The organism is Streptomyces sp. NPDC047453, assembly GCF_040643155.1.
In the GTDB taxonomy this organism is placed as follows: Bacteria; Actinomycetota; Actinomycetes; order Streptomycetales; family Streptomycetaceae; genus Streptomyces.
Genome location: NZ_JBEYTS010000034.1, coordinates 1 through 57,671 on the forward strand (window position 1 = coordinate 1; position 57,671 = coordinate 57,671).

Annotated in this window: 44 protein-coding genes and 4 pseudogenes (1 of these 48 running past the window's edge); 27 read left to right on the top strand and 21 right to left on the bottom strand. The window is 72.0% G+C overall.

The window, feature by feature from the left end; all coding sequences use genetic code 11:
* Together ABZ818_RS25885 and ABZ818_RS25890 are read right to left on the bottom strand one after the other, a co-directional pair.
* Positions 1–425, bottom strand: a 425-nt coding sequence (locus ABZ818_RS25885; RefSeq protein ID WP_361419129.1) for a carboxyl transferase domain-containing protein, incomplete at its 3' end; no start/stop codon positions are given.
* 4 nt (positions 426–429) lie between these two features.
* The gene (locus ABZ818_RS25890) at positions 430–2,001 is read right to left on the bottom strand and encodes a methylmalonyl-CoA mutase family protein (RefSeq protein WP_361419312.1); all 1,572 of its coding nucleotides are present in this window, start codon (positions 1,999–2,001) and stop codon (positions 430–432) included.
* A 116-nt stretch (positions 2,002–2,117) separates the two neighbouring features.
* On the opposite strand from ABZ818_RS25890, the gene ABZ818_RS25895 reads away from it, so the two are divergent.
* The 3 genes and pseudogenes from ABZ818_RS25895 to ABZ818_RS25905 all read left to right on the top strand — a co-directional run bounded on the left by ABZ818_RS25895 (position 2,118) and on the right by ABZ818_RS25905 (position 4,298).
* Complete coding sequence (locus ABZ818_RS25895; RefSeq protein WP_361419132.1) at positions 2,118–2,801, top strand: TetR/AcrR family transcriptional regulator; 684 nt, start codon at positions 2,118–2,120, stop codon at positions 2,799–2,801.
* Positions 2,802–3,271: 470 nt separating this feature from the next.
* A pseudogene (locus tag ABZ818_RS25900) lies at positions 3,272–3,460 on the top strand (hypothetical protein); the annotation flags it as partial.
* Between the two features lie 550 nt (positions 3,461–4,010).
* Positions 4,011–4,298 carry a hypothetical protein gene (locus tag ABZ818_RS25905; RefSeq protein WP_361419135.1) on the top strand — a complete coding sequence of 96 codons (288 nt, stop codon included), beginning with the start codon at positions 4,011–4,013 and terminating at the stop codon, positions 4,296–4,298.
* A 188-nt stretch (positions 4,299–4,486) separates the two neighbouring features.
* Here ABZ818_RS25905 and ABZ818_RS25910 read toward each other — a convergent pair whose 3' ends face one another.
* Entirely contained in the window at positions 4,487–5,356 is an 870-nt protein-coding gene (locus ABZ818_RS25910) for an acyl-CoA thioesterase II (protein WP_361419138.1), read from the bottom strand.
* A gap of 40 nt (positions 5,357–5,396) precedes the next feature.
* On the bottom strand, positions 5,397–7,910 hold the full coding sequence (locus ABZ818_RS25915; protein WP_361419141.1) for a DUF3516 domain-containing protein: 2,514 nt from the start codon (positions 7,908–7,910) through the stop codon (positions 5,397–5,399).
* A 145-nt stretch (positions 7,911–8,055) separates the two neighbouring features.
* On the opposite strand from ABZ818_RS25915, the gene ABZ818_RS25920 reads away from it, so the two are divergent.
* On the top strand, positions 8,056–8,850 hold the full coding sequence (locus ABZ818_RS25920; protein WP_361419144.1) for a metal-dependent hydrolase: 795 nt from the start codon (positions 8,056–8,058) through the stop codon (positions 8,848–8,850).
* A gap of 125 nt (positions 8,851–8,975) precedes the next feature.
* Here ABZ818_RS25920 and ABZ818_RS25925 read toward each other — a convergent pair whose 3' ends face one another.
* From ABZ818_RS25925 to ABZ818_RS25940, 4 genes are all read right to left on the bottom strand, one after another.
* Positions 8,976–9,248, bottom strand: coding sequence for a type B 50S ribosomal protein L31 (locus ABZ818_RS25925; protein ID WP_361419147.1), 273 nt, complete (start codon positions 9,246–9,248; stop codon positions 8,976–8,978).
* A gap of 51 nt (positions 9,249–9,299) precedes the next feature.
* A complete protein-coding gene (locus ABZ818_RS25930; protein WP_361419150.1) occupies positions 9,300–9,770 on the bottom strand; it encodes a DUF5709 domain-containing protein in 471 nt (156 codons plus the stop codon).
* 613 nt (positions 9,771–10,383) lie between these two features.
* Positions 10,384–12,165 carry an ABC transporter ATP-binding protein gene (locus ABZ818_RS25935; RefSeq protein WP_361419152.1) on the bottom strand — a complete coding sequence of 594 codons (1,782 nt, stop codon included), beginning with the start codon at positions 12,163–12,165 and terminating at the stop codon, positions 10,384–10,386.
* A complete protein-coding gene (locus tag ABZ818_RS25940; protein ID WP_361419154.1) occupies positions 12,162–14,075 on the bottom strand; it encodes an ABC transporter ATP-binding protein in 1,914 nt (637 codons plus the stop codon). The genes ABZ818_RS25935 and ABZ818_RS25940 overlap by 4 nt, the downstream gene beginning before the upstream one ends.
* A gap of 453 nt (positions 14,076–14,528) precedes the next feature.
* Here ABZ818_RS25940 and ABZ818_RS25945 point away from each other — a divergent pair, with 453 nt between their 5' ends.
* Positions 14,529–15,119 carry a L,D-transpeptidase family protein gene (locus ABZ818_RS25945; protein ID WP_361419315.1) on the top strand — a complete coding sequence of 197 codons (591 nt, stop codon included), beginning with the start codon at positions 14,529–14,531 and terminating at the stop codon, positions 15,117–15,119.
* A gap of 118 nt (positions 15,120–15,237) precedes the next feature.
* Here the strand turns inward: ABZ818_RS25945 and ABZ818_RS25950 are convergent, their stop codons facing one another.
* On the bottom strand, positions 15,238–15,693 hold the full coding sequence (locus ABZ818_RS25950) for a MarR family transcriptional regulator (protein ID WP_361419157.1): 456 nt from the start codon (positions 15,691–15,693) through the stop codon (positions 15,238–15,240).
* A gap of 116 nt (positions 15,694–15,809) precedes the next feature.
* Between ABZ818_RS25950 and ABZ818_RS25955 the strand changes: the two genes are divergently transcribed.
* Together ABZ818_RS25955 and mltG are read left to right on the top strand one after the other, a co-directional pair.
* Entirely contained in the window at positions 15,810–17,612 is a 1,803-nt protein-coding gene (locus ABZ818_RS25955) for an ABC transporter ATP-binding protein (protein WP_361419160.1), read from the top strand.
* Between the two features lie 43 nt (positions 17,613–17,655).
* Entirely contained in the window at positions 17,656–18,501 is an 846-nt protein-coding gene (gene mltG, locus ABZ818_RS25960; protein WP_361419163.1) for an endolytic transglycosylase MltG, read from the top strand.
* Positions 18,502–18,579: 78 nt separating this feature from the next.
* Here the strand turns inward: mltG and ABZ818_RS25965 are convergent, their stop codons facing one another.
* Positions 18,580–19,659: an NAD(P)-binding domain-containing protein gene (locus ABZ818_RS25965; protein WP_361419166.1), complete on the bottom strand. Its 1,080-nt coding sequence runs from the start codon at positions 19,657–19,659 to the stop codon at positions 18,580–18,582.
* 60 nt (positions 19,660–19,719) lie between these two features.
* Here ABZ818_RS25965 and ABZ818_RS25970 point away from each other — a divergent pair, with 60 nt between their 5' ends.
* From ABZ818_RS25970 to ABZ818_RS26005, 8 genes are all read left to right on the top strand, one after another.
* Entirely contained in the window at positions 19,720–20,142 is a 423-nt protein-coding gene (locus ABZ818_RS25970; RefSeq protein ID WP_361419169.1) for a secondary thiamine-phosphate synthase enzyme YjbQ, read from the top strand.
* Positions 20,143–20,346: 204 nt separating this feature from the next.
* Positions 20,347–21,918 carry a TIGR02677 family protein gene (locus ABZ818_RS25975; RefSeq protein WP_361419172.1) on the top strand — a complete coding sequence of 524 codons (1,572 nt, stop codon included), beginning with the start codon at positions 20,347–20,349 and terminating at the stop codon, positions 21,916–21,918.
* Positions 21,918–23,150: a TIGR02678 family protein gene (locus tag ABZ818_RS25980; protein WP_361419175.1), complete on the top strand. Its 1,233-nt coding sequence runs from the start codon at positions 21,918–21,920 to the stop codon at positions 23,148–23,150. Before ABZ818_RS25975 ends, ABZ818_RS25980 begins: the two co-directional genes overlap by 1 nt.
* Positions 23,147–27,262 (top strand): TIGR02680 family protein, encoded by a 4,116-nt coding sequence (locus tag ABZ818_RS25985; protein ID WP_361419178.1) that lies wholly within the window; start codon positions 23,147–23,149, stop codon positions 27,260–27,262. Before ABZ818_RS25980 ends, ABZ818_RS25985 begins: the two co-directional genes overlap by 4 nt.
* Positions 27,253–28,551: a TIGR02679 family protein gene (locus ABZ818_RS25990; protein WP_361419181.1), complete on the top strand. Its 1,299-nt coding sequence runs from the start codon at positions 27,253–27,255 to the stop codon at positions 28,549–28,551. Before ABZ818_RS25985 ends, ABZ818_RS25990 begins: the two co-directional genes overlap by 10 nt.
* A gap of 624 nt (positions 28,552–29,175) precedes the next feature.
* A complete protein-coding gene (locus ABZ818_RS25995; RefSeq protein ID WP_361419184.1) occupies positions 29,176–30,696 on the top strand; it encodes an MDR family MFS transporter in 1,521 nt (506 codons plus the stop codon).
* Positions 30,697–31,302: 606 nt separating this feature from the next.
* Entirely contained in the window at positions 31,303–31,506 is a 204-nt protein-coding gene (locus tag ABZ818_RS26000; RefSeq protein WP_311699250.1) for a cold-shock protein, read from the top strand.
* Between the two features lie 173 nt (positions 31,507–31,679).
* Positions 31,680–33,161, top strand: coding sequence for a DEAD/DEAH box helicase (locus ABZ818_RS26005; RefSeq protein ID WP_361419188.1), 1,482 nt, complete (start codon positions 31,680–31,682; stop codon positions 33,159–33,161).
* Between the two features lie 12 nt (positions 33,162–33,173).
* Here the strand turns inward: ABZ818_RS26005 and ABZ818_RS26010 are convergent.
* Both ABZ818_RS26010 and ABZ818_RS26015 read right to left on the bottom strand, forming a co-directional pair.
* Positions 33,174–33,284, bottom strand: a pseudogene (locus ABZ818_RS26010) (SAM-dependent methyltransferase); the annotation flags it as partial.
* A gap of 150 nt (positions 33,285–33,434) precedes the next feature.
* Positions 33,435–34,622: a cytochrome P450 gene (locus ABZ818_RS26015; RefSeq protein WP_361419191.1), complete on the bottom strand. Its 1,188-nt coding sequence runs from the start codon at positions 34,620–34,622 to the stop codon at positions 33,435–33,437.
* A 270-nt stretch (positions 34,623–34,892) separates the two neighbouring features.
* On the opposite strand from ABZ818_RS26015, the gene ABZ818_RS26020 reads away from it, so the two are divergent.
* Complete coding sequence (locus ABZ818_RS26020; protein WP_361419194.1) at positions 34,893–35,723, top strand: SMI1/KNR4 family protein; 831 nt, start codon at positions 34,893–34,895, stop codon at positions 35,721–35,723.
* Positions 35,707–36,450 (top strand): hypothetical protein, encoded by a 744-nt coding sequence (locus ABZ818_RS26025; RefSeq protein WP_361419197.1) that lies wholly within the window; start codon positions 35,707–35,709, stop codon positions 36,448–36,450. The genes ABZ818_RS26020 and ABZ818_RS26025 overlap by 17 nt, the downstream gene beginning before the upstream one ends.
* 43 nt (positions 36,451–36,493) lie before the next feature.
* Here ABZ818_RS26025 and ABZ818_RS26030 read toward each other — a convergent pair whose 3' ends face one another.
* Both ABZ818_RS26030 and ABZ818_RS26035 read right to left on the bottom strand, forming a co-directional pair.
* Positions 36,494–37,234: a class I SAM-dependent methyltransferase gene (locus tag ABZ818_RS26030; protein WP_361419200.1), complete on the bottom strand. Its 741-nt coding sequence runs from the start codon at positions 37,232–37,234 to the stop codon at positions 36,494–36,496.
* An 83-nt stretch (positions 37,235–37,317) separates the two neighbouring features.
* Positions 37,318–37,713, bottom strand: a complete 396-nt coding sequence (locus ABZ818_RS26035) for a DUF5997 family protein (RefSeq protein ID WP_361419203.1) — start codon at positions 37,711–37,713, stop codon at positions 37,318–37,320.
* Positions 37,714–37,771: 58 nt separating this feature from the next.
* Here ABZ818_RS26035 and ABZ818_RS26040 point away from each other — a divergent pair, with 58 nt between their 5' ends.
* Positions 37,772–38,668, top strand: coding sequence for a LysR family substrate-binding domain-containing protein (locus ABZ818_RS26040; protein ID WP_361419206.1), 897 nt, complete (start codon positions 37,772–37,774; stop codon positions 38,666–38,668).
* A 10-nt stretch (positions 38,669–38,678) separates the two neighbouring features.
* Here the strand turns inward: ABZ818_RS26040 and ABZ818_RS26045 are convergent, their stop codons facing one another.
* Positions 38,679–39,155, bottom strand: a complete 477-nt coding sequence (locus ABZ818_RS26045) for an Lrp/AsnC family transcriptional regulator (protein WP_361419209.1) — start codon at positions 39,153–39,155, stop codon at positions 38,679–38,681.
* Positions 39,156–39,439: 284 nt separating this feature from the next.
* Between ABZ818_RS26045 and ABZ818_RS26050 the strand changes: the two genes are divergently transcribed.
* Together ABZ818_RS26050 and ABZ818_RS26055 are read left to right on the top strand one after the other, a co-directional pair.
* Positions 39,440–41,008 (top strand): FUSC family protein, encoded by a 1,569-nt coding sequence (locus tag ABZ818_RS26050; RefSeq protein WP_361419212.1) that lies wholly within the window; start codon positions 39,440–39,442, stop codon positions 41,006–41,008.
* A gap of 99 nt (positions 41,009–41,107) precedes the next feature.
* The gene (locus ABZ818_RS26055; RefSeq protein WP_361419215.1) at positions 41,108–42,142 is read left to right on the top strand and encodes a lactonase family protein; all 1,035 of its coding nucleotides are present in this window, start codon (positions 41,108–41,110) and stop codon (positions 42,140–42,142) included.
* A gap of 149 nt (positions 42,143–42,291) precedes the next feature.
* Here ABZ818_RS26055 and ABZ818_RS26060 read toward each other — a convergent pair whose 3' ends face one another.
* Both ABZ818_RS26060 and ABZ818_RS26065 read right to left on the bottom strand, forming a co-directional pair.
* Positions 42,292–43,215 (bottom strand): hypothetical protein, encoded by a 924-nt coding sequence (locus tag ABZ818_RS26060; protein ID WP_361419218.1) that lies wholly within the window; start codon positions 43,213–43,215, stop codon positions 42,292–42,294.
* Positions 43,216–43,402: 187 nt separating this feature from the next.
* On the bottom strand, positions 43,403–44,395 hold the full coding sequence (locus ABZ818_RS26065) for a BadF/BadG/BcrA/BcrD ATPase family protein (protein ID WP_361419221.1): 993 nt from the start codon (positions 44,393–44,395) through the stop codon (positions 43,403–43,405).
* A gap of 246 nt (positions 44,396–44,641) precedes the next feature.
* On the opposite strand from ABZ818_RS26065, the gene ABZ818_RS26070 reads away from it, so the two are divergent.
* Together ABZ818_RS26070 and ABZ818_RS26075 are read left to right on the top strand one after the other, a co-directional pair.
* The gene (locus ABZ818_RS26070) at positions 44,642–45,319 is read left to right on the top strand and encodes a uracil-DNA glycosylase (protein ID WP_361419224.1); all 678 of its coding nucleotides are present in this window, start codon (positions 44,642–44,644) and stop codon (positions 45,317–45,319) included.
* Positions 45,320–45,473: 154 nt separating this feature from the next.
* Positions 45,474–46,277 carry an SAM-dependent methyltransferase gene (locus ABZ818_RS26075; RefSeq protein WP_361419227.1) on the top strand — a complete coding sequence of 268 codons (804 nt, stop codon included), beginning with the start codon at positions 45,474–45,476 and terminating at the stop codon, positions 46,275–46,277.
* Positions 46,278–46,286: 9 nt separating this feature from the next.
* Here the strand turns inward: ABZ818_RS26075 and ABZ818_RS26080 are convergent, their stop codons facing one another.
* Entirely contained in the window at positions 46,287–47,372 is a 1,086-nt protein-coding gene (locus tag ABZ818_RS26080) for an exo-alpha-sialidase (protein WP_361419230.1), read from the bottom strand.
* 284 nt (positions 47,373–47,656) lie between these two features.
* Between ABZ818_RS26080 and ABZ818_RS26085 the strand changes: the two genes are divergently transcribed.
* Positions 47,657–48,244, top strand: coding sequence for a hypothetical protein (locus ABZ818_RS26085; protein ID WP_361419233.1), 588 nt, complete (start codon positions 47,657–47,659; stop codon positions 48,242–48,244).
* Between the two features lie 48 nt (positions 48,245–48,292).
* Here ABZ818_RS26085 and ABZ818_RS26090 read toward each other — a convergent pair whose 3' ends face one another.
* Positions 48,293–49,975: an acyl-CoA dehydrogenase family protein gene (locus ABZ818_RS26090; RefSeq protein WP_361419318.1), complete on the bottom strand. Its 1,683-nt coding sequence runs from the start codon at positions 49,973–49,975 to the stop codon at positions 48,293–48,295.
* A gap of 139 nt (positions 49,976–50,114) precedes the next feature.
* Between ABZ818_RS26090 and ABZ818_RS26095 the strand changes: the two genes are divergently transcribed.
* Entirely contained in the window at positions 50,115–50,864 is a 750-nt protein-coding gene (locus tag ABZ818_RS26095; RefSeq protein ID WP_361419236.1) for a PaaX family transcriptional regulator C-terminal domain-containing protein, read from the top strand.
* A 69-nt stretch (positions 50,865–50,933) separates the two neighbouring features.
* On the opposite strand, the gene ABZ818_RS26100 is transcribed toward ABZ818_RS26095, so the two are convergent.
* Positions 50,934–51,737, bottom strand: coding sequence for a pectate lyase (locus ABZ818_RS26100; protein WP_361419239.1), 804 nt, complete (start codon positions 51,735–51,737; stop codon positions 50,934–50,936).
* A 43-nt stretch (positions 51,738–51,780) separates the two neighbouring features.
* A pseudogene (locus ABZ818_RS26105) lies at positions 51,781–52,367 on the bottom strand (polysaccharide lyase family 1 protein); the annotation flags it as partial.
* Positions 52,368–52,423: 56 nt separating this feature from the next.
* On the opposite strand from ABZ818_RS26105, the pseudogene ABZ818_RS26110 reads away from it, so the two are divergent.
* From ABZ818_RS26110 to ABZ818_RS26120, 3 genes and pseudogenes are all read left to right on the top strand, one after another.
* Positions 52,424–53,507, top strand: a pseudogene (locus ABZ818_RS26110) (SGNH/GDSL hydrolase family protein); the annotation flags it as partial.
* 523 nt (positions 53,508–54,030) lie between these two features.
* The gene (locus tag ABZ818_RS26115) at positions 54,031–54,573 is read left to right on the top strand and encodes a hypothetical protein (protein WP_361419242.1); all 543 of its coding nucleotides are present in this window, start codon (positions 54,031–54,033) and stop codon (positions 54,571–54,573) included.
* Between the two features lie 9 nt (positions 54,574–54,582).
* Positions 54,583–57,671, top strand: the 5' portion of a protein-coding gene (locus tag ABZ818_RS26120) for a cation-translocating P-type ATPase (protein WP_361419245.1). The gene runs 1,231 nt beyond the window's last position; only the first 3,089 of its 4,320 coding nucleotides appear in the window; its start codon is at positions 54,583–54,585; its stop codon lies off the right edge, out of view.

Here is a 57,671-nt window from a genome sequence, read left to right on the forward strand (position 1 = left end):
TTGATCCCGATGACCGGGCAGCCGGTCTTCAGGGCGAAGTCCATCACCTTGACGATCTTCTGCCCGTAGACCTCGCCGAGCGCTCCGCCGAAGACGGTGAAGTCCTGCGAGAACACCGCGACCGGGCGGCCGTCGATCATGCCGTAGCCGGTGACGACGCCGTCCCCGTACGGGCGGTTCTGCTCCAGGCCGAAGTTGGTGGAGCGGTGCCGGGCGAACTCGTCCAGCTCCACGAACGACCCCTCGTCGAGCAGCAGTTCGATCCGCTCGCGAGCCGTCAGCTTCCCCTTGGCGTGCTGCTTCTCCACGGCGCGCTCGGAGCCGGCGTGCGTCGCTGCCAGGACGCGGCGCTGAAGATCCGCGATCTTGCCCGCGGTCGTACGGATATCGATGTCGTTCACTGACTGCTCCACCCCGGGGCTCATCGGTTCAGAAGGTTTCGCGGGGGACGTACACGCCCCAGACGTCGCGCAGCGCGTGGGAGACCTCGCCTGCCGTGGCGCGCAGCCGCAGGGCCTCACGCATCGGGGGCAGGACGTTGTCGGTGCCTCGGGCGGCGGCGCGCAGGCAGTCGAGGGCGCGGGAGACGGCGTCGTTGTCGCGTTCCTCGCGCAGAGCGGCGAGGCGTTCACGCTGGTCGAGTTCGATCTGCGGGTCGACGCGCAGCGGCTCGTACGGTTCCTCCTCGTCGAGGACGTACTTGTTGACTCCGACCACGGTCCGCTCCTGGTTGTCGATCTCCAGTGCGGTCCGGTACGCGGACTTCTCGATCTCCGACTTCTGGAAGCCCTGCTCGATCGCTTCCACCGCGCCGCCGCGGTTTTCGACGGCGTCGATCAACTCCAGAGCGGCCGCCTCCACATCGTCAGTCATCGACTCCATGACATAGGACCCGGCGAAGGGGTCGACGGTCTTGGTGACGTCGGTTTCGTAGGCGATGACCTGCTGCGTGCGCAGGGCCAGCCGCGCCGCTTTCTGGGTGGGCAGGGCGATGGCCTCGTCGTAGGAGTTGGTGTGCAGCGACTGCGTCCCGCCCAGGACCGCGCCCAGGCCCTGCAGGGCAACCCGGACGAGGTTGACCTCCGGCTGCTGCGCCGTCAACTGCACGCCGGCGGTCTGGGTGTGGAAGCGCAGCATCTGGGACTTGGGATTCTTGGCCTTGAACTCCTCGCGCATGATCCGCGCCCAGATCCGGCGAGCGGCACGGAACTTCGCGATTTCCTCCAGCAGCGTGGTCCGCGCGACGAAGAAGAACGACAGGCGCGGTGCGAAGTCGTCCACGTCCAGACCGGCGGCGATCGCGGCGCGCACGTATTCCTTGGCGTTGGCCAGCGTGAACGCGATCTCCTGCGCCGGCGTGGCCCCGGCCTCAGCCATGTGATAGCCGGAGATGGAGATGGTGTTCCAGCGCGGCAACTCCCGGTGGCAGTAGGCGAAGATGTTGCTGATCAGTCGGAGGGATTGCTGCGGCGGGAAGATGTAGGTGCCGCGGGCGATGTACTCCTTGAGCACGTCGTTCTGGATCGTGCCGGTCAACTGGTCACCGGAGACACCCTGTTCGGCCGCCACCAGCTGGTACAGCAGGAGCAGCGTCGCCGCGGGCGCATTGATCGTCATGGACGTCGACACCTTGCCCAGGGGCAGCCCCTGGAAGAGCGTCCGCATGTCCTCGATGGAGTCGACGGCCACGCCGACCTTGCCCACCTCGCCGCGGGCGACGGCCTCGTCGGAGTCGTAGCCCATTTGCGTCGGCAGGTCGAAGGCGACGCTCAGGCCGCCGGTACCCGCACCGACCAGTTCGTGGTAGCGCTCGTTGGACTCCTTGGCGGTGCCGAACCCCGCGTACTGCCGCATCGTCCATGGCCGGCCGGTGTACATCGACGGATACACGCCGCGGGTGAACGGGAAGCGGCCGGGGGTGCCCAGCTTGGCGTCTGCGTCGAAGTCCGTCAGCGACCAGCCGTCGTAGACCGGCTGGATGGGCAGGCCGGATTCGCTCATTGCCACGGAATCCACGCGTAACCTCCTCTGGTACTCAATCTCTAATCGACGGTACTCAGTACCGTCGATTAGAGCAAGTGGTCCTCCAGGGCTGAGACAAGGAAGGATGGGCGCTTATGAGCAAGCCCTCCGCGCGGAACCGACTGGCCGACGCCGCCTTCGCCCTCTTCGACGAACGCGGATACGAGCAGACCACCGTCGACGACATCGCCGAACGGGCCGGCGTGGGTCGCACCACGTTCTTCCGGCACTATCGGTCCAAGGAAGAGGTCATCTTTCCCGACCACGACCGGCTGCTCGAACTGATCCGGGACCGGCTGGCGACCTCCAGTCACAGCACCGCCCTGGTCGCCGTCTCGGATGCGGTCCGCCTGGTACTGCTGCATTACGTCGACGAAGGCGACCTCGCCCGCCGGCGGTACCGGCTCACCAGCAAGGTCGCCGCCCTCCGCGATCGGGAGATCGCCAGCGTGGCCCGCTATCAGCGACTGTTCCGCGAGTTCATCGCGGACTGGATGGGGGACCCGACGCAGTCGGCGTCGTTGAGGGCCGAACTCATGGCCGCGGCGGTGGCCGCCGCCCACAATCATGTGTTGCGCCGGTGGCTGCGGGGCGAGTCGTCCGACCCGGTCGCCGAGGTGGACGAGGCGATGAGCGAGGTGCTTTCTCTCTTCACGGCACCCGGTTCCTCGCCGGAGCCGGGCGGTGGCACCACTGTCGTGGTTTTCAGGACCGGTCAGGACATCGACGCCCTGCTTCCCTCACTGCGGCGAGTCGTCGAGGGCGGCGCCGGGAAGTAGGGGGCTGCGTCGTTTGCTCGCCCGCCTCCCGGGCCGAGCGCCGCCGACGGAGGAGACCGAGGAAGGGGGACAGGCGCGGCCGCCCGGACCGCAGCAGGTGATCGAGTGATGCCGCACAGAGGGAAGGCGGGAAGGGGGGCATGCTGCGGCGCGTTGGCTTCCCGCCGTGCCTTGCCCGGCCGAGGGCGCATTCCCGTCCGATGACGGAACCGCCGGAACCAGCCCGGAGGGCTGGCCGGCAGCGCTCGACACCCGTGCCCCGCTCGACCTGCACGATCTTTTCGGCGACGGCTTCGTTCGTGACCCGTACCCCTGGCTGGACCGACTGCGAGCCGAGTCCCCCGTGCACTACGACCCCGCCACCGGGTTGTGGCTGGTCAGTCGATACGACGATGTGCGCCAGGTACTGCTCGAGCCGGCCCGGCTGGATGAGGGCGGGTCCGAACTCCCAGTGCTGGGTCTGCTCTCCTCACGACGAGCGCGTCGACGAGGCCCTTTCGCTGAACCCGGACACCATCTCGACCGCCTGCCCGTTCTGCTTGGTCATGCTCACCGACTCGGTCAACGGCAAGAAGGCCTCATCCGACAGCGGCTCCGCAGCGGGCGGCAAGGCCAAGGAATCCGTCCAGGTCGTCGACGTCGCCCAGCTGCTCCTTGAAGTAGCCGGCGTTGGACGCCTGACGTCACTACGACTAACCGTCCAGCCCGCAACGGCTTTCAGGTTGGCCTGTTGCCCGCGGGCTGGCGTTGTCGCCAGGCCGATCCGTTCCTGCAGCCGCCTTTGCGACTTCGCCGGCCTGGGCTGCCAGGACGGTGTGGGCGAGCATCGCCGGAGTGATGTGTCAATACCAGTCGATGTGGCGGCGGACTGGTACTGGCCGAGGTCGCACTTTGTCCGCGGTCTGGGTAGGGTCGGCCGCGCGGCGAGGTGCCAGGTGTGCTGGTCCTTTTCCGCGCGGCCTCCCTCCGAACCGGACGGGCCCGCTTTCCGGGCATCCGGCTCTCCGGTGACTACTGCGTGAGCGTGGCGGCTTCCCGGTGGTGGATCCGGTCGTGGCAGCCGCCGCAGAAAAGCGACGCGCAACGTAGGCTGATCAACCGATGTGCTGCGTTGGACGTCGACCAGGGCTGAGTCCACCGCCGTCGGCGCAGGAGGCTGTGCGGCTGCGGGCGGCTGCCGCGTCGGCGGCGGGACGGGGTCGTGACGACGTGGCAGCGCTGTTCGGGGTCTCGCTGAAGGCGGTGGACAGCTGGTGGGCGAAGCGGCAGGCAGGCCTTGCGAGGAGGCCGTACGACCTGCGTCATGCCGCGGTCTCCCTGTGGCTGAACTCTGGTGTCCCCGCCGCTGAGGTGGCCGAGATGGCAGGCCACAGCGTGGCGATCCTGATGGACACGTACTACAAGTGCATCCACGGTCAGCGGGAGCAGATGGTGCAGCGCATCATCGGCGCCCTCAGTGACGATCGGGAGGGCGGGGCATCGGGCGAAGTGGACTAGACCCTGCGTCTTCGCTGGCACACTATGGGCACAATCGCTGTGGGGTGCAACGAAACGCGATGAGACGCGGTGGGGTGCACCTCGGGCCACGGCCCCTGCTTCGTTCTCGGCGAGAACGTCGTAACGGCCGGCCCGCGGAGCGTCGGACGACGCGGCGCGGGCCGACCGATGGTCGGTGAAACCGCAGGTCAGCCCGCCTTGCGGAACAGTCCCTCCTGCACCACGGACACGATCAGTTGCCCCTCGAGGTTGTAGATGCGGCCCCGGGCCAGACCGCGTCCGCCCGTCGCGATCGGAGACTCCTGGTCGTACAGGAACCACTCGTCCGCACGGAACGGCCGGTGGAACCACATGGCGTGGTCCAGCGACGCCATGTCGAAGCCCCGCGGCCCCCACAGCGGCTCGACCGGGATGCGCACCGCGTCGAGCAAGGTCATGTCACTGGCGTAGGTCAGCGCGCAGGTGTGCACGAGCGGGTCGTCACCGAGCGGCCCCACCGCGCGCATCCACACGGCGCTGCGCGGTTCGGCTTCCTTGACCTCCTCGGCGGTCCAGCGCAGCCGGTCCACATACCGGATGTCGAACGGCTGGCGCCGTGCCATGCGCTCCAACTGCTCCGGCAGGGTCCCCAGATGCTCCCGGATTTCGTCCGCGACCGTCGGCAGGGACTCCGGCTCCGGGATCTCGCGAGCCGGCGGCAGTTGGTGCTCGAAGCTCCCTTGTTCAGGCTTGTGGAAGGAGGCGGTCAGATTGAAGATCGTCCGGCCCTGCTGCACCGCGGTGACCCGGCGGGTCGTGAAGGACCGCCCGTCCCGTACCCGCTCCACCTGGTACACGATCGGCACCCCCGGCCGGCCCGGGCGCAGGAAGTACGCGTGCAGCGAATGGACCGGGCGCTCGCCGTCCGTGGTGCGTCCGGCGGCGACCAGCGCCTGGCCGGCCACCTGGCCGCCGAAGACCCTCTGGAGGGACTCCTGCGGACTGCGGCCGCGAAAGATGTTGACTTCTATCTGCTCCAGATCGAGCAGGTCGACGAGCCTTTCGGCCGGGTTCGTCATGGGTGGAAGACTCCTGGGTTCAGAACGGGTCGACGCCGGCTCACAACTGACCGACGTCGGTCACACGGACGACCGCGCGGCCCTCGGCGTCGGATGCGGTGAGATCGACTTCGGCGCTGATGCCCCAGTCGTGGTCACCCGCGGGGTCGTCGAAGATCTGCCGCACGCGCCACAGCCCGTTCTGCGGCTCCTCCTTGAGCACCAGCAGCTTGGGGCCGCGGGCGTCGGGACCGGTACCGAGGTCGTCGTGCTCGTCCCAGTACTTGTCCATCGCCTCGCCCCAGGCATCTGCGTCCCACCCGGATTCGGCGTCCATCTCGCCCAGCTCCCCGACCTGGTCCAGGGCGGCGAGTTCGACGCGGCGGAACATGGCGTTGCGGACCAGGACGCGGAAAGCGCGCGCGTTGGAGGTGACCGGCTTGACCTGGTCGGCCCTTTCCTGGGCCTCCTCGGCAGTCATCTCCGCCGGGTTGGCCAGTTGCTCCCACTCGTCCAGCAGACTGGAGTCGACCTGGCGCACCATCTCGCCGAGCCAGGCGATCAGGTCCTGAAGGTCCTCGGACTTCAGGTCGTCCGGGACGGTGTGCTCCAGGGCCTTGTACGCGCTGGCCAGGTAGCGCAGCACAATGCCCTCGGTGCGGGCCAGCTCGTAGTGGGACACCAACTCCGTGAAGGAAAGGGCTCGTTCGTACATGTCGCGGATCACGGACTTCGGCGACAGCGGATGGTCGCCCACCCAGGGGTGGCTCTTGCGGTAGGTGTTGTACGCGTGGAAGAGCAGCTCTTCCAGCGGCTTGGGGTACGTGACCTCCTGGAGGCGCTCCATGCGCTCCTCGTACTCGACGCCGTCCGCCTTCATCGCGGCCACGGCCTCGCCACGCGCCTTGTTCTGCTGGGCGGCGAGGATCTGCCGCGGGTCGTCCAGCGTGGACTCCACGACGGACACCATGTCCAGTGCGTAGGACGGCGACTCGGGGTCCAGCAGCTCGAACGCGGCCAGCGCGAAGGTGGACAGCGGCTGGTTGAGCGCGAAGTCCTGCTGGAGATCGACCGTGAGCCGGACGATACGGCCTTCGGCGTCCGGCCGGTCGAGCTTCTCCACGATGCCGCCGTCCAGCAGCGAGCGGTAGATGGCGATCGCCCGCCGGATGTGCCTCAGCTGCTGCTTGCGCGGCTCGTGGTTGTCCTCCAGCAGGCGCCGCATCGCCTCGAAGGCGTTGCCGGGCCGTGCGATCACCGACAGCAGCATTGTGTGCGTCACGCGGAAGCGGGAGGTCAGCGGCTCCGGCTCGGAGGCGATGAGCTTGTCGAAGGTGTTGTCCGTCCAGCCGACGAAGCCCTCCGGTGCCTTCTTGCGGACGACCTTGCGGCGCTTCTTCGGGTCGTCGCCCGCTTTGGCGAGGGCCTTCTCGTTCTCGATGACGTGCTCGGGGGCCTGCGCGGCGACGAAGCCCTCGGTGTCGAAGCCCGCGCGGCCGGCCCGGCCGGCGATCTGGTGGAACTCACGGGCGCGCAGCGTGCGTACGCGGCTGCCGTCGTACTTGGTCAACGCGGTGAACAACACCGTACGGATCGGCACGTTGACGCCCACGCCGAGCGTGTCCGTACCGCAGATCACCTTCAGCAGACCGGCCTGCGCCAGCTTCTCCACCAAGCGCCGGTACTTGGGCAGCATGCCGGCGTGGTGGACGCCGATGCCATGCCGGACGTAGCGGGAGAGGTTGCGGCCGAACCTGGTGGTGAAGCGGAAGTTGCCGATCAGCTCGGCGATCTGATCCTTCTCCTCCCGCGAGCACATGTTGATGCTCATCAGTGCCTGCGCCCGCTCCACGGCCTGGGCCTGGGTGAAGTGGACGATGTACACCGGCGCCTGGCGCGTCTGCAGCAGGTCGGTGAGCGTCTCGGTGAGCGGTGTGCGCCGGTACTCGTAGGACAGGGGAACCGGGCGGGTCGCCGAACGGACCACCGCGGTGGGGCGCCCGGTGCGACGGGTGAGGTCCTTCTCGAAGAAGGAGACGTCGCCGAGCGTGGCCGACATCAGGACGAACTGCGCCTGCGGAAGTTCCAGCAGCGGAATCTGCCAGGCCCAGCCCCGGTCGGGCTCCGCGTAGAAGTGGAACTCGTCCATGACGACCTGGCCGACGTCGGCGTCCTTGCCGTCGCGCAGCGCGATCGACGCGAGGACCTCCGCCGTGCAGCAGATGACGGGCGCGTCGGCGTTCACGGAGGCGTCGCCGGTGAGCATACCGACGTTCTCGGTGCCGAACATCTTGCACAGCTCGAAGAACTTCTCCGACACCAGCGCTTTGATCGGAGCCGTGTAGAAGGTGACCTCGTCCCTGGCCAGCGCGGCGAAGTGAGCGCCGGCGGCGATCATGCTCTTGCCGGACCCGGTGGGCGTCGACACGATCACGTTGGCTCCGGAGACCGCCTCGATCAGCGCCTCCTCCTGGTGGGGGTAGAGCGTGAGACCGCGCTCCTGCGCCCAGGATTCGAAGGCCTCGTACAGGGCGTCGGGGTCGGCGGTCGGCGGGAGCTGATCGATGAGGGTCACGCCCCCATCTTGCCTGGCGCCCCGGCCGAGACGGGAATCGGATGCCGCACCGAAGATCACGACCGCTACGCTGTGTCGCCGACACGACATCGGCACGCCGGGTCAACTGGACAGCGGCGTAAGAGGAATGGGGCGGGCAACGGCCATGATGGGACCAGCACACTCACTGTCGGGCGCGGCAGCCTGGCTCGGCGTCGGAGCCGCGGTCGCCGCGGCCGGGCACCCGATGCCCTGGCCGGTCCTGCTGGTCGGTGCGCTGATCTGCGCCGGGGCAGCGCTCGCCCCGGACCTGGACCACAAGGCCGCCACCATCTCGAGAGCCTTCGGACCGGTCTCGCACGCGCTGTGCGAGATCGTCGACAAGCTGTCCTACACCGTCTACAAGGCGACGCGGAAGCAGGGCGACCCGCGCCGTTCCGGCGGGCACCGGACGCTGACGCATACCTGGCTGTGGGCGGTGCTGATCGGGGCGGGCACCTCCGCGCTGGCGATCACCGGGGGCCGCTGGGCGGTGCTGGCCATTCTCTTCGTGCACATGGTGCTGGCCATCGAGGGCCTGCTGTGGCGGGCGGCCCGCGGCTCCAGCAGCGCGGTCCTGGTCTGGCTGCTGGCCGCGACCAGCGCCTGGATCCTGGCGGACATCCTCGACCAGCCCGGCAACGGATCGGACTGGCTATTCACCGCTCCGGGCCAGGAGTACCTGTGGCTGGGACTGCCGATCGTGCTGGGCGCGCTGATGCACGACATCGGCGACGCGCTGACCGTTTCAGGGTGCCCCATCCTGTGGCCGATACCACTGGGCCGCAAGCGCTGGTACCCCATAGGACCGCCGAAGGCGATGCGGTTCCGGGCGGGCAGCTGGGTCGAGCTCAAGGTGCTGATGCCGGCGTTCATGGTGCTCGGCGGAGTGGGCTGCGCGGTCGCACTGAACTTCATCTGAGGGACGCGCTCGGCAGCGCTCACGCTCCACAGCACCCGGCCGCCCTGCCCGGACCCCGGTCCCGCCGGAAACGCGGGCCCCGCCCGGCCCCCGGCCGGGCAGGCCGTGCCACCGCCGGTCGCCGGTCAGGCGGCCCCGTCGCCCCCGGGGCCCTGCCCGCCGCCGTAACGCCGCTCGAACCGGGCGACGCGGCCCTCCGAGTCCACCGTGCGGGCCTTGCCGGTGTAGAACGGGTGGCTCTCCGAGGAGATCTCCACGTCCACGACCGGGTAGGTCGCGCCGTCGTCCCACTCGATGGTCTGCTCACTGGTCGCGGTGGACCGGGTGAGGAAGGCATAACCGGCGGCGCGGTCCCGGAAGACGACGGGGTGGTAGTCGGGATGCTTGTCCTGCTGCATGGGTGCTCCTCGTGCGGCGGGGGAGAGCGTGACGGCATGCGGGCGGCCGGGTCAGCCCTGCGGGGTTTCCTCGTCGACGACGTGCATCGCGGCCTCCTCGGCGGAGGCGGCCGCGCCGTCGATGCCCACGTCGGTGGCGACCAGGGCGCTCTCGTCGTCCTCGTGCGCTCCCTCGTCGGGGGCGACGAGACGGCCGGAGCGGACGTCGCCGACCTCGTTGTCCAGGAGTTCCCCGTCGGTGTCCTCACAGTCGCCCATGTCGTCGCCGTCCCAGGCAGGCGGTTCGGGCAGCTCCTCGGCGAGGCGCTGGTCCAGGGTTTCGCCCTGCCGACGCTCCGCGGCGGTCACGCCGGTGTGCTCCACGGCCCACGGCCGCTCCGGAGGCGACCAGCCACGGTCCAGGGGGTCGTCGACACCGTCGTACAGCAGCGTGTCCTCCGGGTCGAGCACGCCCGTGTCCTCCCTGACTTCGGAGTCGTCGGGCTGGTAGACGTCGTCTCCCCATCCGTCGGCGCTGTCCACGGGTACCTCCAGGTGGTGGGGACGGGCCCGTTCTCTGCGCGGCCGGCGTGCGGCCGCCGGTGCGCGGGGCGCAGCCGGCACCCGGCACGAACCGCACGGTTCCCGGGTGCTCCCCGAGCCGTTTCCGCTTTCCAGCCTTCCACCGCTGTTCGGCACCGCGCAACGGCACCGGCCGCGAGGCCCGGCGTATGCCCTGTCCACGGCCCGTCCCGTCCCGGGCCCGCCCCGGCCGCCGGGCCCGGTACCACAGCGGTCACCGTGCCGGAGCCCGTGCCGACGACTGCGCCGGTCACTGTGCCCATCGCCGCCCAGGCCACCACGCCGAAGCCGGTCCCGACGACCCAGCCGGTCCCCGAGATCCTGCCGGTCCCGGCGGCCGCGCTCGCCGCCACGCCGGCCACCGCTTCGGTCGCCGCGCTGGAGCCGGTCCCACGCCCCACCGACTTCGTCGGTCCCGGCGACCGCGCACGACGCCGCACCCGTCCTCGCGCCGCCCCCCGCACTCGTCACCCCGGACCACAGAGCCCGCCGCCCGCAGGCCAAACGACCGGACGGCTCGCGTTCCGAGGCAGTGGCCGACAGCCGCGCCCGTGGGCGCGGCGGGATCACGCCGTCACCCGTGCCAGGACCGCCACAGCGCCGCGTAGGCGCCGTTCGCCGTGACGAGATCGTCGTGGCTGCCCAGCTCGCTGATGCGGCCGTTCTCGACCACCGCGATGACATCGGCGTCGTGGGCCGTGTGGAGCCGGTGGGCGATGGCGACGACCGTGCGGCCGTCCAGGACGTGGGCCAGGGACCGCTCCAGATGCCGGGCCGCACGCGGGTCGAGAAGCGAGGTCGCCTCGTCCAGGACCAGCGTGTGCGGGTCGGCCAGGACCAGCCGGGCCAGGGCGATCTGCTGGGCCTGGGCCGGGGTGAGGGCCAGACCGCCGGAGCCGACCTCGGTGTCCAGACCGTCGTCGAGGGCACGAGCCCAGCCGTCCGCGTCGACCGCGCCCAGTGCCGCCCACAGCTCCGCGTCGACGGCGTCCGTGCGGGCGAGCAGCAGGTTGTCGCGCAGGGAGCCCACGAAGACGTGGTGCTCCTGGTTGACGAGGGCGACATGGGAGCGGACGCGTTCGGCGGGCATCCGGGACAGTTCGGCGCCGCCGAGCGCGATCCGGCCGTCCCGGGGCGCGTAGATCCCGGCGAGCAGCCGGCCCAGCGTGGACTTTCCGGCGCCGGACGGGCCGACCAGGGCCAGTCGCGTGCCCGGGGCGACCTTCAGGGAGACCTCACGCAGGACGTCGACGCCCTCCAGGTAGCCGAAGTGCACCCGGTCCGCGTCCACGTCCCGGCCGGCGGGGACCAGCGAGTCGTCCCCGGCGTCCGGCTCGATGTCGCGCACCCCGACGAGCCGGGCCAGCGACACCTGAGCCACCTGCAACTCGTCGTACCAGCGCAGGATCAGCCCCACCGGGTCGACCAGCATCTGCGCGATGAGGGCACCCGTCGTCAGCTGGCCGACCCCGATCCAGCCCCGCAGGACGAACACGCCACCGACCATGAGCACCGAGGCGAGCACGGTGACGTGGGTGATGTTGACGACCGGGAAGAGCACCGACCGCAGCCAGAGTGTGTAGCGTTCCCACGCGGTCCATTGCGTGATCCGGAGTTCCGACAGGGCGACGCGGCGTTCGCCGAGACGGTGTGCCTCGACGGTGCGCCCGGCGTCGACGGTCTCGGTGAGCGCGGCGGCCACGGCGGCGTAGCCCGCGGCCTCGGAGCGGTAGGCGGACGGCGCCCGCCGGAAGTACCAGCGGCAGCCGAGCACCAGCAGCGGCACGGCCAGCAGCACGGCCGCGGCGAGCAGCGGCGCGGTCAGGACCAGACCGCCGAGCAGCAGCGCCACCCACACGACCCCGATCGCCAGCTGCGGCACGGCCTCGCGCATCGCGTTGGCGAGCCGGTCGATGTCGGTGGTGATACGGGAGAGCAGGTCGCCGGTGCCCGCCCGCTCCAGCACACCCGGCGGCAGGCCCACCGACCGGACGAGGAAGTCCTCGCGCAGGTCGGCCAGCATCCGTTCGCCGAGCATCGCCCCGCGCAGCCGCACCTCCCGTACGAACACCGCCTGGACGAGCAACGCGAGGACGAACAGTGCGGCGGTGAGGGGCAGACGCAGCTCCCGGGTGCCGTCCGCCACCCGTTCGACCAGGTCGCCCAGCAGCCAGGGACCGGCCATGGAGGCCAGCACCGCGACGGTGTTGACGGTGATGAGCAGGACGAAGGCGCGCCGGTGCCGGCGCAGCAGTTCGCTCACATAGGAGCGTACGGTCGCGGCGGAACCGACCGGCAGGGTGTCGGCCGTGGTCGGGGCCGCCGGGTCGTAGGCAGGGGGCGCCACGCCGATCATGCCGTCTCCTCCATCTCTTCGAGGGCCCCGTCCAGGTCCCCTTTCAGGTCCTCTTTCAGGGCTTCTTCCGTGGCGTCCCGCGGGGTGGCCTCGTCGTCGAACGGCGCGTCGTGCCGCGGGTGGTCCGGTGCGGCCCGCAGCCTGCCGCCGCCGTCGAGCAGGTCGTGCGCGGCGCGCTCCTCGTCGGTCTCCCGGGTCACCACCGCGCGGTACCGGGGCTCGGTGTGCACCAGGTCCCGGTGCACACCGACTGCGGCGACCGCGCCCTCGTGGATCAGCACCACCCGGTCGGCGCGGTCCAGGAGGAGGGGCGAGGAGGTGAAGACCACCGTGGTGCGTCCGGCCCGCAGATCGCGCAGGCCCTGCGCGATCCGCGCCTCGGTGTGCGAGTCGACGGCGGAGGTCGGTTCGTCCAGTACGAGCACCTCGGGGTCGGTGATCAGCGACCGGGCCAGAGCCAGACGCTGGCGCTGGCCACCGGAGAGCGACCGGCCGCGCTCGGTGATCCGGACGTCCATCGGGTCCTCGGCGGACGGCGACGATTGCGCGAGCGCGTCCAGGACGTCGTCGCACTGGGCGGCGGTGAGCGCCTCCCGGGCGGCGACCTCCCCCGAGGCGGGCACGTCGAGCAGTGCGCGCAGCGATCCGGACAGCAGTACCGGGTCCTTGTCCTGGACCAGGACGGCCGTGCGCGCGGAGCCGAGCGGCAACTCGTCCAGCGGTACGCCCCCGAGCAGCGCCGAGGTGCCCGGCTCGGTGGGGTGGCCGCCGAGCCGTTCCGCCAGCCGGCCCGCGGCGTCCGGGTCGCCGCAGACCACGGCGGTGAGCCGACCGGCCGGTGCGCGAAGACCGGTCGCCGGGTCGTGCAATTCACCTGACGGCACGACGGGTGCCCGTGTCCCGGTCCCGTCGGTGGCCCGTTCCAGGGACAGCACCCGGGCGGCCCGGGCGGCCGACGGGCGGGAGAAGGAGTACGCCATGGCGATCTCGACGAAGTGCCGCAGCGGGTAGGTGAGGACCATGACGGAGCTGTAGACGGTGACGAGTTCGCCCACGCTGATGCGGCCCGCGCGGGCCAGGTGCACGCCGTACCAGACGACCCCGATCAGCAGCAGGCCCGGAAGCAGGACCTGGATCGCGGCGATCAGGGACCACATGCGGGCACTGCGGACGGCCGCGTGCCGTACCTCCTGGGAGGCACGCCGGTAGCGGTCGAGGAACAGTTCCTCCCCGCCGATGCCGCGCAGCACCCGCAGTCCGGCGACGGTGTCCGAGGCCAGTTCGGTGGCGCGGCCCGCCTTCTCGCGCTGCACGTCGGCGCGCCGGGTCGCGCGGGGCAGCAGCGGCAGTACCGCGAGAGCCAGCGCCGGCAGGCCCACGGCGACGACCACGCCCAGCGCGGGCTGGTAGACGAGCAGGGCGACACAGACCAGCACGATGGTGAGGGCCGCCGCGGTGAACCGGGAAACGGCCTCCACGAACCAGCCGATTTTCTCGACATCACCGGTGGACACGGCGACCACTTCGCCGGCGGCCACCCGCCGGGTCAGCGCTGAGCCCAGCGCCGCGGCCCTGCGGGCGAGCAGTTGCTGGACGCGGGCGGCGGCGGTGATCCAGTTGGTGACCGCGGCGCGGTGCAGGTAGGTGTCGCCGAGCGCGTTGCCGGCACAAGCCACCGTCAGCAGCCCGCCGGCGAAGGCCAGCCGCGCACCCGAGCGGTCGACGACCGCCTGGATGGCGACGCCCACGCAGAACGGCAGGGCGGAGACGGAGGCGAAGTGCAGCAGTCCCCACGCCAGTGCCTTCATCTGCCCGCCCAGCTGGTTCCGCCCCAGCCACCACAGGAGTCGGGGACCCGAGCGCGCGTCAGGCACGCCCGGATCGGGATACGGAAGGTCTTGAATCTGCATGACGTCCCAGTGGCTCGTGTCAGGGGCGGAAGGCTGCCGCCGGGGCGGCGGGCGAGCCGTGACAGCCTGGCGGCGCAAAGTGGTCGAAAGCAAGCGGTTTTCCGTACGGGGGAACGGGATTGGCCGCTTCGTTCCCGGCCCGTCGGATGTAAAGGTCCGGCGCGTTCCGCCCCACGGGCCAGGGGCCTCTGACCAGGAGTCGAACAGTGGAATGCCTCAAGGAGAAGGAAATAAGGCTATTTGGGCCAATCTCGACTAGATCACGTCGTTTCTCCTGGCCAAGATGAGGACATGCAGACTCGCGGTGCAAGGCGTGCGATGGTCGCTGCGGCGACCTGTGGGTTCCTTCTGGCGACGCTGGCCGGGTGCGGCGGAACGCCCAGCGAGGTCCGCCATTACGGCGACATACCCAGGCCGGGCGGGCCGACGGGGACCGCTCCGCCCAGCCCGCCCGTGCTGCCGTCCCGGGTTCCGGGGATCGGGGACCGCATGTGGCAGCAGGTACCCATCGGCACTCGGCAGATCGTGGCGGTCTTCGGCGACCACAAGACCTCCCCCGACTCCACGCTCGTTCTCTACGAGAAGTACGGCACCAAGTGGGTGCCGCAAGGGAGTTGGCCGGCCCACAACGGCAAGCGCGGCTGGGTGGTCGACCACTGGGAGAACGACGAGCGGAGCCCGGTGGGGGTGTTCACGCTCTCCGATGCCGGCGGCGTCCTCGACGACCCCGGCACCCGGCTCCCGTACACCCAGGACGAGAACGCCTTCATCTCCCCGTTCTCCTGGGACGAGGCGCACTGGCACGACTTCGACTACGTCATCGCCATCGACTACAACCGCCTGCGTGGCACCCGTCCGGACGATCCGACCCGTCCGCTGGGCCAGAGCAAGGGCGGCGGTATCTGGCTGCACCTGGACCACGGTGACGGCACGCTGGGCTGCGTGAGTGTTCCGGAGTCCGCGATGGAGTACCTGCTCCGCAGGCTCGATCCGAAGAGCAAGCCCGTCATCGTCATGGGGGACAAGGCCCACCTGCGACGGTAGCCACCGCATCGGCTGTGTGGCCGGCGAAAGAGCGCCGTGTGGTGCGCCGAGCCGCCCCGCACTTTCCTCGCTCCTGGCGTCAACGCGTCGTGCTCGGACCGGCGTTGACGCGTGCGGTTCAGCAGCCGCGCCCCTGAGTGGGAACCGTGCCCACCAGCGTATCCAGCAGTCCGCCGAGCGTCTCGCGCTGCTCACCCGTCAGGGGCGCCAGGATCTCCTCCGCGGCGGCCCGCCGGGCGCGGCGCAGCTCCCCCAGGGCCTTGCGCCCGTCGTCGGTGAGCTCGATGCGGATGACCCTGCGATTGGCCGGATCGGGGGCCCGACGCACCTTGCCGCTCGCTTCGAGGCCGTCCACCAGGGTGGTCACCGCGCGGGGCACGACCTCCAGGGACTGGGCGAGATCCGCCATGCGGGGCGGCTCGCCGAAGTGCGCCAGGGTGCGCAGCAGCCGGGACTGGGCCGGCGTGATGCCCAGCGCGTGCTGTTCGAGGTGCCGCTTCTGGATGCGGTGCACCCGGCGGGTGAGCCGCAGCAGTTGCTCGGCGAGAAGGCCGTCGGGGTCGGGGGTGGTCATGCGCGAACAATACCAGGACCTCGTTCATTGTGAGTATAGGTAACAGTGAGCTAAGATCGGGTGGTCGACGCCGGCCGCACCTGCGGGCCGGCACCCACCCACCCCCGTAGGAGCCCATGCATCCCGACCATCAACCCCTCTGGACCCCACCCGTCGACGCCGGGGAGCAGCCGCGGCAGGTCCGCCGGATCCTGCGCCTCTTCCGCCCCTACCGGGGGCGTCTCGTGATCGTCGGCCTGCTGGTGGGAGCCGCCTCGCTGGTCTCCGTCGCCACGCCGTTCCTGCTGAAGGAGACCCTCGACGTCGCGATCCCGCAGGGCCGCACCGGCCTGCTGAGCCTGCTCGCCCTCGGCATGATCCTCAGCGCCGTCCTCACGAGCGTCTTCGGCGTGCTGCAGACGCTGATCTCCACGACCGTCGGCCAGCGGGTCATGCACGACCTGCGCACCGCCGTCTACGGGCGGCTGCAGCGCATGTCCCTGGCCTTCTTCACCCGGACCCGCACCGGCGAGGTGCAGTCCCGCATCGCCAACGACATCGGCGGCATGCAAGCCACCGTCACCTCCACCGCCACCTCGCTCGTCTCCAACGTCACCAGCGTGGTGGCCACGATCGTCGCGATGGTCGCCCTCGACTGGCGGCTCACCGTCGTCTCGCTGCTGCTGCTCCCGGTGTTCGTGTGGATCAGCCGCCGCGTCGGCAACGAGCGCAAGAAGATCACCACTCAGCGGCAGAAGCAGATGGCCGCGATCGCCGCCACGGTCACCGAATCCCTCTCCGTCAGCGGCATCCTGCTCGGCCGCACGATGGGCCGCTCGGCCTCGCTGACCGAGTCCTTCAGCGCGGAGTCGGAAGGCCTGGTCGACCTCGAGGTCAGGTCGAACATGGCCGGGCGCTGGCGCATGGCCGTCATCACGATCGTCATGGCCGCCCTGCCCGCGGTCATCTACTGGACCGCGGGCGTCGCCCTCCAGTTCGGCGGACCCCAGGTCTCCATCGGCACGATCGTCGCCTTCGTCTCGCTCCAGCAGGGACTGTTCCGGCCGACCGTCAGCCTGCTGTCCACCGGTGTGCAGATCCAGACCTCGCTCGCGCTGTTCCAGCGCATCTTCGAGTACCTGGACCTGCCGATCGACATCACCGAGCGCGAGCGCCCGATCCACCTCGACCGGGTCAAGGGCGAGGTCCGCTTCGAGGACGTCGACTTCCGTTACGACGACAAGAGCGGCCCGATCCTGGAGGGCATCGACGTCACCGTGCCCGCCGGCAGCAGCCTCGCGATCGTCGGCCCGACCGGCGCCGGCAAGTCCACCCTCGGCTACCTGGTGCCCCGGCTCTACGACGTCACGGGCGGCCGCGTCACCATCGACGGCGTCGACGTGCGCGACCTCGACTTCGACACCCTCGCCCGCGCGGTCGGCGTCGTCTCCCAGGAGACGTACCTCTTTCACGCCTCGGTCGCCGAGAACCTCCGCTTCGCCAAGCCGGACGCCACCGACGAGGAACTGCGGGCGGCGGCGAAGGCGGCGCAGATCCACGACCACATCGCGGCCCTGCCCGACGGCTACGACACGGTCGTCGGCGAGCGCGGCCACCGGTTCTCCGGCGGTGAGAAGCAGCGCCTGGCGATCGCCCGGACCATCCTGCGCGACCCGCCGGTACTCATCCTCGACGAGGCCACCAGTGCCCTGGACACCCGTACGGAGGCCGCCGTGCAGGAGGCCATCGACGCCCTGTCCGCCAACCGGACGACCCTGACCATCGCGCACCGCCTGTCCACCGTGCGCGGGGCCGACCAGATCGTGGTCCTCGACTCCGGGCGACCGGCCGAGCGCGGTACGCACCAGGAGCTGCTGGAACTCGACGGACGCTACGCGGCCCTGGTCCGCCGGGACGCGCAACTGGAACCGACAAGCTGACGATATGCCGGGTTTGTGGCCCTTTGGGGGTTACCGTGCCCGCATGCAGAGGAACACTCCGTCACGGAGAACGACCCGACTCACACGCCGGGGCCGTGTGGTCCTGGTCCTGACCGGGGCCGTCCTGGCCGGCACCGCCGTGGCGGTGCCGCTGCTGACGCTCCGCCACGACGTCCTGGCAGGACCCCGCACGCTGGTGATCCCAGAGGGCTGGCGGTCCGGCCAGATCTACGCCGCCATCGACAAGGCCCTCGCCCTGGCCCCCGGCACCGCGAAGCAGTCGCTCGCCGACGCCCAGCTGAACCTGCCGAACGCCGCCGAGGGCAACCCGGAGGGCTACCTCTTCCCGGCGACGTATCCCATCGACGACAAGACCACCCCGCAGTCCCTGCTGACCGACATGGTCGACACCGCGAACAAGAGGTTCGCCGCGGCCCCGGTCGCCGCCGGCCCGGAGCGCAACTCCATGAACCTGTACCAGGCGATCACCATCGCGAGCATCGTCCAGGCCGAGGCCGCCTCGAAGGCCGACATGAGCAAGGTGGCCCGGGTCGTCTTCAACCGGCTGGAGCACGGCATGCCGCTTCAGATGGACTCGACCCTCAACTACGCCCTCAACCGCAGCACGGTCCGCATGAGCATGGAGGACACCCGGCTGGACAGCCCGTACAACTCCTACCAGCGCATGGGGCTGCCGCCGACGCCCATCGACAGTCCGGGCGAGGAGGCCATGCGCGCCGTGACCAACCCGGCGCAGGGCGACTGGCTGTACTTCGTCACCGTCAAGCCGGGCGACACGCGCTTCACCGCCGACTACAGCGAGCACCAGCGCAATGTGGCGGAGTTCAACGCCCACCTGAAAGGCAGCAGTCCGCAGCCCGCGAAGTGAGCCGTGCGCGGCCGCGGCGGTCCAGGAAGTGTCCGGCCGCGGCGGCCCGCGCCGGTCGTGCCGCGGCTGCTCACACCGTCACGCCGCGGCGGCCGGCTCCTCCTCCGGCAGGCGCCTGATGTCCCGGACGGCCGCCCGTCCGGCCCGGTTGGCGCCGATCGTGCTGGCCGAAGGGCCGTAGCCGACCAGGTGGATCCGGGGATCGGCGACCGCCCGGGTGCCGTCCACACGGATGCCGCCGCCCGGTTCGCGCAGTCCGAGCGGCGTCAGATGGCGCAGCGAGGGCCGGAAGCCGGTCGCCCAGAGGATGACGTCGGCCGCCACGTGCCGTCCGTCCGCCCACAGCACCCCGTCCGGGGTGATCCGGTCGAACATCGGCTGCCGGTCCAGGACCCCGTCCTCCAGCCCCTGCCGGATGGCGTCGTTCAGCGGAAGTCCCGTCACCGACACGACACTCCTGGGCGGCAGTCCCTGCCGCACCCGCTCCTCGACCAGCGCCACCGCCGCCCGCCCCGCGTTCTCGTCGAACGGGCCGTCGCGGAAGACCGGCGGCCGTCGCGTCACCCAGGTGGTGGCGGCCGCGTACGGGGCGATCTCCAGCAGGTGCTGTGTACCGGAGGCGCCGCCGCCCACCACGATCACGCGCTGTCCGGTGAACTCCTCGGGCCCGGCGTAGTGCGCCGTGTGCAACTGCCGCCCGCGGAAGGTCTCCTGACCCGGGTACCGCGGCAGGAACGGCTGGTCCCAGGTGCCGGTCGCGTTGATCAGCGCGCGTGTCGCCCAGGTGCCGTCGGAGGTCTCCACGAGCAGCCGCCCGCCGGGGCCCTCCGTGACCGCGGTGACCTCCACCGGCCGCCGCACGCGCAGGTCGAAGGCGCGTTCGTAGTCGGCGAAGTACGCGGCGACGACCTCCGACGACGGCCGCGCGGGATCGGCGCCGGTCAGCTCCATCCCCGGCAGCGCGTGCATCCCGTGCACCTTGCCGTACGTCAGCGACGGCCACCGGAACTGCCAGGCACCGCCCGGACCGGCGGGACGGTCGAGCACGACGAAGTCGCGGTCCGGCTCGAATCCGGTGCGCCGCAGGTGATAGGCGCTGGACAGACCCGCCTGACCGGCGCCCACGACGACCACGTCGACCTCGCGTTTGGTGTTCACGTTCCTCCCAACCGTGCCGCGGGCGCCGATCTTCCCCGGCGATCGAGGAGGATGGGAACCATGTCACGTGCCTTCACCACCCGAGTACTGAACGTGGCCTCCGGTTCCCGGGAGACGGTCGTCGACCTGACCCGTGACTGCGAGGCCTTCCTCCAGGAGACCGCAGCCGGCCGGGACGGTCTCCTGAACCTGTTCGTGCCGCACGCCACCGCCGGCATCGCGATCATCGAGACCGGCGCAGGCAGCGACGACGACCTGCTCGCCGCCCTGCACACCCTGCTGCCCGCCGACGACCGCTGGCAGCACCGCCACGGCAGCCCCGGCCACGGTCGCGACCACGTGCTGCCCGCCATCGTGCCGCCGCACGCGACCATCCCGGTCCTCGACGGCCGGCTGGAACTGGGCACATGGCAGTCGGTGTGCCTGGTGGACACGAACAGGGACAATCCAAACAGGAAGGTCCGCCTGTCGTTTCTCGGGTAGCGGTCACTACGGGGCTGGGAGTGTAGGCGGGATATCCGGCCGCACCAAGTGATGGTCCTGCCCGCATCTCTCGCGCGTGGGCTGGGCGTCCGTCGGCATACGACGGGACGCGGCCCACCCTCTTGCGTGGATCAGAACGGCGAAAATCAGCCAGGTACTTGGTCCCTGCCGGCGGGGGCGGCGTCTGGGGGAGAATGGCCGGTGATGACCGTCACCGCTTCCACCGCCTCGGCCGTTCCGGATCCCGAGTCGGCGGGCTTCGGCCCCTTCGCTCACCTTTCCGTTCCGAACACCCCGCTCTACCGCCAGGTGATGCGGGTGTTCCTGACGGCCAAGGAACGGTTCGCGGTCCATCTGCGTCCTGAGGACGTGCACGCCGCGCTGCCTGAGGACATCCGCCCCGCAGAGTTGGAGACCGTCGTCGGCGCACTCGACAAGCTCGTCGGCTGGCGCAATCTGCGGGCGGACCCGGACACCGCCCGCGTGACAGCGGTCGAGGACTTCTACCGGAAGCGGTTCATCTACCAGCTCACGCGGGAGGGTGAGGCCGCGGAGGAGGCCCTGTCCGCCTACGACGAGGCGCTCGGGCGTCGCGGAGCGCTCCAGGCCGTCGCGCTGCACGACATCGTCACCCAGTTGCGTGCCCTCCTCGTCCTGGCGGCCGAGGAAGAGCCCGATCCCGCCAAGGCGCACCTGGCGCTGGATGCGCTGGCCAGCCGCTTCGCGGCGCTCGCCGACAACGCCCGGGCCTTCATGGGCTCGCTCCAGCGGACCATCGACCTGCACGACATCGAGGAGGAGGTCTTCCTCGCGTACAAGGACCGACTCATTCAATACCTGGAGCGGTTCATCCAGGACCTGATCACGCTGGGCGGGCGCATCGCCCGGCTGATCCTGGAGCTGGAGGAGGACGGAAGGGCGGAGCCCCTGCTGCGGGCCGCCGCCGGTCGGGAGGCCGCCGACGCCTCGCCGGAGGAGGCCGAGTACGCCGAGAACGAAGCCTTCGAGCGGTGGGCGGCGCGCTGGGCCGGGCTCGGCGCGTGGTTCATCAGCAGGGACGGGCGTGAGTCGCAGGCCCGGCTCCTGCGCGGCCGGGCACTCGGTGCGATTCCGCAGCTCCTGGCGGTTGTACGGGCGTTGAACGAGCGCCGGTCGGGGCGTTCGGACCGGTCCGCGGACTTCCGTACCCTGGCCCGCTGGTTCGCCGAGGCACCGGACGACGACGCCCGGCACCGGTTGTGGCGGGCCGCCTTCGGCCTCTATCCGGCCCGGCACCTCACCGTCGATGCCGACACCCTGCACGCCCGTGCGGCGCGGCCCGTCCCGGCTACCACCTCGTGGGCCGAGGCCGAGCCGCTGCGCATCAGCCCTCAACTGCGTCGCACCGGCAGCTACGAGCGGCGCGGCAAGCCCCGCAAGGTGGAGGACCGGGAGGAGCGGCGGCGCGCGCTCGCCGAGATGGCCGCCAAGCAGGCCGCCGAGACCGCCGCCGCCCGCGCCCGGCTCGTCACCGACGGCGTCACGCGCCTGTCCGGCCTCGGCGAACTGGACCCGGCATCCTTCGGTCAGTTTCTCCAGCTACTCGGAGACGCGTTGGCCACGTGGCGGCCCGGCATGCGGCACACCGTGGCCACCAGCAACGACGGCTCCATGGAGATCAGACTCACCGCGGTCACCGACGCCACCACCGCTGAGGTCCGTACGTCCGGCGGAGTCTTCCGGGGCCCGGACCACCTCATCGAGATCGTCGACCTGACGGACGGAGACGCCAGCTGATGACCACACCGCTCGCCGAGGTCCTGGACGGCCAGCACGCCGCCGACCTGCGCAGGGCGGCACGTGCCCTGCTGGGGCAGCCGCTGCTGCTCGCGCGGGGCCGGTATGCCGACGAGTTCCGCCTCGTCCGCCGGCACGCCTCCGAACTGAGGGAGTGGTTCGACCGCAACACGGGCTGGGCCCTTCAGGTGGACGCCGAGGCCGCCCGGCTGCGCAAGGTCCCCGGGGTCCTCACCGACCCCACCCACCCGGCGCGGGACGCGACCCGTGGCGCCACGCCCTTTACCCGCCGCCGCTACGTGCTGCTCTGCCTCGCCCTGGCCGCCCTCGAACGCGGGGAGAAGCAGATCGCGCTCGGACGCCTCGCTGACCAGATCGTCCTCGACGCCGCCGACCCCCGGCTCACCGAGGCGGGGATCTCCTTCGCCATGGAGCGCCGCGACGAGCGTCTCGACCTTGCCGCCGTCGTACGGCTTCTGCTTGCCCTCGGTGTGCTACGGCGTGTCGCGGGCGAGGAGGAGGCGTACGTCAGCGGGGCGGGCGACGCGTTGTACGACGTGGAACGCCGGGTTCTGGCCGGCCTCCTCGCCACCCGGCGGGGCCCCTCCACCGTGCGGGCGGACAACCTCGACGACCGGCTCGCCGAACTCGTCGCGGAAACCGCCCTGGACAGCGACGAGCTGCGCTTCCGCGCGATGCGGCGCGCACTGACCCGGCGTCTCCTCGACGACCCGGTGGTGTACTACGACGAGCTGACCGACGCCGAACTGAGCTACCTCACGCGGCAGCGCGGCTTCCTCACCGCCCGGATCAGCCAGCTGACCGGACTCGTCGCCGAGGTGCGCGCCGAGGGGATCGCCATGGTCGACCCGGACGACGACCTGACCGACGTCCGCATGCCCGAACAGGGCACGCACGGCCACATCACCCTTCTGCTCGCCGAGCACCTCGCAGCCGCCGACGGCCCGGTCACCCTCGACGCACTGGCCCTTCGTGTCCGCGAACTCGCCGCCGAGCATGGTGGTTTCTGGTCGAAGTCCGCACGGGAGCCGGGCATGGAGACCGAGCTCGTCGAACAGGCCGTCTCCCGGCTCACGGCCCTGGGCCTGGCCTCCCGTACGTACCAGGGGATGGTGGCCCGCCCCGCCCTCGCCCGGTACGCGGTCGGCGAGACCGTCATCCGCGAGCCCGGCTCCGCTCCCGTACCCTCGCAGCGAAAGGCCGCCCCGTGACCCGCCTCCCCGCCCCCCGGCGTTCCCGCTGGCAGCCCCTGCGCGTCGGACTCGTCGACCTGTTCCACTACGACGTCGAGGAGTTCCACTTCCGGGACGGGCGGCTGCTGCTCCGGGGCAACAACGGCACCGGCAAGTCCAAGGTGCTCGCTCTGACGCTGCCGTTCCTGCTCGACGGCGACCTCAGCCCGCGCCGCGTCGAACCCGACGGCGACCCGGGCAAGCGGATGGAGTGGAACCTCCTGCTCGGCGACGAACACCCGCATTCCGAGCGGCTCGGCTACACCTGGATCGAGTTCGGCCGCTGCGACGACACGACCGGCGAGCAGCACTTCCGTACGCTGCTGTGCGGGCTCAAGGCCGTCCGCGGCCGGGGCATCGCCCGCCACTGGTACGCCGTCACCCGCCAGCGCGTCGACCACGGCTCCCCCGTGCGAGCCGAGATGCCCCTCCGGCTGCTAGACGCCACCGGAACGGCCCTGTCCCGGGACCGCCTCGCCGAGGCTGTTGCCGGGCACGGAATTGTGTATGACCAGGCCAAGACGTATCGCAGGGCCGTCGACGAGACACTCTTCGGACTCGGTGAGCAGCGCTACGCGGCCCTGGTCGATCTGCTCATCCAGCTCCGCCAGCCCCAGCTGTCCAAGCGCCCCAACGAGGCGGCTCTCTCCCGGGCCCTCACGGAGGCGCTGCCGCCGATGGACCAGGCCGTCATCGCCGATGTGGCCGAGGCGTTCCGCTCCCTGGACGAGGAGAAGGAGGAACTCGCCGCCGCGTCCGCGGCCGAACGGGCCGCCTCCGCTTTCCTGGAGCACTACCGACGCTACGCCCGGATCGCCACCCGCCGTCGGGCCCGCCTTCCGCGGGGCGAACACTCACGCTACGAGCGCGTGCAACGGGACCTGTCCCACGCGCAGGAGCGGCGGAGCCGCGCCGAGGAGACGCGGACGGCGGCCGAGGAGCAGATCACCTCCCTGGCGGAGACCACGGAACGTCTGCGCGCCCAGGAGAAGGCCCTGCGAGAGGCGCCCGAGATGCGTGATGCCCGGGAGCTGGAACACGCCGCGATGGAGGCGGCCCGTACGGCCCGGACGGCCCACCAGGTCCGAGGCGACCGTCGGCAGGCCCAGGAACTCCACACCAAGGCGCTCGGACGGCTCGGCACCGCCCAGAACAGACTGAACGCCGCCCGGCTGCAGGCCGAGAGCGCCTCCGCCCTGGCGCGGGAGCACGCCGTCGCCGCGCAGGTCACCCTGCTGCCGGACGACGACCGGCCCGAGTCTGAATCGCGGCGCGCGGCTGAGGACGCCATGGGCCGCGCTCAGCGGGCTCTCGGCCACGTCGAGGGTCTGACCGAGGCCGCCGAGCGGGCCGCCGACGCGCACCGCCGGGCGGCGGGCCGCCTCGACGAGGCCGAGAACGATCTCGCCCAGGCCGCTGAGACACACGGAGAGGCGGAGGAGGCCGCCGCCCGCACCGGACAGGACCTCCTGGACGACGTGCGTGAACGCGCCGGTGTCTGGAGCGAGTTGGCCTACGCCGACGAGCCCGGCCTCCTCGACGAACTCCAGAATTGGACCCATCGCCTCGACGGCCCCTACCCGGCGCGCGTCCACGCCACCCGGGCGCACGCGGTCCGTTCGGCGGATCTCGCCGACCAGGCGGCCGAGGCCACCCGGAGGTCCTCGGAGCTGGCCGAGCGAACCGAGGAGGTCCGGCGCGAGCTCGCCGAGCTGGAGAACGGCGGCAGCCGCGGACCGCGGACCCCGCACACCCGCACCCCCGGACTGCGCGAACACCTGCCCGGCGCCCCCCTCTGGCGGCTGGTCGACTTCCGCGACGAGCTGTCCGAACCCGATCGGGCGGGCCTTGAAGCGGCACTCGAAGCCTCTGGTCTGCTCGACGCCTGGGTGCTGCCCGACGGCTCCGCTCTCGCCGTGGACGGGCATGGCGTCCTGCTGTCCCCCGTGGTCGGACCGGTGAGCGGCCCCTCGCTGGCCGAGGTGCTGCGCCCGGCTGTGGACCACAGCGACCGGCAGGCCACAGCTGTGGGCGACGAGACGGTGACCAGGCTTCTCTCTGCCATCGGCCTCGGCGACGGGGCAGGAGCCGGCACGTGGGCGGCGCACGACGGGCGCTTCCGCGTCGGCGCGCTCATCGGCCGGTGGTCCAAGCCCGCCGCCGTCTACATCGGTGAGGGCGCGCGCGAGGCGGCACGCAAGGCTCGCATCGCCGAGCTCGGAAGCGAACTCATCTTTCTCCGCGAGGAGTCGGACGCCGTCATGGTCCGCGCTGAGGCGATCACCGTCCGCCGCCACACGCTCGACGCCGAACTCGCCGACGTCCCCGACGAGTCGCCGCTGGCGCGGGCCCACGCGCTCGTGAGCGCCGCCGGCGAGACCGTGCGCAGAGCCCGCACGCGGTGCGCGGAGCGCGCCGCCGACGTCACCGAGGCCGCGGCGCGCGCCGAGCGGGCAGCCGCCGAACTCGCTGAGGCCGCAGCCGACCTGGGACTGCCCGCGGACCGGCCCGGCCTCGCCTCCATACGCCGCGCCCTCGGGTCCCTCGCAACCGCTCTGGCCGCGTTGTGGCCGGCCCTGCGCGCACGCGGCGAGGCCACACGCCAGGTGGACGACGAGCGCGCCGAAGCGGCCCAAGCCGAGCAGCGGGCCGGCGACCTGGCCCGGCGCGCGGAGGAAGCCGAGCGCGAGGCGACCGCAGCGGACGCCCGCCACGCCACCTTGCGCTCTACCGTCGGCGCCGCCGTCGCCGAACTCGAACGGCGACTCGCCGAGACCACCGAGGGACAGCGTGCCTGTGAGGCACAGCAGAACACCGCCCGGCGTCGCCATGCCGAGGCGGACCGGGAGGCGGGCCGGGCCGAGGGACGGATCGAACAGCTGGAGAAGGACCTTGCGGAAGCCGCCGAGGCGCGCGCGGACGCCGTCGCGGCGCTCCAGCGCTTCACGACCACCGGTCTCATCACCGTGGCCCTGCCCGACCTCCAGGTTCCCGCCACGGACGACGGCCCTTGGGCGGCCAGCCCCGCCATCGCGCTCGCCCGCGCCATCGAGGCCGGCCTGTCGTCGGTCGACGACACGGAAGCCGCCTGGGAGCGCGTCCAGCGCCGGCTCAGCGAGGAACTCAAGACCCTGCAGGACACCCTGTCCCGGCACGGACACAGCGCGTCCGCCCGCATGGTCGAGGACGGCATGGTCGTCGACATCGTCTACCAGGGCCGCGAGCGCGCCGTGCCCGAACTCGCCGACGCGCTCAGCGCTGAGGTCGGCGAACTCACCCGCATCCTGTCCGCCCACGAAAGGGAGATCCTCGAAACCCACCTGATCACCGAAGTCGCCGGCACTCTTCAGGAACTCATCGGCGCGGCCGAGCGGCAGGTGCGGGACATGAACACCGAGTTGGAGGACCGCCCCACCTCCACCGGCATGAGACTCCGCCTGGTGTGGCGCGCCTCCCGCAAAGCCCCGCCCGGACTCGCCCAGGCCCGCGAACGGCTGCGTCAGTCCGCCGACGCCTGGACGCCGGAGGACCGCGCGGCGGTGGGCGAGTTCCTCCAGGCGCAGATCGCCCGTCAGCAGACCGACGACACCTCCGGCAGCTGGCTGGAACACCTCACAGCCGCCCTCGACTACCGGACCTGGCACGAATTCGGCGTTGAACGCCACCAGCACGGGCGCTGGGTCCCGGCCACAGGCCCCGCCTCCGGCGGCGAACGCGTTCTCGCCGTGTCCGTACCACTGTTCGCCGCCGCCTCCTCGCACTACGCGAGCGCCGGCAGTCCGTACGCACCCCGCCTGGTCACCCTCGACGAGGCGTTCGCGGGAGTGGACGACGACTCGCGCGCCAAGTGCCTGGGACTACTGAGCGCCTTCGACCTCGACGTGGTCATGACCAGCGAACGCGAATGGGCCTGCTACCCGCAGGTCCCCGGCATCGCCATTGCCCAGCTGTCGCGCACCGACGAGGTGGCGGCGGTCCTCGTGACCCGCTGGGAATGGGACGGCACGAGGCGGCACCGCCGCGAGGACCCCGTGCGGCATCCGGCACCGGAGGCGGCCGGCCGGCCGGAGCGGGAGCCACAGTGGAGCTGACGCACGACGGGGACGGAGCGCTGGGCGCCGTACCGGAGCGGGGCGTCGGCGCCACGGTCGACGTGCCCCGACTGCGCCGCCTCCTGGGCGCGCCGCAACTCGAGTGGCTAGTCGACCGGGTACGCGGTCGGCTCGCGGCGGACCAACCTCTCACCGGCCCCGTCTCCCTGGCCCGTCCCACACCCGCCCAGAGGACCGCCGCCGAGCGGCTGCTCGCCCGAGCCCCCGGCAGTGGCCGCTCCCTCACTGTACGGCTGGAGGCGGTCGACGCCGTGCTGCGCCGATCGGGCATCAGCCCCGACGGCCTCGCCGCCGCCGTCACGGCGCTCACCGGCCCCGTCACCCCGGTCGCCCAGGCCAGGGCGAAGGAGGACGCTGCTTGGGAACGGGCGTATGCACCCCTCGAGGCGCTCGTCCGGGACCGGCCCGAGCTCGCCGCCTGGGCCGCGAGGGTGCGGGCCGACGGCCTCGCCCGGCGCCTGGGCCGCACCCCCGACGCAGTGCACACCCTGCTCACAGGAGTTTGCGCCGCACTTCGCGCACTTCCGGCCGACCCCGTCGTCTCGCTGGCTGCCTTCGCCGCCCAGGTCCTCGGCTCGGCCCACGCTTTGGACGACGGCACCCCGCAGGCCACTCTCACGCTGTCCGGGATCCGCGCCCTGACCGGGTTCGCTGACGGCAGCGGCGCCGAATGGCGGCGTGACGCGTGGGCGTCGGCGGGGCTGTTGAAGGACGAACTGTCCTCGACGGTCCTTACGTTGAACCTGCGAGGAACCTCCGCCCTCGACTGGATGGCCGACGAGGGCGAACCAGCCGTCCTGACGCTTCGCCAACTCACTCGAAGGCCACCCTTCGTCACTGCCCGCGCGGTGTGGGTCTGCGAGAACCCGGCCGTCCTCGCTGCGGCGGCGGACGCCCTTGGGCCTGCCTGCCCGCCCCTGGTCTGTCTCCAAGGCCAGCCATCGGCCGCGGCGCTCGCCCTGCTGCGCCACCTGCACGGGAAAGGAGCGGCCCTGCGCTATCACGGCGACTTCGACTGGGGCGGGCTCCAGATCGCCGGCGCCCTGCTGCGACGCGTCCCGTGGCGTCCCTGGCGGTACACCGCCGCCGATTATCGCGCGGCCCTCGCCGGAAGCGCCTCGGAGTTCCCGCCCAGCCCCCTCACGGGCCCCCCGACCTGGACGCCCTGGGACCCCGGCCTTGCCGCGGCCCTCGCCGAAGCCGGCGTCCGGGTCGAGGAGGAGCGAGAACTGGACCTCCTGCTGTCCGACCTGAGGGGACGGCCCTGAAACCGGGTGTCCGGGATGGCACGTAGGCTGGGGTTGTCCTAACGGAGGTTGGTGGACACAAACACGAGCAAGACCAACCGTCAGGTTCGGTTGAGCTTCTTCGGCTAGGGATTCGCTTCGCTGGGACTGTATCGGTGAGGTCCGGCCCCACCAAACGACCGTGGCGGGCCAGGACTCTGTATGGTCGCGTGTCGGAGCTTGAACCCACGACCTCTTCGTCCCGAATGAGGTTCGCCCGGGATCGACACCGGGTGGGTTGCTGTTTTGCCTGGTCAGGGTGTTGGGCTGAGATGGTCTCGGCGGGATCCGGTTGCTCCCACTCCCTCTCATCCCGGCTGCACACACCCGGCTACGGCAGCTTGCCGACCAGGCCGGGTCCGTGCGCCGACTGCCGACCCGTACCTTCGTGATCGGATCATGCAGGTGATCAGTCGATGCCCCCTCAGGGCGCGATGTGCACCACGCTTTAATTCGGGGGTGATCCACTCGGCGATGAGGCACACTCAGGCGGCCGATGAGTTCTGGTGTGCCCGCCGGTCTGTATCGGTGCGACTACCGACCATCCAGTCCGGCGACCCTCGGCTACGGGGCGACTGCGACCAGGAACCCCAGTGAGGTGCTGTCATGTCAGCTGCGATTCCGGAACGACCAACCGCTGCGGAGGCGGGGGGCGGCACACCTATTGTGGTGCGGCTGCTGGTGCTGGCCACGTTCGTGGTGATCCTCAACGAGACCATCATGATCAACGCGATCCCGCGGCTGATGGATTCATTGCACATCACCGAGCAGTCGGCGCAATGGTTGTCCACCGCGTTCATGCTCACCATGGCTGCGGTGATTCCGGTCACGGGATGGTTCTTGCAGCGGGTCACTACCCGGCGGGCGTACGCGCTTGCGATGGGCACCTTCCTCGTGGGTACCGTCGTGTCGGCCGTCGCCCCGGCCTTCGCGGTGCTACTGGCGGGCCGTGTCGTGCAGGCCGCAGGCACGGCCGTGATGATGCCGCTGTTGATGACCACGTTGATGACCGTGGTGCCTGCGCAGAACCGCGGCAAGGTGATGGGCAACGTCACCCTGGCGATGTCGGTGGCGCCCGCGCTCGGGCCCGCCGTGTCCGGGGTCATCCTGCAGGTCGGCTCCTGGCGGCTGCTGTTCGTGGTCGTGCTGCCGATCGCGGCCGGGGTGACCCTGTTCGGGCTGCGCAAGCTGGAGAACGTCGGTGAGCAGCAGGCGAGTTCCATCGACTGGTTCAGCGTCTGCGTCGCGGCGCTCGGCTTCGGCGGGCTGGTGTACGGCCTGAGCCTGGTCGGTGAGAGCGACCGCAGGACGCTCGGCATGGGCATCGCCGCCGCCGGTATCGCGGCCATCGCGGTTTTCGCGCTCCGCCAGCTCAGGCTGCAGCGCGACGGTACGCCGCTGATGGACCTGCGCACCCTCCGGTACGGCACCTTCACCCTGTCCCTGGCCCTGATGGCCATCGGCTTCCTGACGATGCTCGGCTCGATGATTCTGCTGCCGCTGTATCTGCAGAACGTGCGCGGCCTCAGCCCGCTCGAAACCGGCCTGCTGGTCATGCCAGGTGGTCTGGCCATGGGCCTGCTGGGACCGACCGTCGGAAAGGCGTTCGACCGGTTCGGCAGCCGGACGCTGGTGCTGCCCGGCTCGATCGGCATCGCGCTCGCCCTCGCCGGATACGCACAGATTGCGATGACGACGCCGTACTGGCAGATTCTGGGTCTGCACGTGTTGCTGATGGTGGGCCTGGCGGCGACGTTCACCCCGGTCTTCGCCCTCGGCATGGGCGCGCTGCCCTCGCACTTGTACTCCCATGGCAGCTCGATTCTGGGAACGCTGCAGCAGGTCGCTGCGGCGTTCGGCACCGCGCTGATGGTGACCGTGATGTCGTCGCGCACCACCAGCCAGATCGCCGATGGTGTTGCCGCCGTGCCCGCCCAGGTGAGCGGTATGAAACTGGGCTTCGGCGTCGCGGCAGCCCTCGCCGTGGTGACGATCGCGATCGCGGCGAAACTGCCGCAGCGTGTCGCGGGCACCGACACCCCCGCCGATGCCCTCGCCGATGCCGACGCGGGCCCGCCCGCGGACGGGAATCCCGACCTCGGTGAGCGGGGCACCGTCAAGGCGTAGAGGTCCTGACCCACCCCCTCCGACTGCGCACCGATCGCGCTGCCGCCCGGCGACAACGTCCGGGCGGGAGCGCGGTCGTATTCAGCGCCGGCTCATGACCGCGAACCGGCCAGGACGGCTACGCCTCAGCGCAGCTCGCCAGGTATCGTGACGGTTGCCCTAACGGAGGTTGGTGGACACGAACCGAGACAATCCGAACAGGAAGGTCCGCCTGTCGTTCCTGGGTTGAGGCGGCGCATTGAGGCGACTGCAGCCCGCATGCCCGGCCGCTCCAAGCGGGCGAACGACTCGACACCCAGGGATTCCAGACCCGTCTTTCGCGGAAACGAATTTCCGGAGATATTCGAGGTGACACCGGGTGGCGTGCTGATCCGGCGCTCCCGCGAGGCCGAGGCCTTACGGTATGGGTAAAAGTAGTGCGAATGTGCGTACCGTGCTAAACTTACGCTAGTTGCAGTTGTGGTTCCCGAAACTTCAAGTGCCTCGTCGGTCGTATGCCGTCGAGCATTTTTGTATCTCCGGTGCTTATCCGGACGGGGTTCATTGTGGCAACGCAGGGGTTCACACGGTGTGGGCCCGCGGGCACTGCCCCCAAGGGGATATGATATGGCTACTGGCACCGTCAAGTGGTTCAACGCGGAAAAGGGCTTCGGCTTCATTGAGCAGGACGGCGGCGGCCCGGACGTCTTCGCCCACTACTCGAACATCGCCACCCAGGGCTACCGTGAGCTCCAGGAAGGCCAGAAGGTGAACTTCGACATCACGCAGGGCCAGAAGGGTCCGCAGGCGGAGAACATCACTCCCGCCTGACGTCGAAGCGTATGAGTTAGCTGGGACCCCGCCTTGCGGTGGGGTCCCAGCTAACTGTTTTTTGAATTCCGATGGAATTCTTTTAGTCTCACATTCGGCTCGTTCTTGCAATTCATCCGGCTCATTCCTGTCGGGAATTCCTCGATGCGCGCCCTGTCGAGGAGAGGTTCTCCATGAGCCGTTCAGCTCGCACGAATGACCGTTTCCGCCCACAGGATCAGGGGCGCCCCGGCGCCGACCCGGGCGATACCGGGCGCCGCCCCTCCGCGCCACAGGGGGAGTTCGCGCTGCCCGTCACCGTCACCCCGGCCCTGCCCGCGGCCGCGACCTTCGGTGAACTGGACATGCCCGTCGAGTTGCTGAAGATGCTCACCAGTCTCGGCCTCAACGAGCCGTTCCCGATCCAGGCCGCCACGTTGCCGAACTCACTCGCGGGGCGCGACGTCCTGGGCCGCGGCCGCACCGGATCGGGCAAGACGCTCGCCTTCGGCCTGGCGCTCCTCGTGCGTACGAGTGGGCAGCGTGCCGAGGCGCGGAAGCCGCTGGCCCTGATCCTCGTCCCCACGCGTGAGTTGGCCCAGCAGGTCACCGATGTGCTCGCCCCGTACGCCCGGTTGCTGAAGCTGCGACTGGCCACTGTGGTCGGCGGCATGTCGATCGGCAGGCAGGCCGGCGCGCTGCGTGCCGGCGCCGAGGTGGTCGTCGCGACTCCTGGCCGCCTCGCGGATCTCGTCGAGCGCAAGGACTGCCGCCTGGACCGGGTGAACATCACCGTCCTGGACGAGGCCGACCAGATGGCGGACATGGGTTTCATGCCGCAGGTCACCGAACTGCTGGACCAGGTACGTCCCGACGGCCAGCGCATGCTGTTCTCGGCCACGCTGGACCGCAACATCGATCTCCTGGTCCGTCGTTACCTCCATGACCCGGTCGTCCATTCGGTCGACCCGTCGGCGGGCGCGGTCACCACGATGGAGCATCACGTGCTGCAGGTGCACGGCGCCGACAAGTTCGCCACCGCCACCGAAATCGCTGCCCGCGACGGGCGCGTCATCATGTTCCTGGACACCAAGCACGCCGTCGATCAGTTCACCAAGCACCTGCTGAGCAGCGGCGTCAAGGCCGCGGCGCTGCACGGTGGCAAGTCGCAGCCCCAGCGCACCCGCACCCTGGCACGGTTCAAGTCCGGTGACGTCACGGCGCTGGTGGCCACCAACGTCGCGGCTCGGGGCATTCACGTCGACAACCTCGATCTCGTCGTCAACGTCGACCCGCCCAACGACCACAAGGATTACCTGCACCGTGGTGGCCGAACTGCCCGCGCCGGCGAGTCCGGCAGTGTCGTCACGCTGGTCCTCCCCGGCCAGCGCCGGGACATGGCCCGTCTCATGTCCGACGCCGGCATCAGGCCGCAGATCACGCAGGTCCGCTCCGGCGAGGCCGAGCTGAGCCGCATCACCGGCGCCCAGGCTCCCTCTGGTGTCCCCGTCGCCGGCAACGGGCCGGTCGCGGAGCGCCCGAAGCGCGGCGGTGCCCCTTTCCGCGGCCTGGGCACCCGCCCGGGGCGGGCCGGCGGCGGCGAGTCTCGCCGGTCCGCTGAGGCCCGCCAGATTGCCGAGGCCCGCAAGGCCGCCCGAGTCCGTCGTGGCGCATAGGCCGGCCTACGTGGTGAACTCGCCGGGGACGGTGGTCGTGGCCATGTCCCCGGCGGTGACCGGGAGCGTGCCCTCGTCGATCTTGCGCCGCAGGACCGCCGCCATGTGGTCGGACAGTTCGACCGCACGGGCGCTATACGGCCTTTGACGTCGGCGGACGTGATCGCCTTGAGGGCCCAGCCGTCCTCGGCGTGCTGGTCGCCCGAATCGTTCGCCACCTGACCTTCTTCGGCGGTGCCGTACCGCGCAAAGCGGAGGTGACCAGGCGTCGCGTCAGCGCTGCGCCGACACGTCCCAGCGGACGCGCAGAGCCGGGGGCTTCCGGAAGACCAGGCCTCTGGGCGCAGTGGGCGAGGCCGGGTCGAGCCGCAGTCCGGGGAGACGGTCGAGGAGTGCGAGGAGGCAGGCGCGGGTTTCCAGGCGGGCAAGGTGGGCGCCCAGACAGAAGTGCGGGCCGTGCGCGAAGGCCAGTTGGAGGCGGGAGTTGCCCCGTCGCAGGTCGAAACCGTCGGGGTCCTGGAAGACCTCGGGGTCGCGGTTCGCGCCGGCGAGCGAGACGACCACCAGATCACCGCGCCGCACATGGGCACCGCCGATCGTCACGTCGGCGGTTGCGAAGCGGTCCACGACCGCCGCGGCGGGTTCCAGGCGGAGCGATTCCTCGATCGCCGCGTCGACCAGGTCCGGATCGGCACGCACGAGGGCGAGTTGACCAGGGTGTGCCAGCAAGTGCAGTACGGTGTTGGCGATCATGCCCTCGGTGGTCTCGATACCGCCGAACATCAGCACGGCGGCGTTGGCGACCACCTCCGGCAGCTTCAGGCGCTTGCTCTCGGCCGCCGCGACCAGCAGCGACGCGTCGCCTCCTGCCGCGACCGTCGCCTCGACGCTTCCTCGCAGCTGGTCGAACGCCGCCGCCCCGGCAGGGTTCGCCGGCAGCCCGGCGGTGATGTCGGAGACCGCGCGCACGATGGCGTCATACCAGGACAGCACCGCCCCGGCGTCCGCGCCGACCAAGCCCAGCGACTCGGCAACGACGGAGACGGCCAGAGGCCCGGCCACCTCCCGGCGCAGTTCAGCGCTGCCGCGCGGCCGGATGCGTTCCACGAGCCGGGCGGCTTCCTGTTCCACGAACCCGGTGAACCGGGCGTGTACATCTTGCGTGCGGAACGGGTCGGTGAAGGGGGCACGGTGCCGCTTGTGCTCGGTGCCCTCCACGGAGAGCATGCTCGGACCGACCACCTGGGCGGTGGAGAAGCGGGGGTCGTCCACGGTGAAGGTCGCCGCGTCGCGCATCACGCGTAGTGCGAGATCACGCCGGGTCACCAGCCAGCCGCCCAGCACGGGGAGCCACGAAACGGGTTCGCGGGCGCGCAGCAAGGCCAGCCGGGGGTGGGGGTCGTCCTCCAGCTCCGTGAGCGTGGTCGCGGAGCCGAGCGGAAACCGGCGGGCTGTCACCATAGAAGCTCCCCCTGTTCCCGTTCCTGGAATTCCGGCCTCCGTGGAGCCCACTCAGAGCGTATGCGTCTCCGGCGGCGCGTTGAGCTGGTCCCACACCGTGGGTGACTCCCCCCCCGCGGTCCTCGGACAGCTCCGGCGCCCCGTCTCGCCGCCGTCCCTGCCCGGTGCGGGGCCGCAGTCGGCACCGGGCCGCAGGGGGCCGGCAGCCGCCCGTTGTCAGTGGCCCCTGCCAGGATGGCGGCATATTCCACAGAACGGGAGCAGCAGCGCATGGTCGAGCAGGTAGCCCGCCGCATGGCCGAGCAGATCGTCAGGAGCGCGCCGGAGGGATGGACACGGGCCGTCCTCTCCGGTCACGCGGGCCGCGGTGGTACCGGGATCACGGGCGGCTACATCCTCCCCGGGCCGCGTACTCCCATGGGGCTGCCCGAACTGCATTCCCGGCTGACGGAACTCGCGGAGGCGGTACGCGGCGACCGCGGCTGGGATCCTGTCAGCTGGGAGATGGACTGCCGGCCCTCCGGCGAGTACCGGCTCGTCATGTTCAGGGACGCCGTCGGCCGCGTGTCCGGACCAGGAGGCGGTTACGAGATCGTCCTGGACCCCGACTACCGCCTGCCGCAGCCGGGTACGCGCCAGCAGGCGGGCACGGCCGCCCCCGCGGGCGATCCGGGACTGGCCGCGGGGAGGTTCCGCGCCTACCTCGAGCGGCGCGCCGCCATCCTCGGACACGCCGAGGAACTGCCCCCGCCCGTCACCGAGGCCGCACTCGACGACGCCGAACGCCGCATCGGCCGACCGCTGCCCGCCGACCTGCGCGCGCTGTACCTGATCGCCGACGGGGACCGCATCGCGTACCGGCACCACTACCTGATCGAGAACTACGCCTGGCTGCCGCTGGAGAGTCTGGTCGCCGAGTACACCGACTCCCGCGAGTGGCAGGACCGTCCCTGGTTCGGCTGGGACCTGGAATGGGACGCCGTGGTGTTCGACACCACCCCCGCCGAGACCCCGCCGCTGCGGAGGCCACCCAGGCTGGATCCGCTTCGCCAGCGGAGAGGACGGCAACTACCTCGCCGTGGACATGGCCCCCGCCCGTGACGGCCGGCCCGGCCAGGTCATCGCCACGGGCCGCGACTACGACGACGGCCCCGTGTACGTCGCCGACTCCCTCACCTCCCTGCTCCGGCAGTACCTGGAACTGCTGGAGCGGGGCGCCTACGAGACGGACGACGACTACATCTCGCTGCGCCTGCCCGGCTGCGACAACGGCACCCGGCAGATCATCGGCGGTATCCCCGAAGAGGTTCCGCCCGCCCTCCAGGCCATCCACGTCAACGACGCCACCGGCACGGTCGACCTCGGCCCGCTCACCGCCGCCCCCGGCCTGCGCCGCCTGCACCTCAACCGCTCCACCACCGCCGATCTGACGCCCCTGCGCGACCTGCCGGTCGAGTCCGTCCGCGTCGCACTCACCGGCGGCGACCTCACCGCGCTGGCAGGTCACCCCCACCTCGCGTCGCTCGACCTGAACACCACCGCCCCGGCCGACCTCACGCCGCTGCGCAGCGCCCCCAACCTGCATGGACTCGACCTCTCCGGCGCCGAGACAGCCGACCTGACCGTCCTCGCCGACCTCGCGAACCTGCGCTACCTCGCCCTGGGCCGGCAGCAGTGGACCACGCTGCTCGACCACGGCAAGGTCCCACCCGCGCCGGCCGCCGTCCGCCTCGCCGGCGACGACGTCACCTTCGACGACGCCCTCGCCCTGGCCTCCCGGGTCGGACTGGACACCGGCGACGCGCTCCGCGTCGCCGGCAGCCTCTGAGCAGTTACGGGAGGCAGGACCAGGAAAGCGAGGCAGGGGGGTCTCAAGCCGGCTTGCGCCACACGGAGATGTGCTTCGGGGAGTCCTGGGTGAACGGTGACCCGTCCCAGTCGGCGACGCGCCGTTCCAGCTCGAGCCCCGCGATCCGCGCCATCAGGTCGAGTTCCGCCGCCCACGCGTACCGGTGCCGGGAGTCCGAGCGGCGGTAGCGGCCGTCCTCACCGTCACGGCTGAAGTGGTGCGAGACGAGGATCTGCTCGACGAGGTCGAAGGTGTCGAAGCCGAGGTGCCGGTCGGAGACGTCGAACGGCACCGCGATCTGCCCGGGCGGCAGGAACCGCAGCGGCGGCACGCCCAGCTCGATGACGAACCGGCCACCGGGCGACAGATGGCGCGCGGCGTTGCGGAAGCACTCGACCTGCTCGTCCTGGGTGAGCAGGTTCGTGATCGTGTTGTAGACGAGGTAGACCAGGGTGAACTCACCGGGGACGGTGGTCGTGGCCATGTCCCCGAGAGCGACCGGGAGCGCATCCTCGTCGATCTTGCGCCGCAGGACCGCCGCCATGTGCTCGGACAGTTCGATGCCCACCACGGGCACGCCGCGTTCCCGCAGCGGGACACCGATGCGTCCGGTCCCGATGGCGAACTCCAACGCCCGGCCGTCACCGGCGAGTTCGGAGAGGTAGTCGAGAGTCGGCCCGAGGAAGGCGGTTGAGGACCTCTCGGCCTCCCCGGCGTCGTAGCGTTCGGCGGTTTCGCGGCTCCACAGTTCGCTGCTCGTCACGGGCGGCCACTCTGCCGGGCGGGTCGGGACACTGTCCACGCATTTTCCCGCCACCGCCCGTCGGCAGGGCAGTGGCCCGGCGGTTACTCCGAGTCCTGCTCGGCGCGCTCGGCGGCGCGCTGCTTCAGGCGTGCCGTCTCCTTGCGCACCTCGGCCTGCGTGGCGCGCTCCTTCTCCAGCCACTCGGGCTGCTCCTGCTTCAGCGCCTCGATCTGCTCCGTGGTCAGGGCCTCGGTGACCCCGCCGCGCGCGAGACCGGAGATGGAGACACCCAGCTTGGCCGCGACCACCGGACGCGGGTGGGGGCCGTCGCGTCGCAGTTCCCGCAGCCACTCGGGCGGATCGGCCTGGAGCTCGCTGAGCTCGGCACGCGAGATGACGCCCTCCTGGAACTCGGCGGGCGTGGCGGGGAGGTACACACCCAGCTTCTTCGCCGCGGTGGCGGGCTTCATCGTCTGGGCGGTCTGGTGCGACTTCATGGTGTCCAGACTATCGACCGCGGACGAGGGGGCCGACCACGCCGGGTAACCTGGCGGCGTGACCGGCTCGGATGCATCTGCCTCGTTCCGGCTCGCGTACGTCCCTGGGGCGACGCCCGCCAAGTGGGTGCGCATCTGGAACGAGCGCCTGCCGGACGTCCCCCTCGACCTCGTCCAGGTCCCGGCCGCCGAGGTGGCCGAGGCGCTGCGCGGTGGCGCTGCGGACGCGGGGGTCGTACGCCTGCCGGTGGACCGTACGTACTTCAGCGCGATCCCCCTCTACACCGAGACCACGGTGGTGATCGTCCCCAAGGACCATCTGGTGACCGCCGTGGACGAGGTGTCCGTGGCGGACCTGGCCGACGAGGTCGTCCTCCACCCGCTCGACGACGTCCTCGGCTGGGACCGGCCGCCCGGCGAGGAGGCCTTCGAGCGGCCCGCCACCACGGGGGACGCCGTGGAGCTGGTGGCGGCCGGAGTGGGGCTGCTCGTCGTCCCCCAGTCGCTGGCCCGCCTCCACCACCGCAGGGACCTCACCTACCGGCCGGTCACCGACGCCCCGCAGTCGAGCATCGCGCTGTGCTGGCCGGAGGAGGCACACACCGACCTGGTGGAGCATTTCATCGGGATCGTCCGCGGCCGGACCGTCAACAGCAGCCGGGGTCGCGCCCAGGCCCGGCCCGAGGAGCAGTCCCGGGGCAAGGACCGGCGTGCCGAGGCGGCGGACACCCGCCGCAAGCCCGCTGCCGGCGGAAAGACCGGTGGAAAGGCGAGCGGAAAGCCGGGCGGAAAGACGAGCGGCAAGGCGGACGGCCGCACGGGCCAGGCGTCGGGCCGCTCCGGCCGGGCGACCGGCCGTGCGGGCGGGCCCGTGGCCCGCAACCGGCGGGGCGGCTCCGGCGGCTCGGGCGGTGGCAGGAGCGGCGGACGGGGCAGGCCGGGCCGCGGGGCGTAGTCGCCCCGCGTCACTTCCGCGCGCCGCGGCCGATCGACTCCACCAGCGGCAGCAGCCGGTACGGAACACGCTCGCGCAACGCCACCTCCGTGCGGGTGCGGACCACGCCCGGCAGGCTGATGAGCTTCTGGATCACGTCCTCCAGATGGGCGTTGTCGCGCGCCACGACACGGGTGAGCAGGTCGCCTCCGCCGGTGATCGAGAACGCCTCGACGATCTCCGGTACGGCGGCCAGCGCGTCCCCGACGTCGTCCAGGTGCCCCTGGGTGACCTCGATGTGCACGAACGCCAGGACCGGGTGGCCGAGCGCGACGGGGGAGAGGACGGGGCCCGTGCCGGTGATCACGCCGTCCCGTTCGAGACGGTCGAGGCGGGCCTGGAGAGTGCCCCGCGCGACACCGAGAATGCGGGCGCACTCGCGCACGCTGGTGCGCGGTTGCTCCAGAAGCAGCCGCAGAATGCGGGTGTCGAGTTCGTCCACGGCCATGGCGACGCGGGTCTCCTCCCAGGTCGGCGATCGACTCTGACTGTACCAATGGCTCACCAGAACGCCGTACAGATGGGCCAGGCTCTGTAGTCCATTGGCTCTCTGCCAGCACATCGACGAGATGTCCGAATGTGCCAATGGCCCAGTGCTGCTGACTTCGCTTGAGCCAGCGGCGCCGGTGATGCTCTCATGGACACGTCGATGGCGCTGCGGATCCCCGCGGCGCCTTTCTCATGCCGGTGTCGCGCCGGCGTTCCAGGTGTCTTCCATGGGGGCGGTAAGCAGTGCTGAAGAGGGTGTTCGTGGCTCCGGACCCGGGCAGGACGCGGCTGCGTTTCGCCGCCAGGGCCGTGCTCGGCATCGGCCTGGCGGTCGCCGTCTGCGGGGCGGCGGGACACTCCCTTCCGGGCGCCGTCACCGGCGGGCTCGCCGCGCTGCTCGCCCTGTTCACCGTCATGGACCCCACGGTGCGCGGACAGCTCGTCACCACCGTGCTGCTGCCGGTCGCCGGACTGCCCGTGCTGGCCGTCGCGGCCGGGCTGCACGACCACCCCGTGGCACGCGACCTCGCCTTCCTCGCCGTGGTCGGCGCGGGCGTGTACGCGCGCCGCTGGGGGCCGCGCGGCCACAGTCTCGGCGTGTTCGCGTTCATGACCTTCTTCGTGGCGCAGTTCCTGCACACCACGACAGGCCAGCTGGCCGAGGTGTCCGCCGCCGTCCTGCTGTCCGTGCTCACCGCGGCGGTGGTGCGCTTCGGAGTGTGGTGCTTCGAACGCCGGCTGCCTGCCGCCGCCGCCCCTGCCGTCCTGGGCGGCGGCGGACTGGACCGGGTGACCACCCGGCAGGCCGTGCAGGCGACGGCTGGCGCCGGCTTCGCCCTCGTCGTGGGGCAGATGGTGTCCGGCGAGCGCTGGTACTGGGCCGTCGGCGCCACCTGGTGGGTGTTCGTGAACACGGCCTCGCGCGGCGAGACCCTGGTCCGCGGCTTCCGCCGGGTCCTCGGCACGGTGCTCGGCATCGGTCTGGCCGCCCTGGTCGTCGTTCCGCTGCACGGGGCCGCGCTCCCCACCGCCGTCCTGGTCGCCGTCTGCGTCTTCGGCATCTTCTACACGGCCGCGGTGTCCTACACCTGGATGATGCTCTGGGTCACGCTGCTCGCCACGGCGCTCTACGGCCTTCTCGGCGTCCTTGTTCCTGGGGTTCCCGGCGTTCTTGGGTTTCCTGGGTTTCCCGGGGCTTCCGGGTTTCCCGGGGTGCCCGGGCTGCTCGCCCTGCGGCTCGGGGAGACGGCCGTCGGCGCGCTCGGCGCCTGGCTGGCCGTGCTGTTCGTGCTGCCCGTCACCACCCACGCCGTCACGGACGCCTGGATCCAGCGGGCCTTGCGCTGCGTTCACGCGTGCACGGCCGAGGCCGCGGCGCGGCTGGCCGGCACCGCCGGCGCCGACCCGGCGCCCCGGGTGGCCGAACTCGAAGAGCTCCTCGGCCGGGTGCGGCTCTCCGTGGCCCCGCTCGTGCACCCGCTGAACCCGATGCGCGGCCGCAAGCGGCGCGCCCGTCAGGTGCTCGCCCTGCTCGACGACTGCGCCCGCGAGATCCGCGGCCTCGTCGCCGTCGCCGCCGACCCGGAGGCCTCCCACGACGAGCGGCTGGCCGCCGCGTGCCACCGCGTGGAGCTCGCGGTGGAAGCCCTCATCGACGACGGCGCGGACACCGCCCCGCGGGTCGCACCCGCCCACCCCCGGCCGACAGCCGCGGAAGCCGCCCTCACCCACCTCCACGCCCTGGAACACGCCTTGGCGGAACTGGCCACGCCCCTGCGGGCGCCGTCGGGTTCGCCGCTGGTCGGTGCGTGACGCCGACGGCACGTCGCGAGCCATGCCTCAACTTGGTCTAGACCTAGAGGGGGTGACTGCTACCGTCGCTCGGACGGGACGACCGAGAGGGGACCAGTGGTGGCACACGGCGGCAGGCGGCGGGCGTTCATCGGGTCGTTCACGGCGGCGGGAGGGCCCGGGGTCGTCACCGCGGCGGTGTCCGAGGAGGGCGGGGCGCTGACCGTGCTCAGCGGCGTCGACGGCGTCCTCGACCCCTCGTACCTGGCCCTGTCCCGCGACGGCGGCACGCTCTACGCGGTGAGCGAGACGGCCGAGGGCGCCGTGGCGGCCTACCGCGTGAAGGGCGGGACGGTCGAGCTGACCGGCCCGCCGGTGGGTGTCGGCGGCAGCGGCCCCACCCACCTGAGCCTGCTCGACGGGCATCTGCTGACGGCCAACTACGGTTCCGGCAGCGTCAGCGCCGTTCCTGTCCACGCCGACGGGCGCCTCGCCCCGGCCGCCTCGGACGTGCTGCTGCACACCGGCTCGGGCCCGCACGAGCGCCGCCAGCGCGGTCCGCACGCCCACCAGGTCCAGCCGGACCCGAGCGGCCACTGGGCCGTCAGCGTGGACCTCGGCACCGACTCGGTCCGGGTGTGCACGCTGACGGACGGGCGGCTCGCCGTGCACCGGGAGATCGCGCTGCGGCCCGGCTCCGGGCCCCGCCACCTGGCGTTCCACCCGGACGGCGCGTACGCCTACGTGGTCAACGAACTCACGCCCACCGTCACGGTCTGCCGCTGGGACGCCGTCGAGGGCTCGCTCAAGCCTCTGACCGAGAACCCGGTCCTGCCCGACGCCCCGGCCGGTGACGCCTACCCCTCGGGGATCGCGGTCGCGCCGGACGGCCGGTTCCTGTGGACCGCGACGCGCGGCGAGGATGTCCTGTCCGTGTTCGCGGTCGAGGGGGAAGGGGAGCGGCTGCGGCTGGTCGGGAGCGTGCCGTGCGGCGGCCACTGGCCCCGGGCGCTGACCCTGTCCGACGGCTTCCTGTACGTCGCCAACGAGCGCTCCGGGGACGTCACCTGGTTCGCCGTGGACGAGGCGACGGGGCTGCCCGCGCGGGCCGGCGCGATCGAGGTGGCGGCGGCGTCCTGCGTGGTCTTCGGCTGAACGCGCGCACGGGCGCCGGGCGCCCCCGGCGACACGAACGAGACGAACGACCCTGATGGTCCGGTCGGCAGCGCGGTCGGCATGGCGAAGGGCCCGCTCCTCGGCTGGTGAGGAGCGGGCCCTGGTCGTACGGGGTGGGGCTGCGGGCGTCAGCGGGCCGGCGCGCTCTGCGGCTGCTGCGGGGCGATGCCCAGGGCCGTCGTGTAGCTGGCCAGGGCGAGCTTGCCGATCGCCGGGTACGGGCCGAGCGCCTCGGCGGCGGCACAGCCCGCCTCCTCGGCGGCGGCCTGGATCAGCTCCGCTTCGATCTCCGGGCCGATCAGGTACGGCGCCAGGGCGAGCTGCTGGGAGCCGGCGGACCGCAGTTGCTCGGCGACGGAGGCGATCGAGCCGTCCTGGTCGAGAGCGGCCGCCATCACCGGCACGGCGAGGCGGGCGGCGAGCAGCATGCCGGTGATCCCGGCCGCCTGCACGGCTTCCTCGCCGCCCACCGAGGCCAGGATGATCCCGTCCGCCGCGGTGGCCACGGTGAACAGGCGGGCGCGGTCGGCACGAGCCAGGCCCGCCTCCGACAGCCGGACGTGCAGCGCCTCGGCGAGCAGCGGGTGCGGGCCGAGCACGTCGGTCAGCTCGGCGGCGACCCGGCTGTCCATGACGGCCTGGCGGATCCGGCGCAGCAGCGCGTTGTCCGGACCGGCCAGCAGGGGCACCACGACCGCGACCGGGCCGTCGGGCTCCTTGGCGTCCGCTCCGGCGGCGACAGCCTGCTCGTAGCGGGCGGTCCGCTCCTCGGCCGCACGGGTGAGGACGGACTGCACGGTCGGGTGGTCCGCGTCGTCCCCGTCGAGGTAGCCGATCCGGGCGTCGAGTCCGGGCAGCTCGGAGCGGGCGATGCTCACGACCTCCTCAGCGAGGCTCCGCGTGGCGTCGCCAGGGGTGCCCGGAACCGCGAGGACGAGAGCGGGCGCGCCCTCGGGCGCCGCCAGCGGTTCGGGCCGGCGGTGCCGTCCGGGCTGGCGGGGGCGCGGCATTCGTACTGGTAGGCCGGGCGCGGGCCCAGTGGGGGAGCTCATGGCGCCGCATGTTACTGGCTTCCGGGGCTCCCCTGTTCGGGGAGGGTGCAGGTGAGCGGTATCCGTCCGGTTTTGTCTGATGAGTTACGTACGGACACCAAGCGCCGGTGTGGCCCCATCGGACCGGATGGGGACAACTCGGTCGACTCATCGGCGCACTTGTCCGGCAGATGCGGATGTGGGGGGATCAATCCCTTTGTGGGGGTGGTATGTACAGCAACTTCTCATCACTCGGCAGGGCGAGGACGTCTCTGGCCAGGTCGGTCGCGATGCGCACGCAGCCGTGCAGCGGATCGCCCTCGGCGCGCACTCGCCGTGCGTGCGGGAGCCGCTCGCAGAGTTCCTTCTCCAGCGGTATGAGGAGGGGGTCGCCCAGCTTGAACAGGCCGCCGGTGAGCGCGAGCAGCGGCTCTCCCACGGGCGGGCAGACGGCCGCGGCGGACTCGGCCATGTGCCGGGCCGCCGCGCGCAGCACACCGGCCGCGACCGGGTCGACGGCCGCGCAGGCGGCCACCTCGGGTGCGAAGGAGGCCAGGATGGCGGCGCGGTCGGAGCGCGGGTAGAGCTTGCCGGGCAGTTCCGCCATCGGCCCGAATGCTTCCTGGGCGCGGGCCAGCAGCCGCGCCGAGCCGCTGTCCCGACCGTCGTGGGCGCGCAGCGCGGCCTCCAGGCCCGCTCGTCCGATCCAGGCTCCGCTGCCGCAGTCGCCGAGCAGATGCCCCCAGCCGTCCGCGCGCCGCCAGCCCGTGAGGTCGGTGCCGATCGCTATCAGGCCGGTCCCGGCGGCGACGACGGCGCCGGGGCGAGGGCCCAGGGCGCCTGTGTAGGCGGTGACCGCGTCGGCGGCCAGCGCGACCCGGCGCACGCCGAGGTGCCGTGCCAGCGCCTCGGGCAGTTCGGCGCGCAGCGCGTCGCCCAGGGTGGCGAGCCCGGCTGCCCCCAGTACGGCGGTCTCCAGCCGCCCCACTCCGGCCTCGGCGGCCAACGCCCGGGCCATGGGAACGAGTTGGTCCATGAGATGTCCGGGGTCGATGCCCCGCGCGCCGGTGCGTACCGGCTCACCGGACTCCCCTCGCGCCAGCGGCCCGCGCCCGGGCACACCGACGACGGCCCGGAACCCGGAGCCACCCGAGTCCACGGCGAGGAATCCGGCCGTACCGGCCTGTGCGTCCCCGGTCACGGCAGCACCCCGCCCCCGACGGGGTCCGCCGACGTGGGGGAGGGGGACGAGGAGGCGCGGCGCCCGCGAGGGAGCGGCTCGGTCACTGGACGCACCGGGCTTCCCTCCCCCTGACGGCCGGCTGCGTGATCCGCCCGACCGGCTCGATGACTTTGGTGAGGAGGAAGACTAGCGCCGCGGAGGCTCCCCCGCAGCGGCCGGTCCGCGGGCACGGGTTGTCGGTGTGGGCCGCTAGAGTGACGCGGCGTGGCACCACGACCGTTGCATGAACTAGTAGAGGCCGGCTGGGCGAAGGCCCTGGAACCGGTGGCCGGGCGTATCGCGGGCATGGGTGACTTCCTGCGCGCCGAAGTCGCGGCCGGCCGGACGTATCTCCCGGCGGGAGCGAATGTCCTGCGGGCGTTCCAGCAACCCTTCGACGACGTGAGGGTCCTGATCGTCGGTCAGGATCCCTATCCGACGCCGGGAATGGCGATCGGCCTGAGTTTCGCGGTCTCGCCACAGGTGCGGTCGCTGCCGGGCAGCCTGGAGAACATCTACCGGGAGATGAACTCGGATCTGGGCCTGCCCAGGCCCTCCAACGGTGATCTGACCCCGTGGACCCAGCAGGGCGTACTGCTGCTCAACAGGGCGCTCACCACGGCCCCGCGCAAGCCGGGCGCCCACCGCGGCAAGGGCTGGGAGGAGGTCACCGAGCAGGCCATCCGTGCCCTCGTCGCGCGGGAACGGCCGCTGGTGTCGATCCTGTGGGGGCGGGACGCGCGCAACCTGCGCCCCCTGCTCGGCGAGTATCCGGCGATCGAGTCGGCGCACCCTTCGCCGATGTCCGCCGACCGGGGCTTCTTCGGCTCCCGCCCGTTCAGCCGGGCCAACGATCTCCTCCAGCGGCAGGGGGCCGAGCCGGTGGACTGGCGACTGCCCTAGGTCTTGGCCGCCGACGACGAGTGAGTGCCCCGGCCGTGGTCAACGGACCGATCCGGAAAGGCAAGTTCACGGTCGCGGGTCGGTCCGGCTGACAAGGAGGCCCGCCGGCAAGGAAGTTGATCTTGCCGGCGGTCCCGTGTGCGATGCTCTCCCCATGACTGATCGAAGCGACTGGGAAAGCAGACTGCAGACCGATCGACCCCACTCTGCCCGCGTGTGGAACTACCTGCTCGGCGGCAAGGACCACTACCCGGTGGACAGCGAGACCGGCGCCGTGATCCTGCGGATGTTCCCCGAGATCGCGGCCATCGCACGTCAGCAACGGAGCTTCCTGGTACGGGCGGTGCGGTACCTGGCAGGCGAGGCCGGGATCCGCCAGTTCCTCGACATCGGCACCGGGCTGCCCACCGCGAACAACACGCACGAGGTCGCCCAGAGCATCGCGCCCGACAGCAAGATCGTCTACGTCGACAACGACCCCATCGTCCTCGTCCACGCCGAGGCGTTGCTGCGCGGCACGCCCGAGGGCGAGTGCGCCTACCTCGACGCCGACGTGCGCGATCCGCGGAAGATCCTCGCCCAGGCGGCCCAGACACTGGACTTCGACCAGCCCATCGGCCTGATCCTGCTCGGCATCATCGGGCAGGTCCCGGACGAGGAGGAGCCCGAGCGGATCGTGGCCGAGCTGATCGAAGCCCTGCCCCGCGGCAGCTACGTGGCCTTCAGCGACGGCACGGACACCAGCGACGAGCTCAACTCGGCCATCACGGCCTACAACGCGCAGTCCGCCAACTCGTACCACCTGCGCTCGCCCGAGCACATCGGGCGCTTGCTGCGGGGGCTGAGTCTGGTCGAGCCGGGCCTGGTCAGGTCCGCCGACTGGCGCCCGGACCCCGATACCGAGGACATCACTCGCGATCAGGGCCACGCCGTCGCGGCGGTGGGCCTGAAGGAGTAGGAGCCGCTCTCAACCGATGACCGCCGCGCGCACGCAGAGCACGTCGGGCAGGTGCGAGGCCAGTTGCCGCCAGCTGTCCCCGTCGTCCGCCGAGGCGTACACCTCCCCGTTGCGATTGCCGAAGTAGACGCCGGCCGGGTCCGCGTCGTCGGTGCACAGCGCGTCCCGCAGCACCGTGCCGTAATGGTCCTCCGAGGGCAGGCCCGCCGCGAGCGGCTCCCAGCTCCGGCCCGCGTCCTCGGTGCGGAACACACGGCAGCGGCGGTCGGCGGGCACCCGGTCCGCGTCCGCGGTGATCGGGAAGACGTACGCGGTGTCGCCGCGGTGCGGGTGGGCGGCCGCGGCGAAGCCGAACGTGGACGGCAGGCCCTCGCCGATGTCCGTCCAGCGCGCGCCCCCGTCGTCGCTGCGGTACACGCCCCAGTGGTTCTGCAGATACAACCGGTCGAGGTTCTCCGCGTCCTGCGCGACCTTGTGCACGCACTGGCCGAACTCCGGGTTCGGATCCGGCAGGAACACGGCGGACACTCCGGAGTTGGCCGGCGTCCAGCTCACTCCGCCGTCGGCCGTGCGGAACACCCCGGCGGTGGACACGGCGACCGTGACCTTCTGCGGATCGCGCCGGTCCGTCACCACGGTGTGCAGGCCCTCACCGCCGCCACCCGGCACCCACTTCGACCGGGTGGGGTGCTCCCACAGCGGGCGGACCAGCTCGAAGCTCTCGCCGCGGTCCTCCGAGCGGTACAGCGCGGCCGGTTCCGTGCCCGCGTAGACCACGTCGGGCTCGGCGGCGGCCGGGTGCAGTTGCCACACCCGCTCCAGCGAGGCGCCGGTGTCCTTGGGGAACTTCACGGCGGGGCGGGCCGGCTCGGTCCAGGTGCGGCCCAGGTCGTCGGAGTGGAACACCGAGGGGCCCCAGTGCGCGCTGTCCCCGCCGGCCAGCAGCCGCGGGACGGAGCCGCGGACGTCGATGGCGACCGAGTACACGGCCTGGGCGTTGAAGTGGGGACTGTCGTCGAACTCCCAGACGCCGTCCCGTCGCCGCCCGATGAACAAGCCTTTGCGCGTGCCCACGGTGAGCAGTACTTCGGTCATGCCGATCACCTCCGCGAGGTCTTTGTCCGAACCTCTTTGTCCCGGACACCGGCCAGTGTGCACCCCACCACTGACAGTCCTCTCCGCATCGGCGTCGTCGCAGGTCACAGCGGCATGGCTGGGAGCCGGCGCCCGATCGCGCCCGCCGCGGGAGCCGGGGACGGCCGGGCCGCGGCACCCATGGGAGGGCCGGGGCGGGGAATCCGGCGTGAGCATCGGGGAGCCCTCCGCCGTATGGGAGGGCGGTCCGGCAGGTCCGTGCGCTCGTGAGGAGGATGCCGTCGATGGCGTTCCGTGGTCCTGAGGTGTGGCTGTGGCGGTGGCGCCGCAATCCGCTCAAACGCCGCGCCGACATGGTGGAGGCCTGGGTCGTGCTCGGCACTTGGGTGCTCGGTGTCCTCGCCGGGGTGCTCGCCGGATGGACGGTGGCCCGGGGCGCGGAACAGGCCATGGCCCTGGAACCCCTCGCACGGACGCCCACGGTCGCGCGGGTGACCGAGCGGGTGCCCGGCTCGTCCGCCGGGGCCGGCGGGGCTCCCGGCACCGCCCTCCGGGTGTGGGGAAAGGTGCGCTGGACCGCCCCGGACGGCACCGCGCGCAGCGGCTGGGCCCGGGTATGGCCCGGCAGCGCCGCCGGCACCCCGGTCACCGTGTGGACCGACTCCCGGGGCCGGCTGGTGACCGGACCGGCCACGCCCGCCCAGGCCCGCACGCGGGCCGTGATGTCCGGCGGCCTGGTGGGAGTGGGCGCCGCCGCCGTCCCCTTCGTCACCGGCCGCGCCCTGCGCGCCTGTCTGGAACGCCGTCGCCTGGACCAGTGGGACACCGAGTGGGCCCGCTTCGGCCCGCTGTGGAGCCGCAAGGCCTGGTGACCGCCCCCCGGAGTGGCGTGCTGGTGCCTGGAGACGCCCGGCGCGGCCCTAACCCGGAAGTGACCGTTCCAGAATGGCGTCGACGTCCGCGCTGTCCGGCAGCGTGCCGAAGGAGTGGCCCCAGTCGCCGCCCAGCCGGGTCGCGCAGAAGGCGTCGGCGACGGCGGACGGGGCGTGCCGCACGAGCAGGGAGGCCTGCAGGGTCAGGGCCATGAGCTCGACCAGGCGGCGGGCGCCGGCCGGAGAGGCCTCGCCCAGACCCGTCCGGAGCCGGGTCACGGCAGCGTCCAGGCGGGCGTCGGCACCGCGGGCCAGGTCGAGTTCGGCGAACAGCGCCTCCGCGGTGCCGGGCTCCCGGCCGAGCGCCCGCAGGACGTCCAGGGCGTTGACGTTCCCCGAGCCCTCCCAGATCGACAGCAGCGGCGCCTCCCGGTAGTGCCGGGGCATCCCGGACTCCTCGACGTAGCCGTTGCCGCCCAGGCACTCCAGGGCCTCCGCCGTGAAGGCGGGCCCCCGCTTGGTGACCCAGAACTTGCCGACCGCGGTCGCGATCCTCCGGAACGCGGCCTCGTCACCCCCGCCGCCCGCGCGTACCGTCCGGTCGGCCGCACCGGCCAGCCGCAGCGTGAGCGTCGTCGCGGCCTCGGACTCCAGCGCCAGGTCGGCCAGCACGTTCCGCATCAGCGGCTGGTCGATGAGCAGCGCGCCGAAGGCGCCGCGGTGCCGCACGTGGTGGCACGCCTCGACGAGTGTCTTGCGCATGAGCGCCGCCGACATCATCACGCAGTCCAGGCGCGTGCAGTTGACCATCTCGATGATCGTCTTGACGCCCCGCCCCTCGGGCCCGACCAGCCAGGCCACCGTCCCGTCGAACTCCGGCTCGGAGGAGGCGTTCGACCGGTTGCCCAGCTTGTCCTTGAGCCGCTGGATGCGGAAGGTGTTGCGGCTGCCGTCGGGCAGGACGCGCGGCACCAGGAAGCAGGACAGCCCGCCCGGAGCCTGGGCGAGCACCAGGAAGACGTCGCACATGGGCGCCGAGGTGAACCACTTGTGCCCGCGCAGGGTGTACACCCCGGGCTCCGCGGTCGGCGTGGCCGTCGTGGTGTTCGTCCGTACGTCCGAGCCGCCCTGCTTCTCGGTCATCCCCATACCCGCCAGCAGGCCCTGCTTCTCGGCCGGCACCCGCAGCCCCGGCTCGTACACCCGGGCGGCCAGCAGCGGTTCGTACACGGCGGCCAGTTCCGGCTGGGCGCGCAGGGCGGGTACGGCGGCGTACGTCATCGACGTCGGGCAGCCGTGCCCGGCGTCCGTGTGCCCCCACACCAGGCCGCCGGCGCTGCGGGCCACGTGCGCGCCGGGCCGCTCGTCCGCCCAGGGGGCGCCGGCCAGGCCCTCGGCGACCGCCGTCCTCATCAGGTGGTGCCAGGCGGGGTGGAAGTCGACCTCGTCGATCCGGTTGCCGTAGCGGTCGTGGGTGCGCAGTTCCGGCTCGTGCCGGTTGGCCTGGTCGGCCCACTCCTGCGCCTGAACGCTCCCGGCCAGCGTCCCGAGCCGCCGCATGTCCTCCTCGGCCCAGCCCGCGCCCTCCCTGCGCAACCCCTCCAGCAGCGCCGCGTCGTCGGACGCGTCGTAGGGCGCCAGAGGAGGGGCCTGGTTGGTGACGGCGTGCGCGGCGTCCTGCCCGTGCGGCCCGGGGCGCGGTTCGAGCGGCGCCTCTCCGTCCGGGCGCATCGCCGGTCCCTGCCGCACCTGCTGTGCCTGTCGTTCCTGCTGCTCGTGCGCGAGTGTCGAGGCCATGGCGTCCATGTTGCATCGTTGCTGCGGTCGCAGCAATAGTGCAACATGGCGGGTGTACGTACAGTACGTGACCATGAACGCCTCCCAGGAGCCGGCCGGGGCCGGGCTGCGCCCGCTGTCCGCGCGGTCGGTCGTCCTGAGCCTGCTGCTGGGCACGCACCCGCCCGAACTGCCGGTGAAGGACCTCGTACGGGCGGTCGAACCCTTCGGGATCGGCGGATCCACCCTGCGCGCGGCCCTGAGCCGGATGGTGGCCGCCGGAGACCTGCGACGCTCCGACACCGTCCACGGCCTCAGCGACCGGCTGCTGGAGCGCCAGCGGCGCCAGGACGCGGCCGTGCACCCCGAGACGTGCCCCTGGGACGGGGAGTGGGAGATGGTCGTCGTGACGGCGACCGGCCGCGAGCCCGCCGAACGCGCCGAGCTGCGCGCCCGGTTGACGGCTCTCCGGCTTGCCGAACTCCGCGAGGGCGTCTGGCTGCGCCCCGCCAATCTGCGCCGCCCCTGGCCGGGCGGACCGTCCCCGGTGGTCCGGCGTTTCACCGCCCGGCCCGAAGAGCCCGCCGCCGACCTGGCCGCGCGCCTGTGGCCGGTCGACGGCTGGGCGGCGACCGCCCGCACGCTGCTCGATCTTGTCGCGCGCACGGACCGGCCCGCCGACCGCTTCACCGCCCTCGCGGCCGTCGTACGGCACCTGCTGGCCGACCCCGTGCTGCCGGCGCCCCTGCTGCCCGCGCACTGGCCGGGCCCGGCGCTGCGCACCGTGTACACCGACTGCCGGCGGGAGTTGACCGAGGAGATGCTCGGACATGCGAGGCGGTGAGCGTACGGCGGTCGCGCGCGCGGCGCCCTCGGGCACACCGCGCGCGACCGCGCTCTCACCGCGTCGGCGTCACTTGTACGTGATGTCGGACGCCGCGTACTTGCAGTACGTGCCGTCGGCGTCCGTGCCGCCCTTGGTCGGCTCGGCGCCCGTGTTGTTCCCGGTGTACCCCTGGCAGGGGATGATCTTCTTGCCGGAGTCCCCGCTGATGGTGATCTTCTTCAGGGAGGCGCTGTCCCCGTAGTTGGTGTTGATGCCGGCGATCCGGCCGCCCTTGTAGGTGGCCTCGATCGTGTTGAGATTGATGGTCCGCTTGTACTGCGTCTTGCAGTTGCCGCACGAGCGGACGAAGGTGCCGAAGTTCTGCACCGCGAAGTTCGACACGTTCAGCGTGCCGGCGCCGTTGAACTGGAAGACCTTGTCGCCGGCCTCCTTCGCGCCGCCGCCGGAGACGGTGTAGACGTTCGAGGACGAGGAGCCGAGGAACGTCGCGGCGTCCTCGCCGACGTCCTCCCACCAGACGTTCTGGAGCGTGCAGCTGCCCAGGCAGTGGATGCCGTCGGCGGCGGGGGAGCCGATGATGACGTTCTTCACGACGGCGCCGGCGGCCAGTTCCAGGATCGGCTTCTGGTTCTCCTCCTGGCCGCCGGTGCCCAGGGCCCCGCTGCCGTACAGACGCGTCATCCCGTAGTCCTTGGTGCCGGACACCGGGATGGTGGCGGAAACCGCCTGACTGCCGTTGGCGGAGGGCCAGGTGGCGGCGCTCGCCGAAGGCGCTCCTTCAGTCATGAGCATCGCAAGCGAGAGGCCGAGTGCGGCCAGGCCCCCGGTCAGTGCGCGCCGTGGCAGGCGCGGTCGTGCTGCGGACGTCATGTCCTTGTTCCTTCCGTGCGGTCGGGTGATGGCCGGGCGGCGGTCAGATCTTCCCGGTGCCCGCGCCCGCGGTCACCGAGGAGGCCACGCCGGAGGCGGCCTCTGCCGTGTAGCTGTACGGAGGGCTGGTGAAGGAGCCGGTCTGCGACACCTCGGTCGCGGCGCCGCCGAGGTCGTTGCCCCGCAGGTTGGCGTAACCGTCCTGCGTGCTGTCCCGGTTGGTGGTGACGGCGACCGACGTGCTGCGGATGACATTGTTCTCGACCAGCATCTGGGCGCCCATGCGCGAGTGCACGGCGGTCTCGGCGCCCACGACGTAGTTGTCGTAGAAGTGCCCCGTGCCGAAACGCAGGCTCGGTATGCGGGAGTTGACGTTGTTGAACCAGTCGTGGTGGTACGTCACCCGCAGATGCCCGGTGTCCTCGTCGCGTTGCTGTCGCTGTGGCCGACCAGCGAGCCCTTGTAGTGGTCCTTGAAGGTGTTCCAGGACACCGTGACGTAGTCGGAGGCGTGCGAGACGTCGAGCAGGCCGTCGTAGTAGTCCTTGCCGTGGTCGCGGTCGGAGGACAGGGAGTTGTGGTCGATCCAGACCTTGGCCGAGCCCTGGACGGTGATCGCGTCCGTGCCTGGTGCGTGGGCCGGACCGCGTGACCGCCGCCGACCGGCCGCCGGCCGCGGCCGCACGGCACTGGGTGAACACCTGGACGGCGATGCCGCAGCTCACCGAGCCCGACAACCTGCCGCCGGCGCCCTTCACCGGCGACCGCGCCGTCCTCGTCGACACCACCGTGCGGCAGACGCTGCGCGTCTCCACCGGCGGCCACCGCCTCCGGCTGTGCTTCTTCAACGCCTTCGGTGACACCCCGGCGGGCGTCGACGACCGTGCCCACCGGGGCCCAGGTCGTCTCCGACCCGCTGGACCTCGACCTGCGCGCCGCGTCCACCCTCACCGTGACGGCGTACCTGGCCGAGGGTCAGCCCTCCCTCGCGCTCACCTCCCACCCGGGCTCGCGCACGACGTCGTACCTCGTCCACGGCGACCACACCCGGGACGTCGATCTGGCCGGGGCGACCCCGGTCGACCACTGGTACCTGATCAGCGACGTCGAGGTGGAGGCCAAGGCCTCGACCGAGGCCGTGGCGATACTCGGCGACTCGCTCACCGACGGGCGCGGCTCCACCACCAACGGCAACGACCGCTGGCCCGACCAGCTCTACGACCGGCTCCGCTCCCGCCCCGCCACCGCGGACCTCGCCGTCCTGAACCAGGCCGCCGAGGGCAACCGCGTCCTGAACGACGGCCTCGGCCCCAACGTCCTCGCCCGCCTCGACCGCGACATCCTCTCGCGCAGCGGCGTCGCCTGGCTGATCGTCTTCGAGGGCGTCAACGACATCGGCACCGCCGACGCCACCCCGGCCGCCCAGCGCCGGGTCACCGAGGGCCTGATCGCCGCCTACCAGCAGATCGTGGTGCGCGCCCACGCCCAGGGCATCCGTGTCTACGGCGCCACCCTGCTGCCGTTCGGCGGCAACGACTCCTACGACGACCCGGCGGGCCTGCGGGAGAAGTCCCGCCAGGCGGTCAACGCCTGGATCCGGGCGAGCGGGCACTTCGACGCGCTCATCGACTTCGACCGCGCGGTCCGCGACCCCGGGCAGCCGAGCCGGCTGCGGCCCGACCTCCACGCCGGGGACTGGCTGCACCTCAACCCGCAGGGCTACGGGCTCCTCGCCGGCGCGGTCCCCGGGGGGCTCTTCCGCCACTCCTGACGCGGGAGACGGACGGCTCCGCCGTCGGGCTGCCGGGCGCCGGCCGTCGGGGCGGGCGCCTGTCGGCCCTTCGGGTGGGGGCTCGGTGCGGCGGGTGCACCTGTGCGGGTGGGGTCTTTGTTGCCTCCGGGGGCCTCTGTTTCTGGTGTGGGGGAGGGGCGGCTCGCCCGTTGGGCTGTTGGGTGTCGGCCTTTCGGGCGGGGTGTCTGTCGGCCTTTGAGTGGGTGTTCGGCGCCGCTGGTGCACCCGTAGCCGCAGGGGCCGGGAGCGTGGCGGGTGCCCTTTTCCCGAGCGGTTCCGCTGGTTCCGGCGCGGGGACGGGCCGTCTCCGACCGGCATCCCGCCGGTGCTGGGAGCAGGGTGCCGGTCGGCGTTCCGGCCGCGACGCGGACCGTGGTGGACGGCGGAGCCCGGTGGCGCGGACGAGAGCGGTGGCGTTGTCTGGGGAGAGACGGGGTGACCAGCACGGTTGTGGGCACCCGGTGGCCACGAGAAGTCGATCTCACCCCAGGCGAGGAGAGTCATGGCTGAGCGGAAGTCGTCGTCTGCCCTTGCGGCGCCGCTGCACGGTGCGGCCTCGGTGCTGCGGAAGGTGCCCGGAGCCGAGGCGGTGAGCCGGGCCGCGCAGGGGACGCTGGACAAGGTCGGCGCAGTCTCGCCGCGCGGGCGGCGGCTCGCGGTGTACACGGGAGCCGGAGTGCTCGGTGTCGCCGGAGTGGTGGAGTGGCCGGTGGCGATCACCGGCGCGGCCGTGGTCTGGCTCACCCAGTCCCGCCCCGAGCGGCCCGCCGCCGGCGAGGAGCAGACACAGGCACCGGAGCTGCCACCGGCCACCACCGCGGCGCGCAAGCCCGGGAAGAAGCGCGGCACGGCTGCCCGGGAGACCGAGCAGGGCGCCGGTACCGGCATCAAGAAGCAGGCGTCCGCGCCGGACACGGACACCGGGCCCGACGAACCGGCGAAGACCAAGGCGTCCGGGGCCGGCCGTGGCAAGTCCTCGAAGGGGCAGGCATCGGCCGCCGGACCCCTCGGCCCGACGGCGCGGCCCGACCGCACCTCCCTCTGAGGACGCGCCATGGTGCTAGGACTGCTGACTGCGCCGTCGGCCGCTGCCCGGCTGGTCACCCGGGCGGCCGCCCCTGCGGTCGGGGCCGCCGCGGGAGCGGTGGCCGGAACGGCACGAGCCGGCGTACGCGGCGTGGACGCCGCCACGCGGGTCGTGCGTGTCGCCCGCAACGCCCTGCCCGGCACGGACCACCACTGGCGGTCCGGCACCCGGGCACACCTGTCACTGCGCTCCCTGGACCCGGAGAGGGTGCTGCGCGCGGGCGGGAAGGCACATCTGGCCCGGCACATCGCCGTGACACTCGCCGAGCGGCCCGACGTGCTCTTCGCGTGCTGGGACGAGGGTCTCGGACGGCTGGTCGTCGCCGTGACGGAGGAGGAGGTCGCCGACGAGGTCGTGGACCAGGCGGCCGACCTCGCGACCCGGCACGGGCTCGTCCTGGACGGCGACGATCCGGAGGAGATCACACATCCGGGGGACCCGGCCGGGGTGCGGGCGGCCGCGGCCACGTTCGCCGCCGACGTGGTGGGCGTCGGCGTCGCACTGACCTCCTACGCGTTGCGCCTGCCGCCGTCGCCGCGCATGGTGACCGCCGTGGTGACGCTGCTGCGGGAGAACCCGCGCTTCCGTGCCGCCCTGGGCTCCCGGATGGGCAGGTCCCGTATGGACCTCCTGCTCGCCTGCGCGAACGCGGCCGCCCACGGCAGCGGCCAGACCCCCACCGCGCTGGTCCTGGACGGCGCGCTGCGCGCCTCCCAACTGGCCGACACGGTGGCCCGCACGGCCGCCTTCGACGCGTTCCACGACCAGTTGTGCGCACCCGGCCGCGTCAGCGTCGCCGCGGACGACACCCCGCGCCCGCCGCTGCGCATCACACCGGCTCAGGAGTACGCCAACCACGCCTCCGCCGGCAGTCTGGTGGGCGCGGCGCTGACCATGCTGGTCAAACGCAACGGGGCCGAGGCGGCCGAGGCGGTGCTCGCCGGTTCTCCCAAGGCCGCCCGCTACGGTCCCGCCGTCTTCCACGCCGTGCTCGGCACCCTGCTCGCCCGGACCGGCGTGCTGGTCCGGGCCCCGGAACGGCTGCGGCAACTGGAGATGGCCGGCACCGTCGTCCTGCACTCGAGCGCGTTGCGCACCGAGGAGGGGGAGGCGGACCCGTGGGCCGAACCGGTCCTGGACGCGGCCCGCCGGGCCGGACTGCGGGTGGTCCTGGTGGACGATCCGGTCCTGGAGGACCTGACCGGCCTCGCCGACGAGGTCGTGGACGCCCGGCGGCCCCTGGACGACGTGGTGTACGGACTGCGCGGCGAGGAGGGCACAGTGCTCACCGTCGCCCGGATGCGCTCCGCCGACGACCACGACGTCCTGGCCGGACTGCGCGGCAGCGATCTCTCCGTCGCCCTCGTGGACGGCGACGCCGCCGTCGTCTGGGGCGCGGACATCCTCGCCCTGCACGGACTCTCCGACGTGTGGCGGGTGCTGACGGCCGTCCCGGCGGCCCGGAGGACCGGCCACCGGGCGCAGACCCTGGCCCGGTCCGGCGCCGCGCTGTCCGGGCTGCTCGTGGCCATCGGCGAGTCCAAGCGCGGCCGCGGCCGCCGCGCCATGCTGCCCGGATTGCGGCACGCACCGGTCGACGCCGCCGCGGCCGTCGCCCTGCTGTCCGGGACGCGCGCCGCCTTCGCCGTGGCGGCGACACACGCCCCGCACCCGCGACCGCGCGTGCACTGGCACGAACTCGACGCGAAGGAGGCCCAGGAACGGCTGGACCAGGAAGCGGCGGGCCGGCTCACCCCGTTCGAGTGGGCCGTCGCCCAGGCCCACAAGGCGGTCGCCGCCATCGTCCGGAACCCCGTCCTCGCCCCGGTCCGCTGGACGTACGAGCTGGGGCAGGCCGTGCGCGGCGAACTGCGGGACCCTCTTACCCCGGTCCTGGCCGTCGGCTCGGCGGCCTCGGCGATCCTCGGCTCCGTGGTGGACGCCCTCCTCGTGGTCGGCGCCCTCGACCTCAACGCCCTGGTCGGCGGCTTCCAGCGGCTGCGCGCCGAGCGTGCCCTGTCCGGCCTGATCGCCGAGCAGAAGCGCAAGGCGCGCATCGCGCCCCCGGACGCGCAGGCCCCGGCCGGCGCCACCGTCACGGTCGACGCCGGGAAGCTCAAGCCGGGCGACGTGATCGAGCTGAAGGGCGACGAGGTGGTGCCCGCCGATGCCCGGCTGCTGTGGGAGGACGGCCTGGAGGTCGACGAGTCCGCGCTGACCGGGGAGTCCCTTCCGGTGGAGAAGCAGACCGATCCGACCCCGCACGCCGCGGTCGCGGACCGCAGCTGCATGGTCTTCGAGGGCACCACCGTGGTGGCCGGGGAGGCCCGGGCCGTCGTGGTCGACACCGGCGAGAGCACCGAGGCCGCCCGCGCCGTGCACCTCGCCGCCCGCACGCCCCCGTCCGCGGGCGTGCAGGCCAGGCTCCAGGAACTCACCCGCAAGGCGCTGCCGCTGACGCTGGCGGGCGGCGCCGCGGTGACCGGTATCGCGCTGCTGCGGGGCACCTCCGTCCGCGAGGCGGTCAGCGGTGGTGTGGCCGTCGCCGTGGCCGCCGTCCCGGAGGGCCTGCCCCTGGTCGCCACCGTGGCGCAGTTGGCGGCGGCCCGGCGGCTCAGCCGCGACGGCGTCCTGGTCCGCACCCCGCGCGCGCTGGAGGCGCTGGGCCGGATGGACACCATCTGCTTCGACAAGACCGGCACCCTCACCGAGAACCGGCTGCGCGTGGTGCGGGCGTCCGACGCCGACGGTGAGGTCCACGTGGTGGGCGACGAGGCCTCCGCACGGACACTGCGGTCCGCGGCGCGGGCCTGTCCGCGTCTCAACGGCGACTCGGACCGGCCGGTGCACGCCACCGACGAGGCCGTCCTCGACGCGGCCGGTCCCGACCCGGACTGGGCCGAGCTGGAGGACCTCGGCTTCGAGGCCGCACGCGGATACGCGGCCGCCGTCGGCCGGGTCGCGAACGGCCCCCGCCTGCTGGTCGTCAAGGGCGCCCCCGAGACGGTGCTGCCCGCCTGCCCCGCCCTCCCGGCCCACGCCGTCGACACCTCGCA

What these genes read in the sequence shown, in the direction of transcription:
- ABZ818_RS26090 (WP_361419318.1), bottom strand. Translation starts at nt 49,975, where the DNA reads ATGCGCCCGGACGGAGAGGCGCCGCTCGAACCGCGCCCCGGGCCGCAC.
- ABZ818_RS25925 (WP_361419147.1), bottom strand. Translation starts at nt 9,248, where the DNA reads ATGCAGCAGGACAAGCATCCCGACTACCACCCCGTCGTCTTCCGGGAC.
- ABZ818_RS25890 (WP_361419312.1), bottom strand. Translation starts at nt 2,001, where the DNA reads ATGAGCGAATCCGGCCTGCCCATCCAGCCGGTCTACGACGGCTGGTCG.
- ABZ818_RS25970 (WP_361419169.1), top strand. Translation starts at nt 19,720, where the DNA reads ATGTCACGTGCCTTCACCACCCGAGTACTGAACGTGGCCTCCGGTTCC.
- ABZ818_RS26095 (WP_361419236.1), top strand. Translation starts at nt 50,115, where the DNA reads ATGAACGCCTCCCAGGAGCCGGCCGGGGCCGGGCTGCGCCCGCTGTCC.
- ABZ818_RS25995 (WP_361419184.1), top strand. Translation starts at nt 29,176, where the DNA reads ATGTCAGCTGCGATTCCGGAACGACCAACCGCTGCGGAGGCGGGGGGC.
- ABZ818_RS25980 (WP_361419175.1), top strand. Translation starts at nt 21,918, where the DNA reads ATGACCACACCGCTCGCCGAGGTCCTGGACGGCCAGCACGCCGCCGAC.
- ABZ818_RS26005 (WP_361419188.1), top strand. Translation starts at nt 31,680, where the DNA reads ATGAGCCGTTCAGCTCGCACGAATGACCGTTTCCGCCCACAGGATCAG.
- ABZ818_RS26035 (WP_361419203.1), bottom strand. Translation starts at nt 37,713, where the DNA reads ATGAAGTCGCACCAGACCGCCCAGACGATGAAGCCCGCCACCGCGGCG.
- ABZ818_RS26060 (WP_361419218.1), bottom strand. Translation starts at nt 43,215, where the DNA reads ATGAGCTCCCCCACTGGGCCCGCGCCCGGCCTACCAGTACGAATGCCG.
- ABZ818_RS25935 (WP_361419152.1), bottom strand. Translation starts at nt 12,165, where the DNA reads ATGATCGGCGTGGCGCCCCCTGCCTACGACCCGGCGGCCCCGACCACG.
- ABZ818_RS26115 (WP_361419242.1), top strand. Translation starts at nt 54,031, where the DNA reads ATGGCTGAGCGGAAGTCGTCGTCTGCCCTTGCGGCGCCGCTGCACGGT.
- ABZ818_RS25895 (WP_361419132.1), top strand. Translation starts at nt 2,118, where the DNA reads ATGAGCAAGCCCTCCGCGCGGAACCGACTGGCCGACGCCGCCTTCGCC.
- ABZ818_RS25910 (WP_361419138.1), bottom strand. Translation starts at nt 5,356, where the DNA reads ATGACGAACCCGGCCGAAAGGCTCGTCGACCTGCTCGATCTGGAGCAG.
- ABZ818_RS26020 (WP_361419194.1), top strand. Translation starts at nt 34,893, where the DNA reads ATGGTCGAGCAGGTAGCCCGCCGCATGGCCGAGCAGATCGTCAGGAGC.
- ABZ818_RS26000 (WP_311699250.1), top strand. Translation starts at nt 31,303, where the DNA reads ATGGCTACTGGCACCGTCAAGTGGTTCAACGCGGAAAAGGGCTTCGGC.
- ABZ818_RS25950 (WP_361419157.1), bottom strand. Translation starts at nt 15,693, where the DNA reads ATGACCACCCCCGACCCCGACGGCCTTCTCGCCGAGCAACTGCTGCGG.
- ABZ818_RS25975 (WP_361419172.1), top strand. Translation starts at nt 20,347, where the DNA reads ATGACCGTCACCGCTTCCACCGCCTCGGCCGTTCCGGATCCCGAGTCG.
- ABZ818_RS26015 (WP_361419191.1), bottom strand. Translation starts at nt 34,622, where the DNA reads ATGGTGACAGCCCGCCGGTTTCCGCTCGGCTCCGCGACCACGCTCACG.
- mltG (WP_361419163.1), top strand. Translation starts at nt 17,656, where the DNA reads ATGCAGAGGAACACTCCGTCACGGAGAACGACCCGACTCACACGCCGG.
- ABZ818_RS26025 (WP_361419197.1), top strand. Translation starts at nt 35,707, where the DNA reads ATGGCCCCCGCCCGTGACGGCCGGCCCGGCCAGGTCATCGCCACGGGC.
- ABZ818_RS26075 (WP_361419227.1), top strand. Translation starts at nt 45,474, where the DNA reads ATGACTGATCGAAGCGACTGGGAAAGCAGACTGCAGACCGATCGACCC.
- ABZ818_RS26045 (WP_361419209.1), bottom strand. Translation starts at nt 39,155, where the DNA reads ATGGCCGTGGACGAACTCGACACCCGCATTCTGCGGCTGCTTCTGGAG.
- ABZ818_RS26080 (WP_361419230.1), bottom strand. Translation starts at nt 47,372, where the DNA reads ATGACCGAAGTACTGCTCACCGTGGGCACGCGCAAAGGCTTGTTCATC.
- ABZ818_RS26085 (WP_361419233.1), top strand. Translation starts at nt 47,657, where the DNA reads ATGGCGTTCCGTGGTCCTGAGGTGTGGCTGTGGCGGTGGCGCCGCAAT.
- ABZ818_RS25920 (WP_361419144.1), top strand. Translation starts at nt 8,056, where the DNA reads ATGATGGGACCAGCACACTCACTGTCGGGCGCGGCAGCCTGGCTCGGC.
- ABZ818_RS25955 (WP_361419160.1), top strand. Translation starts at nt 15,810, where the DNA reads ATGCATCCCGACCATCAACCCCTCTGGACCCCACCCGTCGACGCCGGG.
- ABZ818_RS26100 (WP_361419239.1), bottom strand. Translation starts at nt 51,737, where the DNA reads ATGACGTCCGCAGCACGACCGCGCCTGCCACGGCGCGCACTGACCGGG.
- ABZ818_RS25940 (WP_361419154.1), bottom strand. Translation starts at nt 14,075, where the DNA reads ATGCAGATTCAAGACCTTCCGTATCCCGATCCGGGCGTGCCTGACGCG.